Below are 57671 nucleotides of genomic sequence, written 5' to 3'. Positions count from 1 at the left end.
TCATTCCTATACACGAGAGCACTAAATGATAAATTGAAAATAGGAAGACATCAGCTTTATTACCAATTCACGGATGCAGTTTTTGGAATTAGCGATTGGATTTTTAGTGGGAATCATTCCAGTTTCATCCGTCGGAATGAAAAACAAGAACAGCAATTGTTTTTGGTGGAAGCACGTAAGCTTTCTTTTGTGAATTGGAGAGATGTTGCAAATCAAATCGTACTTGGTACGATTGTTGTCGTGACAATTGCTTGGGCGAATGGACTAACAATGAGCGGGGAAATCCCGTCAACCTTAATCGCTGCATTTGGTCTTGTATTGTTGTCCTTAGTGGAATCGTTCTTGCCCATCGCAAGTGCCGTCAGTGAAACAGCTACATATCACGATTCATTAAAACGTCTTGACAGTATCGAAAGTGATAAATCGCAAATTATGAGTTCCGCTGTGGTTATGCCAGATACCCTGTCAATAGCTCAAGTTACACTAGAACTCAACAAGTTATCATTTGGATATCATCAAAACGAACCGCTATTAAAAGATGTTACCCTAAAGGTAGAACAAGGTGAAAAAATTGCGATTATTGGGCGAAGTGGTTCGGGTAAATCGACCCTTTTAAATTTGATTCAGGGTGCACTTGAACCAACAAGTGGTGAAGTACGGATAAATGGCTTAAATGCAAAGAACTTGGAATCGGTTATTCCAACCCTCATGTCAGTACTGAATCAAAAGGCTTACCTGTTTAATACTTCAGTTCTAAATAATATTCGCTTAGGCTGCCCGGAGGCGAGTGATGAGGAGGTTTATCGCGTCGCTCGAATGGTCCAATTAGAAGGATTAATAGAAACATTACCTAAAGGTTATCAAACAAATATGCAGGAAACCGGACAACGATTCTCAGGGGGAGAACGACAGAGAATTGCTCTGGCTAGAATACTGCTTCAAAATACACCGGTCGTTATCCTTGATGAACCAACAGTTGGTCTAGATCCGATTACAGAAATAGACCTGTTGAATACGATATTTACAACATTAAGAGATAAAACAATAATTTGGGTGACTCACCATTTGACTGGTGTTGAGAACATGGACCGCATCATTTTTCTGGACCGAGGAAAAATTGCCATGGAAGGAAGTCATCAACAATTATTGGAAAGTGAAGAAAGATACATGCGATTATATCGTCTCGATTGTCCATTGTCATAATATGTTCAGGGAATTACTGGATATTGGTAATTATTTATCTTTACGAACACTGGATTTAATGGGTAAAATGGATTTCGGGATGCTTTGTAAAAAGGGAGCAATCATAATGAAATTAATTATTGCCGAAAAGCCGGATCAAGGATCAACCTTAGCATCAATCTTTAAACATAAAAAACAAAATGGTTTTATTGAAATTTTTCCAAATGATGTTTTTCCTCAGGGAGCCTATGTGACCTGGGCAATTGGTCATGTCTGCCAACTAGTCTCGCCCGAAAAATATCAGCAGGGTTGGAAAAAATGGTCGTTAGATAATTTACCAATTATCCCTGAACAGTTTGAATACGAGGTATCAAAGGATAAGGCAAAACAATTTGCCATAATAAAAAAGTTAGTGTCTGATTCTCAAGTTACTGAAATAATACATGCAGGTGATGCGGGACGCGAAGGTGAACTGATTATCCGCAATATTCTCAGGCTAACAAAATGTCATAAACCAATGAAAAGGCTCTGGATCTCGTCGTTAACAGCTAATAGTATTAAAGAGGGTTTTAAAAAGCTGTTAGATGAGCAGGAAACGAGGAGCTTATTTTTTGAGGCCTACACTAGAGCCTGTGCTGACTGGGTAGTTGGTATGAATGCTTCACGTTTGTATAGCTTACTTTTACAAAAACAAGGATTTTCCGATGTATTTTCAGTTGGCAGAGTACAAACGCCAACCTTAGCACTTATTGTGAAAAGAGAATTAGAAATTGAGAACTTTAAAGCTGAGCCCTTTTGGGAGGTTCTCGCTCATTTTTCAATGAATGGAAAAAAATATACCGGGAAATGGCAGAATGATGGAGAAACTCGAGTAAAGACAAAAGAGTTAGCCGAAAAAGTTGCGGCTTTTTGCAAGGATAAACCTGCAGAAGTTAGTGAGGTTCAATCAGAAAGAAAAGAGTTCTTTCCTCCACTTTTATATAATTTGTCCGCCCTCCAAGCGGAGGCAAATAAACGCTTTAAATTCTCTCCTAAGAAAACACTGGATGTTATGCAAAAGCTCTATCAAAAGGGAAATGTCTCGTACCCTCGATCTGATTCACGGTACGTAACAAAAGAAGAAGCGAATACTTTCCCGGAAATCTTAAACAAATTAAGCCATATTAAGGACTACGAAAACTTTTTTCCCTTACCTTTGGCTTCGATTTCAGAAAATAAACGCTATGTGAATGAAAAAAAGGTCACGGACCACTATGCAATTATTCCGACGGAACAAATCCCAAATGTAGCGCGACTCAGCCCTGATGAGAAAATAATCTACGATTTAGTCGTTACAAGTTTGATCGCCGCACACTACAATAAGGCTATTGCTGAATATACGACTGTGACCACTATGGTCGACGGAAGGGCAGCGTTTATCTCGAAAGGGAAGGTACAAATTGAAGAAGGCTGGCGAAAAGTACTGAATCCAAAAGACAATGATGATGAGCCAGCGCTACCGAAGTTATCTGAAGGTGAGCAGGGCCGAACGGATAAGGTGGAAGTCAAAGAAAGCAAAACGCAACCACCAAAGCGCTATACAGAAGGACAATTGATTACGTTAATGAAAACGGCCGGTAAGCATATAGATGATAAGGAACTGGAAAGAATTCTGACAAAGACCGAGGGCCTAGGAACTGAAGCTACCAGAGCAGGCATCATCACAATGCTAAAGGACCGCCTATACATTGAGGTTAATAAGAATTTAGTTTATGCTACAGCCAAAGCCAAAATCCTGATTGAGGCCATTGGCAAAGAAATCTTAGCTTCACCGGAAATGACTGCAAAATGGGAGCAGAAACTAAAGGAAATATCAGAGGGGTCCGCTGCACCAAAGCAGTTTATGGAGCAAACAAAGAAAATGGTCATTCACTTAATTTCGTCAAGTATGGGTCAAGCTACTACCTGGACTTTCTCGGAGGATATTCGCGAAAATTTTGCGCCCGGTAAGCAAAAGGGAAGGAAGCAGACCGTTACAAAGCTTGGTCCTTGTAAAAAATGTGATGGGTCAGTAGTAGATAAGGGGAGTTTTTACGGTTGTTCAAATTATCAAAAGAATCATTGTAATTTTACCATTTCAAAGAAAATATTAGGTAAAAACATTACCCAAAAGAACATTAAGCTGCTTTTATCAGAAGGGAAAACAGAGCTGATTGAAGGATTCGTTAATAAAGAAAAGACCTTTAATGCACGGCTTTTTTTAGACGAAGCTGAAAAAAAGGTTAAATTTTTATGGGAAGAAAAAGCCTCAAAATAAAATTGTAAATTAGATATGTGATAAAGTGCCTTGTTTACTATTTTTTTATATAGTAAACTTTTAGGTGAGTAATTTTTTTGGAGGGTACGGGATGCCAACACCTAGTATGGAAGATTATATTGAACAAATATATATTTTGATTGAAGAAAAAGGATACGCGCGGGTCTCAGATATTGCAGAAGCGCTTTCTGTACATCCCTCCTCAGTAACGAAAATGGTGCAAAAGCTTGATAAAGATGAATATTTAGTTTACGAAAAATATAGAGGGCTCGTGCTAACAGCCAAGGGTAAAAAGATAGGCAAGCGACTGGTCTTCAGACATGATTTACTTGAACAGTTCCTAAAAATAATCGGAGTTAAAAACGAAAATATTTATAACGATGTCGAAGGGATTGAACACCATTTAAGTTGGGATTCAATTGATCGAATTGGTGACCTGGTTCAGTTCTTTGAAGAAGATCAAAAACGGATTGAGGCTCTAACTGAAATTCAAAAACAGAATGAAAATTAACCAAAAGGAAGCACCTGGCAGCAATTGCCGGGTGCTTCTAATATAAATCCGGGTATTGATCAAAAGACTGGTCACTTTCCGGAATTAAAGACATTTTTCCATGTCCTTCCTCTACAGCCAGTATCCCTTGGATTAGCCCATTTTCAGCTTCTTGGATTGCTTTTCGATAAGAGATAATTCTTCCCTCAGAAGTAACAAAATTGATTATTTCCCCAAAGTAATTACGATGAAGTGCAACAATGGATTCCATGATAATTATTCCCCTCCAAAAAATAAATTAAAATTATTACCATGCTTTACCTATATTCTTTCTATTTTTTCAAATAATAAACAAAAAAGCATCGGAATTTAACCGATGCTTGGTATTAACCCCAAAAAAAAGGGGTTTCCTGGTAGACATAATAATTAAGCCAGTTTGAAAAGAATAAATGTCCATGAGAACGCCATCGATTTATTGGCGGTTGAGTCGGATCATTATTTGGGAAGTAGTTCTCCGGGATATGGATTTCAAGACCCTTATTCAGATCCCGTTCGTATTCCTGTGCAAGCGAATCTGATTCATATTCCAAATGTCCAGTAATCATGACATGCTTTCTGTTTCGAGAGGCAATTAATAGTGCTCCTGCATCCTCAGAAGCAGCAAGCAATGTTAATTTAGAATTCTTTTTAATTGCTTCAATTGATACATCGGTATAGCGAGAATGAGGAGCATAAAATTGGTCATCAAACCCTCGCAGCAAAGTATCATTTGGTTCGAAAACCCGATGAGCATAAATTCCGGAGCATTTTCGCTGTAATTCAAATTTACCAATCCCGTAATGATAGTAAAGTGCCGCCTGTGCCCCCCAGCAAATATGCAGGGTAGAGGTGACGTTTTGATCGGCCCAGTCCATGATCTCGGTTAATTCAGACCAATATTTCACTTGATCAAATTCTAATAATTCGACAGGAGCACCTGTTATGATCATCCCATCAAATTTTAGGTTTTTCACTTGAGAAAAGGTGGTGTAAAACTGTTCAAGATGCTGTTTGCTCGTATGGGTAGATTCATACGAGTTCGTTTTTAAAAAATTAACATTTACTTGCAAGGGCGAGTTTCCCAATAATCGTAAAATCTGTGTTTCAGCTTTCTCTTTTTCAGGCATCAAATTCAGAATGAGGATATTTAATGGTCTGATGTCTTGTGAAATGGCACGCTCATCGTCCATGATAAAAATATTTTCAGTTTCGAGTATTTCCCTTGCTGGAAGGAGTTTTGGAATGTTTATTGGCAAGTGACCATCCCCTTTAATAAGTTTAATTAGGCATTTTTCAAAATCCTTCATCCATTAAATATAACTACCTACAGCCGGAAGTCAATGAATATTTAAAATATTTGATAATTATATTATAAACATTATTATAAATTCAGAAAAGTTATTAATTTATTCATAATTAGATATCGGAATGAAAGCGCTTGTTTGATACAATGAAATCGTAAGCCAAATAATTAATGAGGAATGCGGGGGATAAAGGTGGTATTGAAAACAGCAGTGAAATCAGACATTGAAATTGCACAAGAATCAAAGATGAAACCAATTGTTGAAATCGCCGAAAAAATTGGTTTGGAAGAAGATGATTTAGAGCTCTTTGGTAAATATAAAGCAAAACTCTCAAATGAAGCTTTAGCTAAACTCAAAACAAAAGAAAGTGGAAAAATTATCCTTGTCACTGCCATTAATCCAACACCTGCAGGCGAAGGTAAATCGACTGTGACTGTTGGATTAGCCGATGCTTTTAACCGGATTGGTAAAAAAACAATGATCGCTCTAAGAGAGCCTTCTCTTGGACCTACTATGGGTATAAAGGGTGGGGCAACCGGCGGTGGATTCTCGCAAGTCCTGCCAATGGAAGACATCAATTTACATTTTACCGGAGATCTGCATGCGATTACGACTGCAAATAATGCTCTAGCAGCATTAATCGACAATCATCTCCAACAAGGAAATGAACTTAATATCGATCAACGGAGAATTGTCTGGAAACGGGCCGTAGATTTAAATGATCGTGCATTAAGAAAAGTAATTATTGGACTTGGTGGTCCACTTCAAGGGGTTCCTAGGGAAGACGGTTTTGATATAACTGTTGCATCTGAGATTATGGCGGTTTTATGTTTAGCCACAGACCTAAAAGATTTAAAATTACGTTTATCACGGATGGTCGTCGCTTATAATTATCATAAGGAACCAGTTACCGTGGGTGACTTAGGGGTGGAAGGCGCCTTAACGTTATTGTTAAAGGATGCGGTAAAACCAAACCTAGTGCAAACGATTGAACATACGCCAGCTCTTATTCATGGCGGGCCATTTGCAAATATTGCCCATGGATGTAATAGCGTCATCGCCACACAAGCTGCGGCTAAGTTAGCAGATTATGTTATCACTGAAGCCGGCTTTGGAGCGGACTTGGGTGCGGAAAAGTTTTTACATATTAAATCAAGAAGTGCGGGTATTAAACCAGAGGCAGTTGTTATCGTTGCGACGATTCGTGCGTTAAAAATGCATGGTGGCGTTCCGAAAAATGAATTAGCTAAAGAGAATATTTCGTCACTAACACTTGGTTTTGCAAATCTAAAAAAACACATTGAGACAATCGATAGCTTTGGATTACCAGCAGTCGTTGCAATTAACAAATTCATCACTGATACAGATCTCGAAGTAAAAACATTACTCGATATGTGTGAAAGTGAAAACGTTCCGGTAGCATTAACCGAAGTCTGGGAAAAAGGCGGAGCGGGCGGTATCGAGCTTGCTGAAACACTTTTAGCAGTCATTGACTCACGTGAAAATAATTTTAAATCCTTATACGACCTATCTGACTCGATTGAACAGAAAGTTAGAATCATTGTTCAAAAGGTTTACGGGGGCAAAGATGTAGAATTTTCTTCTAAAGCTAAAAAACAATTAATTGATTTTGAAAAGTTTGGTTGGTCTCATTTGGCTGTTTGCATGGCGAAATCCCAGTATTCCTTGTCTGATGATCCGGGAAAGCTTGGTAGACCTTCTGATTTCGTCGTGACGGTTAGGGAGTTTAAACCTTCGATTGGAGCTGGATTTATTGTCGCATTAACTGGTGATGTAATGACCATGCCAGGTCTGCCGAAAAAACCTTCCGCCTTAAATATGGATGTAGATGAAGACGGGAATGCAATAGGGCTTTTCTAAAAAGGGAGTAAAGTACATGTTTGATCCAACAGCCTTCGATAACATGAAAGTGGTGATTGAAGGGGCTCTTTACGATTTAGATATAATCGGGGAGATTATTATTACCGATCGAAACGATCTAATCAACATAGCGAAGATGTCTCGAAGTTTTGATGTGTCGTTTCAATTACCTAATCATAATATTTCAGCTAAAATTGAAATGAAAGCAAATCTAGTTAATCTAGCTGCCGAGCTTTTACCGCCACTACTTTTAGAGCAGAAGGCAGGATGTCAACTGAGACTCCAATTTTTATCTGAACCAAAGGTTCAAGAGATTGATTTTCAAAAAATTGAAACCATTCTCCTTGGTGTTTGGGGTTCGACTAGAAAGATTACTCAAACTGTTCAATATCAACCGCTTGAAATCGAAAGTAGATTTAATCATCAAATTAAGATTGAATTTGACCGATTGATTCGCGAAGACCAAATGGATGATTTGATTGAAATGACTGAATTTATCATGATTACACTAAAAAAACTTAGCCACGAATATTAGGGTCAAAAGCGAAACCAGCTTTTTTAGTAAGAGCTGGTTTTGCTTACGCCTTTTAAATATTTACAATATTCAAACTTTTAGGTACGATTGATTTATATGTTTAATTTTAATAAAAAGGGGAGATGACTTTGGTCAAAATAGCTTGGGTCACGGATAGTACCGCCTATTTAGACGAAGAACTAAAAAATCATCCGGATTTATATACCATACCACTAACCATATTACTTGATGGTGAGGAATTTTCAGATGGGATCGACTTAACCTCTGCCCAATTATTCGAGCGATTAAAGCAGCTTAAAAATCCCCCCAAGACATCACAACCTTCGATTGGAGCTTTTCAGATCTTATACGAACAACTGTCTAAGAAGTACGACCAAGTGGTTGCCGTGCTTTTATCAGGAAAATTAAGCGGGACGGTTTCCTCGAGTGAACAAGCAGCGAAGCTGGTGGAGATTCCAGTTACCACCTTTGATTCGAATATCTTAACTTATCCGATGACGGCTTTACTAAAAGAAGGGATTAGGCTGGTTGAAGAAGGAGCTGGTATTGAATCGGTAATTCATCAGCTTGAAACGATTAAGAAAACGAATGAGACTTATGTTCTTGTCGGCAGTTTAGAACAGCTCCACCGCAGTGGCCGTATGTCAGGTCTAAAATTCTTTCTCGGCAGTATGCTGAACGTAAAACCAATTATTTCGATTGTTGATGGTGCGTTAAGTGTAAAGGAAAAAGCCCGAAGTGAGAAAAAGGCAAAGGAAAAAATATTGGATTACTTACGATCCTCCTACGAGCAATACCATTTTAAAGAAGTATATTTATTATATGGGTTGCACGAGGAACATGCAGCGAATTGGAAAGACGAATTAAGAAAGGAATTTCCTCGGCTTCAGATTATTTGTTGTCCTTTAGGGGCGGTCATTGGTGTACATGCCGGTGAAAATACACTGGGCATCAGCTGGCATAACGAGTTGAAATAATAACAAAAAATAATCCCGAATATTGCGGGGTTATTTTTTGTTGCTTTTTCATGTTAAAATAGCATGGATGAAGGTAGGTGCCGCAAGAAATGAAGAAACAGATCATTGAACAAACAGAACGTTTTGTCCGGAACGAATTAGGGGAGGATGCGACAGGCCATGATTGGTTCCATGTCGACCGCGTCCGAAGGAATGCCTTACATATTTGCAAGGAAGAAAAGGCAGGAGAGGCGTTCATTATTGAAATGGCTGCATTACTCCATGACATACCTGATGAAAAGTTGAATGAAAGTATCGAAAAAGGTGAAGAAAAACTTGAGAACTATTTACAAACTATTCCGCTAACAGATCATGATAAAAAACATATAAAACAAATTATCGCAACGATTTCCTTTAAAGGTGGTCAAAAAACAGAACTCGCAACGATAGAAGCTAAAATTGTCCAGGATGCAGACCGTTTAGATGCGATTGGAGCCATCGGAATTGCGCGTGCCTTTGCCTATGGCGGCAAAAAAGGCCAACCCATTTATGACCCCGGCATTCAGGTGCGAGGTGAAATGAGCTTAGAGGAGTATCGAAAAGGTAAATCCACAAGCATTCACCATTTTTATGAAAAGCTGCTTAAATTACAAGATTTACTAAATACAAAATCTGCCCGAGTAATGGCAGAAAGCCGACAACAAATGATGGAAACTTTTTTAGAACAATTTTACCAAGAATGGGATGGACAAGAATGAAAATGCTCACAGTAGAAAATGTTTCAAAAACGTATGGGGAGAAACAGCTTTTTAACAATATCTCCTTTACGATTAAAGAAAAAGAACGTGTGGGATTAATCGGGATAAATGGGACTGGAAAATCATCCTTATTAAAAATTATTGCAGGTCTTGATACACCTGATGATGGGAAAATCATCACGAGCAAGGACTATTCAATCACATTCTTAGATCAGCAGCCGGAATTAGACGCGGAGAAAACAGTGCTTGAACAAGTCTTCCATGGGGATGCTCCAATCTTAAAGCTCATGCGTGCTTATGAAAAAACGTTATTAGAGTTGAATCTTTCTCCTAATGACACAATGGTTCAAGAAGCTCTTTTTCAATTGCAAAAGCAAATGGATGCATTAAATGCTTGGGATGCCAGCACAAATGCAAAGTCAATATTAATGAAATTAGGGATTGAGGATTTTTCAAAGAAAATCGGCGAATTATCCGGCGGGCAGAAAAAGCGTGTCGCCTTAGCACAAGTTTTAATCGCCGAACCGGATTTACTTATTTTAGACGAACCCACGAACCATCTCGATTTCGATTCAGTTAAATGGTTGGAAGAGTACCTAAGCAGATATAGTGGCTCTATTTTGTTAGTCACACATGACCGCTATTTTCTTGATCGAGTTGCCAATCGAATGTTTGAACTTGATGGTGGGCAGCTATACAGTTATAAAGGCAATTATGCGGCCTTTTTAGAAGCAAAAGCTATTCGTGAAGAGAATGAAGCAGCGACCTTTGAAAAAAGAAAAAATCTTTTCCGTAGAGAGCTCGAGTGGATTAGACGTGGTGCAAAAGCTAGGTCAACCAAACAAAAGGCCAGGATTCAGCGATTTGATGAATTGGATGAAAAGGTTACAAATGGGAAGTTGTCTTCTGAAAAGCTGGATATTTCGTTAAATGGCAGCCGGCTTGGAAAGCAAGTGTTTGAGTTAAAGGATGCTTCTAAGCGTTACGGGGCAAAAATGATCTTAAATCATTTTGATTTGCTAGTGAAGCCGGGAGACCGGATAGGCATTATCGGAAAAAATGGAACAGGGAAATCCACCTTGTTAAATATCCTCGCAAAACAAATTCCCCTTGATGAAGGTGAGTTTATCATGGGGCAAACAGTGAAAATTGCTTATTATACACAGGAAAGCGAAGATATGGATGAAAGTAAGCGGATGATTGAATACATTAAAGAGACGGCCGAGATTGTCGAAACTTCAGATGGGAAGACAATCTCGGCGGCACAAATGCTTGAACGGTTTCTATTTCCTCCATTTTCACACGGTACACCGATTCGGAAGCTATCAGGCGGAGAAAAACGACGTTTATATTTGTTGAAAATATTGATGACTGCTCCAAATGTGTTATTACTGGATGAGCCAACCAATGATCTCGATACCCAGACACTAACGGTTCTGGAAGATTATTTAGAAGATTTTCCGGGTGTGGTCATTACTGTTTCCCATGACCGCTATTTCTTAGATAAGGTGGCAGAGCAGCTTCTCGTTCTTCAAGGAGAAGGTTCCATAGATTCGTTCTTTGGGAATTACACTGAGTTTCTTGAAAAGGAATCAATCCTTGAAGCACAAAAAACAGCCACGGTTTCGGTCAAGTCAACGAAAGCCATTGAGAAAGAAAAAAAGAAAAAGATGACCTATCAAGAGAAAAAAGATTGGGAATCAATCGATGAAGACATTGCGAAAACGGAGACCCGTCTTGAAGAAATAGGTGTCGAAATGGCGAAAACAGGCAGTGATTTTACAAAGGCCCAGGAATTAATGAAGCAGGAAACAGAATTAAACGAAAAGCTGGAGTACTTAATCGAGCGCTGGTCCTATCTTGCCGAGCTGGCTGAAAAGGAATAAGAGTGCGTCCTTGGACGTACTCTATTTTTCTTAGAGCATATCCAGTGATTGAAACTTATCCAATATGATAAACTGATTAAGAAATCATAAGAATTAGGTGATCTTGTTGAAAATTAAGGCAATTGAACCAACACCAAGTCCAAATACCATGAAAATTAATTTAGATGAAGAACTTCCGATGGGGAAAAGCCATAATTATAAAAAAGAAACAGCTGCTGATGCACCTGCTGTTATTCAATCCATCCTTCAAATTGAAGGAATCAAAGGCGTGTACCATGTTGCAGATTTTCTTGCTGTTGAGCGGAATGCAAAATATGATTGGAAGGAATTATTACCTCAAGTTCGTGTGGCCTTTGGAGAAAAAGCGAATGAAGCTGCGAACATAGCAAAAGCGGATGAACATTTTGGGGAAATTAAAGTTGAAATCCAAATGTTTAAGGATATACCCCTTCAAGTAAAGCTTACCGATGGCACAAGCGAAAGACGATTTGGAATGCCGGAATACTTTTTAACGGCAAGAGAAAAGGCTCAGCTTCCGGAAGATAACTATATCTTATTGCGAAAATGGCAAAATCAAGGCGTCCGCTATGGTGACTTTGATCAAATTGGCCAAGAGGTGGTCGATGAACTCATTGCTGCGTATTCACCGGAACGCTTAGAAGACTTAGTTTCAATCGCTCAATCCAGGGAGACTAATCAAGAACTAAAACCACTTCGTCCCCGGAAAAGGGTAACATTAGATGCTTTTCAGAATCCTGATTGGCAGGTTCGCTATCAACTCCTCGAGCAAATGGATGATCCGGATCTAGACGATTTACCACTCCTTGAAAAAGCATTATCAGATGAAAAGTCCTCGATTAGAAGACTTGCCACCGTATACCTCGGCATGATCAAAGAGAAAGAGGTATTACCGCTTCTTTATAAGGCACTGAACGATAAAACGGTTACCGTTCGAAGAACTGCAGGAGATTGTTTATCTGATTTAGGATTTCCGGAAGCAGAAAATGAAATGATGAAAGCATTGCAGGATAAAAGCAAGCTTGTTCGTTGGCGGGCAGCAATGTTTTTATATGAAGCAGGAGATAAAAAAGCACTTCCTGCGTTAAAGGCTGCTGAAAATGATCCGGAATTTGAAGTTAGTTTGCAAATTAAAATGGCGATTGAAAGAATTGAAGGCGGCGAAGAAGCTAAAGGATCTGTCTGGAAGCAGATGACTGAAGCAAGAAAAGCAGGCGAATAAAATTGCAAAAAGCAAATAGATTAGTTATTCTAAAATGGATGAACCGAAACGGAGTGATTTAGATTGTCAAATGCATATGATGAATATATGAAAAAAATGGTTTTACCGATGCGAGAAGAATTAGCAAGGGCTGGCTTCGAAGAGCTCTCGAATGCACAAGAGGTTGAACAATTTATTGAAAATGTGAGCGGAACAACACTGGTTGTCGTAAATTCCGTTTGCGGATGTGCTGCTGGTCTGGCTCGTCCTGCGGCAACGCAAGCTGTGCTAAATGGCGAGAAAAAGCCTAACCACCTCGTAACAGTTTTTGCGGGACAGGATAAAGAAGCCACAGCGAAAATGCGCGAATATTTTGAGGGAATTGAACCATCATCACCATCAATGGCCTTATTAAAGGATAAAAAAGTCGTTCATTTCATTCCGAGACATGATATTGAAGGTATGCCAATGGAAGCGGTTATGCAAAATTTACTAGAGGCATTTGAAGCCCATTGCTAATTAGGATGTCAACCGACATCCTTTTTTTTTATTTGATAGGAGTATAGAAAATTTTCCATTTATACAAAAAAGAAGTATAATATTTTTTATAATACCTATTTTTTGAACATAAGAGAATAAAGAAAAGAATAAGGTGATCTAAAAAATGAACAATTGGCTTCGAAAAACACTATTTGTACTAGTATCTGTTTTAACCTTTGGTCTCGTAACGCCTACACAATTAATTAACACAGTAAACGCTGAGAATCTCGCTGATCGAGATGCCTTCGAAGCGCCTTCAACTGAAAGTACTTTCGGACAAACCAATACGTTTATTGAAGATTCGAATTTTGATAAAGAAAAATTTATTGGAGAACTAATAAAGCAAGCTGAATTGCAATCCTATCAGAAATTTGGTACAAGGATTAAACCTGTCATCGAAAATGAATTCAGAGAGATTATTTTACCAAATATTGAAAAGGCACTGGAGGAAGTGGCTGTCCAATTTCCTGAAGAAGATTTGAAAAACCTCACCATTTCAGAACAGCCTGGTGCGGGGCTTTCTGAAAAAATCTTTAATGTTAACAATCGCCTTCTCGGAAAGGATATCCTTCGTTTTCATGTTAGACGAGATAATCCACCGCAGGCAGGATATTGGTTTAATTTTCATTACCATACCTACCATGACCAATTCCAGAGCCATCATGAGTTAGGTTCGATTTATTGGGCAAAAAATACACCACCCAAGTGGATGAGTTAATGTTGATTTGCTTATAGGTAGGAAAAAAATTTATTATAATAAATGAAACCTTTTTATCACAAACTCGTAAATAGACTATCACCTAAATTGGAGGAATGAAAAAATGGCAGTAAGTTTATCAAAAGGACAAAAAGTTGATTTGACAAAAACAAATCCTGGTTTGACAAATGTTGTGGTTGGACTTGGATGGGATACAAACAAATATGATGGTGGGAATGACTTTGATTTAGATTCTTCTGTATTCCTACTGGGAGAGAATGGAAAAGTTACAAATGAAAGTGACTTTATTTTCTATAATAATCCACAAGGAGCAAATGGAGCCGTGGTACATACTGGAGACAATCGCACTGGTGCTGGTGATGGTGATGATGAAGGTGTAAAAGTAAGTCTTAATACTATACCTGCTAATATTCAGCGGATTGCGTTTACTATTACGATTCATGATGCTGACAGCAGAAGTCAAAACTTTGGTCAAGTTTCCAATGCCTATGCGCGAATTTACAATGAGGCGAATGGTGAGGAACTGATTCGCTATGATTTAGGGGAGGACTTCTCAATTGAAACGGCAATCGTTGTCGGTGAATTGTATCGTCACAATGGTGAATGGAAATTTAGTGCCATCGGCAGCGGTTATCAAGGCGGATTAGCTGCACTTGCAACTGACTTTGGACTATCTGTAGGTTAATATTTAAGAAGTAAGAGACCCAATCCATAATGGGTCTTTTTCCAAAATTTTGTTTAGCCAATCTGTCTAGCTGCAGCGCCTAGGGGCTCGAGGTCATAAGCCAATCCGTCATGAAGGTTAAAGAGCAACCTTCATTACGGCTCGTCTTATGCTTGTCACCCCTGAACAAGGCGCTTCCGCTTTTATATTCTAGGAGGAATTTTTTTAATGTCAGTTTTGAATCATATCTTGGACACATATGCACAATTTTTTGATTTGAATATGTGGGGTAAGATATTAACCGACCCAGTCAGCTGGGGACTTATTGGGACACTTATTATTTTGGAAGGATTACTATCTGCGGATAATGCGCTTGTTTTAGCCGTTATGGTTAAACATTTGGAACCTAAAAAGCGTAAGAAAGCCTTATTCTATGGTCTATTAGGAGCATATATATTCCGATTTATTGCGATTGGAATCGGTGTATACTTAATCAAGTTTTGGGCCATTAAAGCACTTGGGGCCGCGTATCTTGCCTGGTTAGCGATAAAGTATTTCATCGATAAGCGTAAAGGGGATACTGGTCACGATGAGGAGGAAACAGAAGGAATTAACCAAGGCGGTTTGCTTATTCGTTTATTCGGTACCTTCTGGGGAACAGTAGCTGCTGTTGAATTAATGGATATTGCTTTCTCGGTTGACAGCGTTCTTGCAGCATTTGGTGTCAGCAATCAGGTATGGATATTATTTGTAGGCGGGATTCTTGGGGTATTAATGATGCGTGGTGTTGCCGGAGTATTTCTAACACTCATTGATAGGATTCCTGAGCTTGAAACCACTGCTTATATCTTAATTCTGATTATTGCTATTAAGATGGCACTTACGTTACCGTTAATCAACATTCATATTGAATCCTTACATTTCTTTATTATTCTAGCCGTAACATTTGCAGCTACCTTTATTGTTCACTTCATGAATAAGAAAAAGGAAACCAGCAAACAAAACTAAAAACTTTTGACGAAAATGGGGAGCTGACGAGAGTCCGTCTCCCCTATTTTTTACCCTTTAAGAGGAGAAATTGGTTATGGAATTTTTTACATACTTTTACGAAGATGATATTAAACGTTTCTTCTTTCAAAAACCGCAGGCGTTTACTAAATATTCCAAGCGTGAGCTTCTTTCTTATGGTTTAGGAGCCACACTTTATATGCCTGCTACACGCCCAAATATCCATCAAGAGATTCTCTCCAAGAAACATGAAGGATTAACCTCTCTCGTCATCGACTTAGAAGATGCCGTAGGTGATAACGAGGTAACAGGTGCGGAGGCATTGCTTATCAATGAATTATTAAAATTGTATAGTGAATTAAGTAGGGGCTTTTTAAGCTTTACGGATCTGCCGCTCATGTTTATTAGAATCCGGAACCTCGAGCAGTTTAAACGGGTAAGCGAACAATTAGGGGATGCTATTAGCCTGCTTACAGGGGTCGTACTTCCCAAATTCAACGTTAAAAATGGGGAAGAACTGTTAGTTGAAGTTCTCCGATTTCATAGGGTTGAACGTCCTTTTTATGCGATGCCGATTCTGGAGACAGCGGAGGTCATTCAGAAAGAAACCAGAATGGAAGAATTAATAGGTATAAAGAATCTTCTCGATCGCTATAAGGACATTATTTTAAATGTTCGAATAGGGGCCACTGATTTTTGTGGATTGTATGGAATTCGCCGAAGTGCAGATACAACCGTTTATGATATCGCTGTCTTAAGAGATTGTATTTCTGATATTATCAATGTCTTTCAACGATTTGAAAGTGCCTACGTTGTCTCCGGTCCTGTTTGGGAGTATTTTTCAGCGAAAAAGAGAATGTTAAAGCCGCAGCTTAGGCAAACACCGTTCCGTGAACGGTATGGGGATGAAGGGTTGAAATGGAGAGCAAAATTAATTGATGAACATATGGATGGGTTAATTCAAGAAATCCTTATGGATATCGCAAACGGTATAACAGGAAAAACGATTATTCACCCATCTCACATCAAAGTAGTTCAAGCTCTTAATGTTGTATCCTACGAGGAATTCATCGATGCTAGCAATATCATAAAAGCTTCAACCGGGGAAATTGGTGTTATGAAAAGTAATTTTGCTAATAAAATGAACGAAATAAAACCTCACTTTTATTGGGCAAAGAAGACTGTCTTAAAATCACAGCTGTACGGGGTGTTACATGAAGAATTTACAAATATTGACCTTATCAAAAAAGAAGTATACGTATAATATCCTAGACTCGATTGAAACTGAGATTGAAGTGTCTGAAAATCCGTATGATTTGCCGCTGGAAGATTTTTTTACAATGGCGGCAAGGATTAATAAGAAACGCTCGTTCCTATTCGTAAGTAAGGTACTGGGTAAACACCTGCCAATTAATCCTAATAAAGGGCTGCTGACTGGTGCCCTGCTTGGTGCGAGATATTTAGAAACAGTTAAGGGGACTGAATGTTTAGAAACTGAGAAACTATTAGACTCGTTTAGAAGAGGCGAATCATACCGGTGTATGGCCTTTATCCCGGAAAATATTCGACCTGTCGTGATAGGATTTGCTGAAACAGCGACTGCCCTTGGGCATGCTTTCTTTAACTGTTTTCAATCTGCAGAATACTTTCATACTACCAGGGAAGAGCTCAAACAGGGAAAACCCGAGATTACTTTTGAAGAGGAGCATTCTCATGCGACATCCCATCGCTGCTATATTCCATTAGAAATGATCCAAAATGAACGAGATATTATTCTCGTTGACGATGAAATGACAACGGGTAAAACTGCTTTAAATATTATCGAATCGATTCATGCTAAATTCCCGAGAGGTGTTTATACCGTTATTTCCATTCTGGATTGGCGTTCAGAAGAAAATCTTAATCGTTTTAACTGTCTTGAACAGAAACTTGGGATTAAAATCAATGTGGTCAGTCTATTGGCAGGTACAGTACAGGTGAAGCAGCATGGTGAAATTGTTAATCGGCCAACAAATGTTGTATACAACAAAAGAGTTGAGGCAGCTGTTGAACAAATCGATCTATCTTCTATTTTCACGACTACTTCCTATTCAGTAAATAACCAGTTGAATAGCCATGCATTTATTAAAGAGACTGGTCGATTTGGGCTAACTAGTTCAGAAAATATTAGTCTTCACCAGAAGGTCCGGGCAGCTGCGAATGTTTTGAACCAAAAAAGGAACGGAAAAAGGACTCTTTGCCTAGGCACGGGTGAGTTTATGTATCTTCCTATGAGACTCACTGCCGAAATGGGTAGAGATGTTTTTTATCAATCAACTACTCGAAGTCCCATCTTTATCGAAGACGAAGTTGGTTACGGTGCAAGATATGGTGCATCTTTCCCAAATCCAGAAGACCAAGATATAACACACTATTTTTATAATATCCCGCTCGGATACTACGATGAAATATTTATTTTCTTTGAGAGAAAAGTAATGTTAGAGAATCTGCAGCCATTACTGAAAGAACTGGAAAAATTACAAATTAAGATGATTAGGCTCGTCTTTTTTTCTGAATACCGAGGTGATCAAATTGAAAACCACAATGAATAAGCCAGCAAATATCGGAAGCTATAAAGCGGAGGATGTTGAATTTCTTTTAAAGGATTTAAGCGCTATTAAGCTAGAGGATTCCACAGAAAATCGGGAGTTAATGGTTCAATCAGGGGTTCATTATAGCGAATCTCTTCCCATAGAGTATCAGCCTCCAAAGGCATATGTGGATTTATTTTGGGAAACTTTACAGGAATACAAACAAAAAGTAGCTTTATGTATTGGCATTGTCGCAGAACAAATCTATCAATTGAAGGGTGATAAGACCGTATTGGTCTCCCTCGCACGTGCTGGTACACCTGTGGGTATATTAATCAAAAGATATATCCACATGCACTACCATGTTTATTTGCCGCATTACAGTGTTTCAATCATCCGCGACAGAGGGATTGACGAAAATGCACTTCAATATATATTGAACCAGTATCCAGAGGCGGATATTCAATTTGTGGATGGTTGGACTGGAAAAGGGGCAATTTCACTTGAATTGACAAAAGCCTGCGATGATTATCACAAAAAATATGGGATTAAGCTTGATGACACATTAGCAGTCATCGCCGATCCGGGATATTGTACCACTCTGTTTGGGACCCGTGAGGATTTCTTAATCCCTAGTGCATGTCTAAATTCAACCGTTTCAGGTCTGGTGAGCAGGACGGTTTTAAATCAACAATATATCGGAAAAGATGATTTCCATGGAGCAAAGTATTACCATGATTTAATCCCGGTTGATGTTTCCAATGAATATATTAATTTGATTAGTAAGGAATTTGTACACATAGCCGGGGAATCAGCGAAGCTTGCGACAAAAAGGAACAACGAAAAAATAGAAACCGGATTCTTAGGGATGGAGGATGTCAAGCGTATTCAAGCTGAATTTGCAATTGAAAGCACCCATTATATTAAACCGGGTGTCGGAGAAACAACAAGAGTTCTCCTTCGCAGGGTTCCGTGGAAGATTCTGATGCGCGACCCAGCAAGTCCTTTTGTCAAACATATTCTTATGCTTGCAGAAGAAAAGGGAGTAGAGATTGTACCCTATCCAAATTTAAAGTATTTATGCTGCGGCTTAATCAAGTCGGTAAAGGGGATTAACCAATGATTTTTGCATCCGACCTTGACCGTACCTTGGTTTATTCGAAACGGGCCATCGAAGAACTGGGGGAATTTGATAAAACAGCCCTTAGACCTGTAGAGAAAAAAGATAATGACTGGGTTGCTTTTATGACAGATCGATCTTTTTTTGCTTTAAAAGAGCTGTCTCAAGCAAGTCTATTTGTGCCGGTTACTACGAGGACAACAGAGCAATTTAACCGTTTCTTCATCTTTAAGAAAGACATTCCGCTAAAATATGCGATTACTTCAAATGGGGCAAATATTATTTATAAAGGTGAAATGATGGAAGAGTGGTCATCACATATTTTTAATCAGATGAACGCGGAATCAGCTCCCCAAACAGAGCTGCTTGCTAATCTAAAAAGAGAAGGCTTTCAATTTGACGGGCAAATAAAGCAGGCAGAGAACTTATTTTTCTATTATATATTAAACAGTCTCCCACCTGCTCTGGACCGAAAAGCAATTAATGATGTGGCTGTTTCTTTTGGATGGAGAATCTCTTTGCAAGGAAGGAAGCTATACTTTATCCCACGGGCAATTAGCAAAGGGGATGCACTTGAATTTATCTCTAAGCGAGAAGGAATCGAAGTCATTGCGGGTGCGGGGGACTCCGTTCTAGATTGGGACTTTCTAAAAAACTGTCAAAATCGATTTGTCCCGGCACATGGTGAGCTCGCTAGGGTGTCAGGCACCAGTAATTATACTCTTACAAATAATTATGGTGTGGGTGCAGGAGAAGAGATTATCCAACAGTTTTTACAGCTAATGCAGCTTAGAGTTTAATCTTCTTTTCTTTTCGGTTAAATACATAAAAATATACACAAGCAAATAAACTATAGCAGCCAAAAAAGAATAGAATTGAAAGGGCTAGTGAATGCAATGCCGAAGAAAGCAGCATGGTAAAGATGAAACTGAACACAAATAAGTCCAGATAAATAAATACATCGGAAACCATTACTTCCATCACCGTATTTAATTCATCCTGTATGTGTTCCATCCTTGGCCGCTTATATAAAAACCTCATTCGAGTCACCTACTTTAGTGTCAGTACTCAAATAGTATGTAAGGACAAGGGAAAAGGTGAAAAATGAGGAAATAGTGAAAATGGCGAAACATTTTTTAATGACATTCGTATAAACAAATGAACCAATTAATTAACTGTGATATGATGATATGGAAACCTTACATAATTTGCTAAAGAATTAAGCTTTCTTTTTTAAGGAAGGGATTATGAATGCATCTACCATTAAATCAGTTAATCGCCCATCCTGTATCCCTTACGTATGAAACCTGGTCCACGTTGCTGAAAAAAACGCTGCCAGAACGGCCCAATTACTCATTAGAAAATGGAGCAATCCATATTGGGCAAGTACTTGGGAAGTTCCTAGGGATACCAATCGATACGGATAACTATTATAACCAGCTGTTTGATTATGTTAATAACCCTGAATGGAACCTTCAGTTGTTAAGTGAGGAATCACTTGATAAAACCATTAATAACACTCACTTTCAATCCATTCAAAAAGTCATCAATATTAATCGGGAACAAAAGCTGTCCATCAACCGCTTTACAGCTTTTCTGGATGGGGAACAGCTTTTGTTGAAATCAAAGGTGCCAGTTGTCCATCGAAAGCTAAGAGAGGCGATGATCGCAACACTAGAGTTGTACGCAAAACTTGAAAAAGACGGGCTAAAGAACCATGAACTACGTAGGGTTCTTGTTGACATTGTTAAATGGTCAATCAATCATTTACAACCCGTTTTGGAAAAGGCTGATCCACAAAAGGAAATGCCTAAATTTTTGTGGTACGGCGACTTTAAGAAAAGTCACCAATATTTCTTATATTATTTAAGCAAGCTCGCCTGTGATATTGTTATTTTCCATCCAGAAGGTAAGGATATTTTAGAGGGTATGATTCATGAGCCAATCTTCTCTCATCATTTTCAAAATAGGCTGCCTGCAGAACTCTTTCCAAAAGAAAAGCGCAGTCGAAAGGCTACCGTTGCCTATCGGGCATCAAAGGAAATTGAAACGATTTTAAACCAAGAAGGTTCAGGTCTTTACAAGCCTTGGCAATTAAGGGATTATACGCCTTCCTCCATTACATTAAAAACAACCTATGATGAACTATTTATTCTTGGGAAAGAAATAGCCATGGTCAGGCCTGATTTTGAAGTAGGGAACGGAGGAGTCAAAATTCCATCGATTTTTGCGAAGGTACAGGGTGTTAGTAAAAATCGAAAAGAGTACTGGGACCGCTTGCAATCACTCAGTGAATTAGAAAACAGTCTATTGATTCGCCGTTTGCCAATTACAATGACAAGCACAAGTGATTTTCGCTTTCATTATCGAAATGCTCTGGGGAAGGATGGCTTAATTAATCCAGCGATTATGATGCAAGCACATTACTGGCCCTATTCCTTTTTATCTTCAGGCTTACAAAAGGGAATCGCAAATGCAATTAGGAGAATGTGCGAAAAACCAGGTTTAAAGCTCCAACCGAGGGAAAGTATAGAAGATGTTAAAATGTATTTATTTACACAGGGATTATTTATGCCAAAGCCCATCATTCAATTGCTAGAGCGATTTGACTACTCGCAACATGTACCGAAGTTAATCATTTATAATAATGAATTAACCGGAATACTGTCACGGTCGGATGCAGCGTTAATCCTTCTATTAAATCAATTTGGTATAGATATCATCTTGTATAATCCTCCAGGCCATAATGATATTGAAAGTTACTTAGACGAACGCTTATTTGATACACATTGGCTTGAAGACGTTGTTTTTAATTTAGAATTTAAAGAGCCGTCTATTTTTAAAAAAGGGCTTTTTCAAGGAATCTTAAAAAATTTAAGGGGAGATTAACTAGTGAACCTTACGCCAAGTTCATCAAGCGGCTTAACGCCAGCAGGTGCGGATGACATCCTGACAGAAACAAAAGTCTCTGATATTAAACTTGCACTTCGCAAAGAACCAGAAATTCAGAATTTGGCACGAACCATTGATGAACGTGATCAAATTCAAGTTTTAGAGTTTGGAAAGGAACCAGCCGTTCAAATTTCTCGTTTTTCTGACCAAATATTAAATAATATGCGGACAACAAAAGTTGAGGATTCAGGTGAACTTCTAAAACAATTAGGTCGCATCATGGATAAATTTGATGCCAAGGACTTCCAAAAGACCTCAGGTGGATTTTTTGGAAAGCTTTTTAAAAAGGGTGAAAAGGTAGTCGAAAAGCTGTTTGGCAAATACCAAACCATGGGCTCCGAAATTGATAAAGTGTACATAGAAATATCGAAATATCAGCATGAAATGGTTGATTCAACAAATATGCTCGAGCAAATGTATGAGCAAAACTACCAATACTATTTAACGCTTGAAAAATATATTGTTGCCGGTGAAATAAAAGTGGAGGAACTAAAAAACAGTCAACTTCCACAGCTTGAAGCCCGTTCTGCATCTGGTGACCAACTTGCCTCAATGCAATTAGATTCTCTGAAAAATGTCATTGAGTTATTGGAACAGCGTATTTATGATCTAGAAATGGCCAAAATGGTCTCACTGCAAACAGCGCCTCAAATTCGGCTATTGCAAAGAGGAAATACAAAACTGATAGGAAAAATCAATTCAGCATTTGTGACTACCATCCCGATTTTTAAAAATGGTTTGATCCAAGCGATGGCGGCGAAAAGACAAAAGCTGGTTGCTGATTCAATGAGTGAGCTTGACCGCAGGACCAATGAAATGCTTCTTAAAAATGCACAAAATATTTCGCAGCAAAGCACAGACATTGCTAGGCTCGCGGGTGGTCCAAGTATTAAAGTCGAGACCATTGAAGAATCTTGGAACATTATTATCAAGGGCATGCAGGAAACAAGGGCTATTGAAGAAGAAAATAAACGAATGCGGATTGAAGGAACCAAACGTTTAGAGCAACTACAGGATAACTTTAAAAAGTTGAAACAATCTTAATTATATTTTGATTTACTAAATTCTTATAGGGGTGATTGAATTGGCTATTAATTTACAAAAAGGTCAACGTGTTGATTTAACAAAGAGTAATCCGGGATTATCTAAAATCTTGGTAGGTTTAGGCTGGGATCCAGTACAAAGCGGAGGTGGCGGCGGTTTATTTGGTGGTTTATTCGGCGGCGGCGGTGCTGCTAATATTGACTGTGATGCATCTGTTATCATGCTTGGTGCAAATGATAAGCTTCAAAACAATAAGGACGTCGTTTACTTTGGAAACTTAAAAAGCATGGATGGCAGTGTTCAACACTCAGGCGATAATTTAACAGGCGATGGAGATGGCGACGACGAGCAAGTAATCATCGATTTAAGCAGAGTGCCTTCCCATATTCATAAACTTGTTTTCGTGGTTAATATCTATGACTGCGTGAAGAGAAAGCAGCACTTTGGCATGATCAAGAATGCCTTTATCAGAGTCGTGAATCCAGGAAACAATCAAGAGCTGCTTCACTACAATTTAACGGACAATTACAGCGGGTTAACCTGTCTTGTGACAGGAGAAATTTATCGCCATGGTAATGAATGGAAGTTTGCAGCGATTGGCAGCGCTACAAATGCAGCCAGTTTAAGTGAAGTTGTTCGGAGCTTTAGTTAAGTAAGAAATAAAGTTTAGATAGAGGTGATACGTTTGGGTATTAACTTAGCAAAGGGACAAAGAATCGATTTAACAAAAACGAACCCTGGGTTAACCAAGGCTATAATTGGCCTCGGCTGGGATACAAATCGTTATAATGGAGGAAATGACTTTGACCTAGATGCATCAGCGTTTTTAGCAGATGCAAATGGCAGAGTTACACAGGATTCTGACTTTATTTTTTATAATAATTTGGTTCACCCTTCAGGCTGCGTCGAACATACAGGCGATAACCGTACCGGCGAAGGTGACGGCGACGACGAGCAAATCAAGATTGACTTTAGTAAAGTGCCTTCTCACGTGCATCGGATTGCGATAACTGTGACCATTCATGATGCGGAAGCAAGATTCCAGAATTTTGGTCAGGTTTCTAATGCCTTTGTTCGTTTAGTTGACGAAGACACGAATAATGAGGTTTTACGATTTGATCTAGGTGAAGATTTTTCTGTCGAGACTGCCGTGGTTATTTGTGAACTATACCGCCATAACGGTGAATGGAAATTCAACGCGATTGGCAGTGGGTTTGCTGGTGGATTAGCCGCGCTTTGCCGAAACTATGGTTTAGAAGTTTAAATAATTTAAATTGTGAAGCTGCCATATTTGGCGGCTTTTTTTCCTTTATCCCCCACTTTTGGCTTAGGAATTCAAATTAAGCTGCCGAATTCCTATGCTATAATTCAATTAAAATATTGAATGAATAGGGGATGATGTGATGCGAAAATCGTTTATTGCGATAATATTCGCTGGTTTATTTCTATCATCCATAACGACCTCACAAGCTTCCAATGATGAAATTTTGCTTGGAGATTATTCTAAAAACTCAATACTCTATCAATCTCTTAAAGTTGAGCACTCGTTCCCACTTTTAGAGCAAATTATTGTCTTGCCAAATCATCCTTTTGATGAGCAAGAAACCGCCAACATTATTTCAAGAATTAATTCCTTACCCTATTCCCTTTTAGAAAAAATAAACAATCAAGGAATAAATCTGAAACTATTTACAGGAAAACTCACTGATAATCCCACAGCTCGGCAATATGCAGGGCAGGTCCCAAGGGGGTATAACTCTCATGTAACATGGGATGATATTCCAGGGATGGGAGGGTCGAAGGTCGTCCTTGTAAAGATTGGGGCCAGTGAAAAAGGGGAAGGGCATGGTTCCGTCAATTTAGAATTGCATGAATTGGCGCATTCGATTGACCGCTATGTGTATGACGAAATCAGTGGTTCAAAGGATTTTTTACGTGTGTGGGAAAAGGAACATGAACAATTGTTTCCGGGAAACAGTTATTTCTTATACCCGGAAGAATATTTTGCAGAGAGTTTCGCTATGTATTATTTGAATAATGATACAAAAGAATTATTACGTAAGAAAGCTCCGGAGACATTCGATTTGATTAAACAGCTTCACTAATTCGTCCTTGATTGTTAAAATAGAGAAATATGTAATGCAGTTAGGAGAGTGGCCAAGTTGAAGCAATATCTGGAGCTATGTAAGCATGTGCTGGAAAATGGAACTGTGAAGGGTGACAGAACGGGGACTGGAACAATCAGCACCTTCGGTTATCAAATGAGATTTGATTTGGCGGAAGGATTTCCGCTGATAACAACCAAAAAGTTGCACTTAAAATCAATTATTTATGAATTGCTCTGGTTTTTAAATGGAGATACGAATGTTCGGTATTTACAGGAGAATGGAGTCCGTATTTGGAATGAATGGGCAGATGAAAATGGGGAATTAGGACCTGTTTATGGTCATCAATGGCGCTCCTGGACAGGTGTTGACGGTAAAACCGTTGACCAAATCACGGAGTTAATTGGCCAGATAAAAACGAATCCAAACTCAAGAAGATTGCTTGTTAATGCTTGGAATGTCGCAGAGATTGATCAAATGGCGTTGCCGCCCTGTCACTGTATGTTCCAATTTAATGTGGCAGACGGAAAGCTATCCTGCCAGCTTTACCAACGTTCAGCGGATGTGTTTCTTGGCGTCCCGTTTAACATCGCTTCATATGCGCTTCTAACCATGATGATTGCTCAGGTATGCGACCTTAAGCCAGGTGATTTTATCCACACTTTTGGTGATGTTCATATTTATCAGAACCATCTCGAACAAGTGAAATTGCAAATGAGTCGAGAAATACGGTCTTTACCGATCGTAAAAATTAACCCGCTTGTCAAGGATATCTACTCTTTTGAATATGAAGACTTTGCGCTCGAAGGGTATGACCCTCATCCGCATATTAAAGGAGTGGTCAGTGTATGATCTCCTTTATTGTCGCGATGGACGAAAATCGGGTCATCGGGAAAGATAATCAATTGCCATGGCGATTGCCAGAAGATTTAAAGTTTTTTAAACGGGTCACCATTGGTCACCCTATCGCGATGGGAAGAAAAACGCATGAATCGATTGGGCGTGTCCTTCCCGGTAGAGAAAATATTGTCATCACGCGGCAAAAAGAATACCGGAGTGAGGATTGTACGGTAATCTACTCCGTTGAGGATTTTGTTCAGTACAGCAAGAAGCAAAGCGATGAAATCTTTATTATTGGCGGAGCGGAAATATTTAATGAGACATTTGATTATGCGGACCGACTTTACATCACGCTTATTCATGAGGAATTTACAGGTGATACGTATTTCCCTAAATTTGATGTCAGCAAATGGAAATTGGTGTCCTGTGAAAAGGGATTAAAGGATGATAAGAATCCGTACGATTATGAATTCAGAATATATAATCGAAGATTGTAATACGGATTGTTGTGGGTTTACCCATAAAAATAAGCATCAGCGTATCGCTGATGCTTCTTCTGCTAATGATTAAAAATAAGATCCATTTAATTCGTATTCTGCTAATTTTTCTAGCATACCCCTAAATTCATGTGGATGGCAAAATTCTCTTTCGTTAAAATGCGTTTTAACCCAGTTTATTAATTCCAGAGGGCTATTAAAATATTCTCCGCTGCGATCGCTTTTGCGAATGGTGTATCTCCCGTTATCATCATCAAGTGTTACTTCGACAGGAAGAGCTCCATCATAACTGCAAAGTGAAAATTCCATCCACATCACATCCATTCCATATGGTTTATCATTTTCACAAATATATGATTATATTGTTCCAAGTATATCCAAAAAAAGCATATTATCAAAATATTTTAAAAATTATTTAAACGAAATAATCATTGACTTCATTAGTGGTAATTGATAAATTGTCATTAGTAATGGTTAATGTGATAAGAAAATGCTAAATATCACTTTTAGGGTACTTTTAATAGATATTGTGAATTTACTATGAATTATTGCATATAACTAACTCAAAATGAAATATCGGTACTATAATCATAGTAGAAACATACAACAATTGAAGGGGATGTAAATCCATGTTTTCTAATATCGGTGTACCCGGTTTAATTTTAATCTTAACATTAGCTTTGATTATCTTTGGACCTAAGAAACTTCCGGAAATTGGTCGTGCTTTCGGACAAACATTAAAGGAATTTAAAAAATCTACACGTGAACTCACTGATGATGTTATGAAGGATATTGACGAAGAAAAGAAAAACTTGACTAAATAAGGTTGTGAGATTTTTTGTCTTACACCTTTTTCTTCTCTAATTTAACCTATAATAACATGTAAAAACATGTTCATATTAACAACATGGCGCAATTAATTTAGAGTTAAAAAAGAATTTTACCTCTGAAAGCTATATACACGTGCATATCTTTAACCTTTTGAAATTGGCAGGGGAAGTACATGAATGATAAAGAATTAAATTTAGTTGATCATTTAGAGGAATTACGAAAACGAATTATTGTTTCTGCACTTGCCTTTGTAGTTTTTTTTATCGTAGGCTTTATTTATGTTGATGATATCTATAAATGGTTTGTTGGAAATACAAAACTATTGGTGCTTGGCCCTAGTGATATTATGTGGATTTATTTCATGCTGGCAACTGTTGTTGCCGTCGCAGGAACGATACCTGTTCTCGCATTACAAATTTGGCTGTTTGTCAGACCGGCATTAAGACCAATTGAAAGAAAAATAACCATTTCATACGTTCCGGCATTATTTTTCTTATTTATCATTGGTTTAGCCTTTGGTTACTTTATTATTTTCCCAATGGTACTAGACTTCTTAGTAAATATGGGTAGGGATATGTTTGTCACAAACTTCACAGCCGAGAGATATTTTAGCTTTATCATGAATATGACCTTGCCATTTGGTGTATTATTTGAACTTCCAGTTGTCGTTATGTTTTTAACTTCACTTGGAATCATCAATCCGTTTGTCCTTTCAAAAATTCGTAAATATGCATACTTCGTTTTGATAATTATCGCGGTCGTTATTACACCACCGGACTTTATGTCTGATTTTGTCGTAACCGTACCACTCTTGCTCCTTTATGAGATTAGTATTAATTTATCAAAGTTTGTCTACCGCAAGCGCTTGAAAAAGCAGCAAGAAGATGAATTGGATGAGGAAGTAGCAGAGGCTTAATTAATCATGCATGCATAGACCCTAAGGGATTAAATTCTCTTCGGGTCTTTTTTTATGCTGTTTTTACGGACATATACAACATAATCACTGAAAATATTGTATTAATACAGTTAAGGATAGTTTGTGTATTTTCTTGAATATTCATGACTAAAGACCTGCCAATATAATACAATTTTCTTGTAATTAAATTTATTTATTTATTTATTTATTTTCATGATAGGTGGAGGGGTTAGCGGATGAAGAAAAAGAAAACAGTATATGAAGCCGCAATCGATCACGGATTTAACCGGCGTGACTTCCTGAAAATGTGTACAGCATTAGCTGCGACATTAGGGCTAGAGTTTACCCAATCAGATCAAGTTGTTAAAGCCATGGAGACAAAAATGAGAGTTCCTGTTGTCTGGCTGCAATTTCAAGATTGCACGGGCTGCTCAGAATCGTTTATTCGTTCATCACAACCAAAAACTGAAAGCGTTTTACTAGAAATGATTTCTCTTGAATATTCAGAAGTATTATCTGCTGCTTCCGGTCACCAGGTAGAAGCTTCCATGAAACAAGTATTAAAGGATTATAAAGGGGAATATGTTCTAGCAGTGGAAGGCAGCATACCAGAGGATGATTCCTTCCTAACCGTTGCTGGTCAATCGGCAAAAGAAACATTCCTAGAAATGGCTGCAGGCGCAAAAGCAATTATTGCATATGGTTCATGCTCGTCCTGGGGAGGAATTGCCGCAGCACATCCTAACCCGACGGGAGCGAAGCCGGTAACTAGCTTTGTTAAAGATACTCCAACCATCCTTGTGCCGGGCTGTCCGCCAATTTCTGAAGTAATGACAGGGGTGATAGCTCATATTATTACCTTTGGCAAATTACCGGAACTTGATCAATTTGGACGTCCGAAAGCTTTTTACCGTCATCGTATTCATGACAAATGTAATCGACGTGCTTATTTTGATGCCGGCCTGTTCGTAGAATCTTTTGATGATGAAGGAGCCAAACAAGGCTACTGCTTATATAAAGTCGGCTGCAAAGGTCCGACGACTTACAACTCGTGTGCAGAAATGCGATGGAATGGCGGGGTTAGCTACCCGATACAATCTGGTAATCCATGTATCGGCTGTTCCGAAAAGGACTTCTGGGATAATGGTCCGTTCTACACGAGAAGAGCCAAAATTCCTGGAACGCAAACGACCATTAATCCAGACGCTGTGGGCTTAGCAGCTATTGGCTTGACTACTGCAGGTATTGCCGTCCATGCAGCAGGGACGGTAATTAAGAGAAAGAGAGACGACAAACGGGGTGAAGAGGAATGAGTGAACGCATAGTTGTAGATCCAATAACGAGAATCGAAGGTCACCTTCGGGTAGAAGTAGATGTGGATGAAAAAGGCGTTATTAATGACGCATTTAGCTCAGGTACCTCAGTCCGTGGACTAGAGCTAATTGTAAAAGGCCGGGATCCGCGGGATGTGTGGGCATATGTGCAAAGGATTTGCGGAGTTTGTACGACAGTCCATGCGCTAGCATCGATTCGTTCGGTTGAAGATGCATTAAAAATAAAAATACCTAGAAATGCCCATTTAATTCGTGACATCATGAACGAAGCTCAGTTTGTTCACGACCATGTGGTCCACTTTTACCACCTGCACGCGTTAGATTGGGTTGATGTGGTTAGTGCGATTAGTGCCAATCCTGCAGAAACCTCAAGAATTGCACAGTCCATTTCAAGCTGGCCAAAATCATCACCAGGCTACTTCACTGATGTGCAAAACAAAGTGAAGAAATTAGTTCAGAGTGGGCAGCTTGGAATTTTTGCAAATGGATATTGGGGACATAAAGCTTATAAACTCCCTCCTGAAGTCAACTTGCTAGCCGTAGCCCATTATCTAGAAGCGTTGGATTGGCAAAAGGAAATAGTTAAAATCCAAACCATTTTTGGCGGCAAAAATCCGCATCCGCATTATGTTGTCGGTGGGATGGCAACACCATTAGATATCGACAGCGATAACGGAGTACATGCTGAAAGGTTAATGCATGTTTCACAACTAATTGACCAAGCAAAGGAATTTGTTAATCAAGTCTATATCCCAGATTTACTCGCAATTGGTTCGTTCTATAAAGACTGGACTTATGGCGGCGGCTTAAATAATTACCTCTGCTATGGTGATTTCTCAACAGGGGATATCTATGATACGAAACTTTACAGGATGCCAAGAGGAATTATCTTAAACGGGAACCTGAAAGAAGTTTTAGACGTTGACCTTAAAGACCCTGAGCATGTTCAGGAGTTTATCGATCATTCTTGGTACACCTATGATGGCGATTCAGGAGGCAAAGGAAAACACCCATTTGATGGTGAAACCACCTTAAACTACACTGGCCCGAAAGCACCATTTAAACAATTGGATACCGATAAGGAATATAGCTGGCTCAAAGCACCACGTTGGAAAGAGCATCCGATGGAAACAGGACCACTCGCACGGATGATTGTCGGTTATGCAGCTGGAAAAGAAGAAATTGTAAATATCGTTGATGAAACGTTGAAAAAGCTTAATTTACCAATTACTGCCTTACAATCTGCCTTGGGTCGAACCGTTGCTCGTGGACTTGAAACAGTATTGATTTCCGGATGGTTACGCAATGACATGGATGAATTATTAAAAAATGTGAAGAACGGCGACCAAACCACCTTTGATCGTTCAAAATGGGAGCCAAATACATGGCCGGAACGTGCCAAAGGTGTTGGCTGGATGGAAGCACCGCGCGGAGCACTCGGACATTGGATTGATATTAAAGATGGAAAAACAAATAATTATCAAGCTGTGGTTCCATCCACTTGGAATGCCTCACCACGGGATCACAAAAATAATATCGGTGCCTATGAGGCAGCGCTTAAAGGGACTCCAATGTTAAATAAAGAGCAGCCGCTAGAAATCATGCGGATAATCCACTCGTTTGACCCATGTCTAGCTTGTGCCGTACACTTAACAGATTTGGAAACGAATACGACGACTGAAATTCGTTTAGGTTAGGAGGGAGACAGATGGCTGCGCCAAATTTACCGACTCAACCACCGGGTCCATTCCCCGATCGTCCGGGGATTAACAGCGAGAATTCCTTTCACACCGAAAGGCCCATTCATTATAAACCAGTTAAAAATGAAGTAAGAGTTTACGTTTGGGAGTTGCCAGTAAGGATATTCCACTGGTTGAACATGTTCGCTATCATCCTGTTAATGGGGACCGGTGTGTATATTGGGAAACCATTTTCGGCTGCAATAATTCCTGATGAAGCCTATTATTCTAATCTAATGGGTTGGATGAGGTACATTCACTTTTTTGCAGCATTTCTATTTACAATTAATCTAATCTTTCGTTTGTATTGGGTTTTTAAAGGAAACAAATTTGCGACCTCAAACCCATTAAGATGGCTTTTCTGGAAAGAAGTCTTTGAAACCGTCAAATTTTATTTATTTTTGAAAAATAAAAAACCTCATTATGTGGGCCATAACCCGTTGGCACAGTTAAGTTATTGGATTTTTATCGGACTGGGCTCATGGATTGTTATGCTGACTGGTTTCTATATGTACTTTGAGCCACAGCAAGAATCCTTCTGGGCAAAATTGTTTGTCTGGGTGCCATACCTATTCGGGGGAGACAGCTTTACACTTCGCTCCTGGCACCATTTAGCAGCATGGGGTTTCATGTTATTCACACTTATTCATGTTTACATGGCTTTTCGTGATGATTATCTTGAACGGAATGGTTCCATTTCTTCCATGTTTTCAGGTTATAAAACAACAACGAGAAAATCTGTAGGAGAAAAAAACAATGAATAGACAAATAGACCAAAAGATTACCATTTTAGGAATTGGCAACACCCTCTTTTCAGATGAGGGTGTTGGCATTCACCTTTTGCCATTGTTGGAAGAGGCATTAAAAAACTATGATAATATCGAAATTATTGAAGGTTTGACTGATGGCATGAAATTATTGGGTCCTGTAGAGGATGCGGATAACTTAATTATCATTGATGCCATCAATGCCGGGAAAGAACCGGGTACAATCATCACGTTAGTAGGCGACGAAATACCGGCCTATTTTGGGATTAAAATGTCGATTCATCAGCTTGGATTTCAAGAGGTTTTACTTGCTGCAAAGTTAAGAGAACGTTATCCAAAACAAATTGTAATGTTCGGGATGCAGCCTACTTCCCTGCAAATGGGGATTGAGTTAACCGAGACAAACCAGAACAAACTTGGGGAGCTTGCCGAAACAGTTATCAATCAAGTAATACGTTGGAGAGATGCATCATGAGACGGGGCGATTTTCTAAGGGAAATGGCTGGCAGTTTATTGCAAACGGTTAAGTCTGTCTATGAACCTTTTTTAAGTGAGGATTTGGAGAAGGTCGAAGTGGCAGCAGACCGTGCCCTTGGCATCACTTGGTTTCCTTTAGTGAAAGAGAATGACGGAGCATCCGAACTAGAAATGAAATTTATCGGTGGAAAGCCGGTTATAGTAACACGAAATGGTACGAACATGCAGGCAATGGACGGAGTGTGTCCTGTATGTTCGAATATTATTATTGTTACAACACTATACTCAACGGGGAAATGTTTGAATTGTCAAAAAGAATACAATTTTAAAACCCATACAGGTGATCTACAGCTTGAATCTTACCCGATAAAGATCAAAGATGACACATGTTTAATCGGTTTTCAGAAACAGAGGAAACAGGGTGAAAAGCATGCATGAAATGGCGTTAATGGGAGATATCCTCCAGTTGGTCCATGAAGACGCAGCCGAAAAAGGATTGTGCAAGATTGAAAAAGTAGAATTAATCGTCGGGGAAATTGCCAATGCCATGCCGGATGCGCTTCGCATGGCGTTCGATATTTTTCGTGAGCAAAATTCGCATCTGTTTACAAAACAAGCGCAATTAGTCATTCATTTGGAAGTAGCAGAAGCAGAATGTATTTTATGTGGTGAAAAATACAGACCAGAACAAAAAATCGCCTTATGTCCAAACTGTAACGTCCCATCTGGGAAAGTCCTAACAGGAGAAACATTTCAGGTTTTGTCATACGAAGGGAGTCTTGAAAAATGAAGGTAACATTAAGAACAGACGTATTAACCAATAACAACAAGGCCGCTGATTTTAATCGGGAGCTCTTTGAAAGTACGAAAACTTTGGTCGTTAATATAATGAGTTCTCCTGGTGCAGGCAAGACGACTTTGCTGGAAGAAACAGTAAGGGCATTAGCAAAAAAATATCGTATTGCTGTTATCGAGGGCGATTTGGCGACGGAAAGAGATGCAGACAGGATTCGGGCAATGGGTGCAAGAGCCGTTCAAATAAATACCCATGGCGGCTGCCATCTTGATGCCAGAATGATTGCTGCTACCCTAGGAGAATTGGATCTAGATGAAATCGATTTATTGTTTATTGAAAATGTCGGCAATCTTGTCTGTCCCTCTGGCTATGACCTAGGACAGCATCATAAAGTGGCCGTTCTCAGTGTTCCAGAAGGAAATGATAAAATCCCTAAATATCCGCAAATGTTCATGCGGACGGAACTCGTCTTGTTGAATAAAATCGATTTACTTCCATACCTTGATTTTAGTGTCGAAGAAGCGCGAAAAGACTTATCGGAAATCAATCCGGAATCTACATTATTCCCCCTTTCCGCTCGAACACAGGAAGGGCTGCATGAATGGTTCTCCTGGATTGAAGGGGCCTATGTACGATGCGTACGGCAGTAAAGGTTGCTGTTCAGGGCAGGGTGCAAGGCGTTGGCTTCCGGCCGTTTGTCTTTCAACTAGCTGATAAATATCATCTCAACGGTACCGTTCAGAACAATATGGATGGAGTCAAAATTCATCTTGAAGGAGAGTCTGCGGCTATTCAGTTATTTCTAGCAGACTTGAAAAACAAGGCACCGAGATTGTCAAAGATCAATGAATTAGTTGTTAATGGGACCGAACCGGAGAACGCAGAAGACTTTATGATTATTGCAAGTGAGCGGAGCGGGACATCCATGCTTGTAATCCCAATTGATTCGGCGGTTTGTGAAGATTGCTTAAATGAAATGAATGATCCCGAGGATTTTCGCTATCAATACCCGTTTATCAATTGTACTCAGTGTGGTCCGCGCTACACGATTATAGAGGAATTACCATACGACCGGCCCTACACATCAATGAAGGAATTTCCGATGTGCGAGGATTGCCGGAGGGAATATGAGGATCCAACGAACAGGCGCCACCACGCCCAGCCGATTGCCTGCCCAAAATGTGGACCAAAGCTGCGGTTGTTAGGGAATCATGGAGAAGAGATAGATTCTGAGAATCCGCTAATCGAAGCAATCAAACTATTAAAAGAAGGAAACATTATCGCAATTAAGGGGCTAGGTGGCTACCACTTGTGCTGCGATGCTCGAAATGAGCGGGCTGTAGTCGAATTGCGGAGACGAAAAAAACGGCCGATGCGGCCGCTTGCCGTCATGGCTGCTTCGATTTCAGCGATGGTGCAGCTTGCGGAAGTAGATAATGCAGAATCTGAGCTGTTGCGGAGTCCTGAAGCACCGATAGTAGTGCTGAAGAAGAGTTGCAAGTATGAGTTGGCACCAAGTGTGGCACCTGATATGGGGACAATTGGTGCCATGCTTCCCTATACACCGCATCATCATTTACTATTGGCTGACCCGGAGTTATCATGCCTTGTGATTACCAGTGCTAATCCTTCCGGTTTGCCAATTGTATTCAAAGACGATGAGGCTACTCGCTACCTAGAGGGCATTGCTGATTATTTTTTGATGCATAACCGCGAGATCCTTCATCCGGTTGATGATTCGGTAGTTCAACTAAATGATGGGGAAGTTGATTTCTTCAGAAGGTCAAGGGGCTATGTCCCCGACCCGTTTACGACAACTAGTGATGTAACAGGTATAGTTGCCTTTGGTGGTCAGCAAAAAACAACGTTTACGATTGGACGAAATGAGCAAATTTTTGTCGGTCCCCATATTGGTGATTTGGAGAATATCGAAACGATTGACCATTATCAGCATGAATTAATGCATCTGTTGACATGGATTGACATTCCCAAAGAGACAGCTGTGATTGATACCCATCCAGACTATCAAGTTCAGAAGTTAGTCAAAGAATATAATTTTCCTGAGGTAATCGAAGTTCAGCATCATCATGCCCATATGGCCGCATGCATCGCTGAACATCAGCTTTCTGGTCAGACCTATGGCATCATTTTAGATGGAACGGGGTATGGACTTGACGGCAAAATCTGGGGATTTGAAATCTTCTATGGAGATGCCGCTGGGTTTGAACGCATGGCCCATTTACACTATACTCCTCTTCCTGGAAGTGAAAAATGTATTCGCGAGCCGTGGCGAAATGCAGCTGCCATGCTGATCGCCCTTCATGGGGACGAAGGGTTAGACCTTGCAATAGCGATTTTTACAGATAAATCTTTAGAGATTAATATTTTAAAAATGATGATTGAGAGAAATTTGAATACGGTTTATGCCGGGACTTGCGGCAGATTGTTTGATGCTGTTAGTGCAATCTGCGGTATAACAAAAGTGTCTAGCTATGACGGAGAAGCGGCGATTCAATTAGCCGAACTCGCAAACGAACAGTTAATTTATCAGCCATATCCATTTAATTTAGAGGATACCAATGGTTTTACAATTGATTTTTCCAAGATGATAAAAGAAATAAGCATGGATGTTCTTGCCGGTAAGGATATCCCCACAATCAGTGGGCGTTTCCATGAAACCATTGTACAGGCAATTGTTGCCGTAATGGTGAGATTAGAAAAGAAAAAACCTAAGGCAAACAAGAACGTTGTTTTATCAGGTGGCAGTTTTCATAACCGCTATTTAAGAAAGAGAATCAGAGCAGAATTATTGCAAAGGGATTTTAATGTCTATGTACCGGAAAATGTTCCTTGTAATGATGGGGGATTATCATACGGGCAATTAGTGGTTGCCGCAGCAAAAAGGAGTGCTAACAAATGTGTGTTGGAGTACCTGCAAAAGTAGTCAAAAAGATGGAATACAGTGCGGTCGTCGATGTGATGGGTTCACAAACGACGGTGGGAATTATCTTTGTTCCTGAGGTCGAGTTTGGTGATTACGTGATTGTCCATGCCGGTCAGGCAATGAGTATTGTCGATGAAACCTATGCGAAACAGAGCGTCGAAGAATGGAGGAAGCTGGTCAATGCTCGAAATTCTGAAACTGTCTAATAACCCCGAAATTTGTAAACCCCTAGTGGAGGCCGTTATCGAAAAAGCAAAAGAATTTCAGGAGAAATTTGGCCGGAAGCCAGCCCTCATGGAGGTGTGTGGCTCACACACGATGGCGCTGGCTCGAACTGGCGTGAAGCAATGCTTAAAGGACGATGTCAACTTGATTTCAGGGCCGGGCTGCCCTGTCTGCGTGACAGACCAACGTTCGATCGACGCCATGATTGCTCTTGCTGAGGAAGAAAACCGGATTATCTGTACGTTTGGCGATATGATGAAGGTCCCGGGATCGAACAAAACTTTACTGGATTCAAAGATTGCCGGGAAGGATATCCGTGTCTTGTACGCACCGGTTGACGCAGTAAAGGTTGCCGAGGAGAATCCTGATAAGGAAGTAATCTTTCTTGGGATTGGTTTTGAAACAACTATTCCAATCTTGACACTGATGGTTGGGGAAGCGGAAAAACGCGGAATTAATAACTTTTCGATATGGATGACGACAAAACTGGTGGAACCTGTACTTCGTTATTTATTAGATGCAGGGGAAGTGAATTTGGACGGCTTCTTGCTTCCTGGTCATGTGTCGATTGTTTTAGGCGAGGATTCTTATCAGTATTTAGTCGATGAATATCATATTTCTGGTGTGATTACAGGCTTTGAAACAGCTGAATTACTAATGGGCATATACAAGTCAATTGAGTTAGCACTAACAGGCCATGCTGCAATTGTTAATAACCATCCAGCGATTGTCAGTAAAACGGGGAATCAAGTGATTCACCAATGGATGGAAAAATATTTAACCAAATGTGATGAGGCTTGGCGCGGCATTGGTGTGATTCCACAGAGTGGATTAGACCTCAAACCAGAATTCAATCGATATAATGCGAAAAAACGGTTTACCGTGGAAGTCGGGGAGCCAAGAAAAACGAAGTGCCGCTGTGGTGAGGTCATCCGTGGCTTGATTTCTCCAGATGAATGTCCGCTGTTTGGTAAAGCCTGTCACCCAATGAACCCAGTGGGACCTTGTATGGTATCGGCGGAAGGCAGCTGTGCAGCCTATTATCAATACATGAGGGAGAGTTTCTAATGGAGAAATATATCAGCTTGGCACACGGTGATGGCGGGGAACTAAGCCATCGCTTAATCAAGGATGTGTTTATAGAATCATTTGGGGACGGGGATTCCGCCTTGTTTGATGCGGCCTCCGTCGATATCCCTGTTGGTCGGATTGCTGTTACTACGGATTCCTTTGTAATTAAACCGATTTTTTTTCCAGGTGGATCGATTGGTAAATTAGCCGTCGCAGGCACCATCAATGATCTCGCAGTAAGTGGGGCGAAACCTGTCTATTTAACCTGTGGTTTTGTGATTGAAGAAGGTTTCCCAATCTCTGATTTGAAAAAGATTGTGCACGATATGGCGAACGAAGCAAAGAAAACCGGTGTTTCCATCATTGCCGGTGACACAAAAGTAGTCGAACGCGGCAGTGCCGATGGAGTCTACATTAACACGACAGGAATTGGCATCTATGAACTGAATAAAGGCTGCAGCCTTGAGTTTGAAGAAGGGGACGCTATTCTGGTGTCAGGTACCATTGGGGATCATGGGGTTGCGGTTCTTGGAGCCAGGGGTGAGTTAGGCATCACGGTTCCGATTAACAGTGATTGTGCTTCACTGAATCGAATGCTTGCTGAAGTTTTGGATTATACAAATGGTGTTCGGATTATGCGTGACCCGACCAGAGGCGGGTTGGCAACGACACTTGTTGAAATCGCTGAAGACTTTCGAGTTACAATGAAAATTAACGAACTCGACCTGCCTGTTAAGGAAGAGGTACATGGTGTTTGTGATCTATTAGGATTTGACCCTCTGTATTTAGCTAACGAGGGTAAAGCAATCATTATCGTTGCCCAGCAGGAAAAGGAAAAGGTGTTAGATATATTGCGTGAATACCCTGAAGGCAAGGACGCTGTGGTAATCGGTTCAATTGTTGGAAAAGAAAAAGGCCAGTTGCTATTAGAAACACCACTTGGTTCGAAACGGTTATTAACTAGATTATCAGGAACGATGTTTCCTAGAATATGTTAAAAAATAAGCCCTCATTCGTTAAAGAATGGGGGCTAAGCTTTAGCTTTTATTCTGTTCTTTCATCCAAGACTGGAATTTTACGTAATTTTGATACTCTTGAAAATCTTCTTTCTTCAAACCAGCCTCAATCGCCTGCCTAATCAAAATTTTCCATTCCTCATCCAGTTCGCTTTCTTCGTGTTTCTCTTGTTTAGATTCTTCTAGCAGGTATTTAATGCTAGTATCCAAAGGTGCAGCGACTTTAACTAAAAACTGAAGCGATGGATTCGTCTGTAAGCCACGTTCCAGCTGACTTAAATAGGATTTTGATACATCAGCCAACCTCCCCAATTCCGCAATTGAATACCCCTTTTGTTGTCTCAACTGTTTAATTCTTTGACCGATCATATCACCTTCATCTCCTAATATAGAACAAACAAATCCACTACAAAGTATATTATAAATAACAAATCATTTCTTATAAAATACGAAATAATGAGAAAACAAGAGGAACCTTGAGGAAAATTAATTAAAACGTTCTTTATTAAGAAAATATGCCTATTTTTGAGGTTTTCCAAGCTTATTATTTTGGCATATACTCGATATATAAGTTCGTAATAAAGAACAAAGTTGTTTTTTAAGGAAGTTGATGAACATGAAAAACAAGGTCACCAACTTCGTTCTTACTCTACATAGAAAGTTAAATTCATTTTATAGAACGAATGAGGGAGGGAGAACCATAAGAAATACTCGCAAAAGCAAATTTAGGAAAAAAGGGAAAAGGCTGATAATTGCAGCGCAGCTTGTTGCAATTTGGTATCTCCTGATCCTAACAAGTACGTATCTGACATCTGATACGGGTGCAGCATTTAATGATATAGAAGTTATTAAGAATTCCCTACATACCAAATGGGATACTCAACCTGAGACACCTGATAATGATGAGTGGGATAAAAGTTCACTAAGTTTTGCCGGCAGTAAAGCCTGGGATGAGGGTTGTAAAATTTATACAACTATTAAAAATGCAGGTGATAGGGCAAATACAACATCTACATGGAGGTTTTATTTATATAAAGTAACAAGTGGGAATGAGAAACCAACAAGTAATCATGAAGCAACTGGTGCTGTACAAAAACTTTATAGTGGAGCAACTGGACAAATAACTGCAACTGTATCGGAAAATGGCAAATATAGATTTTCTGTACGAAGACCTCAAGGTCATCCTGGGAATAATCAACCTGATAAAAATGGATATAACTACATTTGGAGCGACAACATAATAACTGTTTCAAACTGTAAAAAATTAGAAGATTCAGGAAGCACAACACCTCCTTCTAATGATGGTGTTGATGATATTGAATTTCCTTCTGATACTAATCAGCCATTAAGCGAAGTTACTAATTTGAAATGGGAAAATGCTGAGGAAGGAAAAACTGGAATTTTTATTATTACATGGGTCAATCCAACTGTATCAAACTTTAAGTCTGTAAATGTTTATGAAGATGGAGACGATAAGCCTAAATTTAAAAATATTACTGATGGAAAAATCGAGGTAAAAGTAAAAGGTGAAAACAAGGAAGTTAATTATTGGATCAAGACAATGGATAAGGAAAACAATGAATCGATTGGTATGAAAATTACAGTCTCAAAAACGGGTATAAAAAATTAATTAATAATAGTTTTAAGTAATAGGAGTGATGAAAATGAAAACAAAGAAAGTTTGGAAGGTTACCAGCAATTTAATTACAGTGATTCTATTCTTACTACTAATCTTTATGACTTTTGTAGTAGTTTCATCAAAAGCTTCAGGTGGTGAACCATCATTCTTAGGCTACCAATTAAAAACAGTGTTATCCGGTTCAATGGAGCCTACATTTAAAACAGGTTCAATTATTGCTGTAAAGCCAATTAGTGACACAACAAATTTAAAAGAAAAAGACATTGTTACTTTTATGGAGCAGGATCAAAAAATAGTAACTCATAGAATAATAAAAGTAATTAAACAGGGCGATCAAGTGTTGTATCAAACAAAAGGTGATAACAATGAGGACGCTGATGTTAATCCTATAATGTCACAAAATGTAGTTGCAAAATATACTGGGTTCACTATTCCGCTTCTGGGATATTTAATAGATTTTGCAAAATCCAGTAAAGGGATGGCAGCTTTACTAATTACACCTGGAGTACTCTTACTGTTTTACTCAGTAATTACAATCTTAAAAGCGTTAAAAGAACTAGATAAACCTAAAAAAGAAAGTGAAAAAACTGCTTAAATTTTGGTTGCATTCCTTATGGAGACGTAGGGATTCAATATAAAAATTACATACCTCAAAAAATGAGGGAGAAAACAGGAGGAAGAAAAAATGACAATTAAAAGAAAATTAGGTATGGGTGTAGCTTCTGCAGCACTAGGTTTATCATTAATTGGTGGAGGAACATGGGCAGCATTTAACGACACAGCAACAATCAATAACCATTTTGCTTCAGGTACATTAAACTTAGAAGTAGGTAAAACTGATAATTCGAAACCAATTAACTTTGATTTAAGTAACATGAAACCTGGTGATAGTGTACAAAGAATTTTTAAATTGAATAATGCAGGTTCAATTGCAATTAAAGAAGTTTTATTAAACACTACTGCTAATAATTTTGTTGATGGAACATTAACTTCTACACAGGCAGAATATCTTTCTCAATTTGTAGTTGATTTTATGCAAGTTGATTCAGAAAACCCTGCTCCAACTTTTGAACCACGTGCAAAAGTAACGTTAAACCCTGCAAATCCTATTACTTTGGCGGACCTTGTTGATGGATCTTATGTTGCTAAAGTTAAGCCTGAATATCTAGGAGCAGGAAATAAAATTAACTTGGCTCCATTAACTGTAGCTGCTGGCCGTGAAGGGTACAGAGGGATTCCAGTAGTTCCAACAGATTCAGATAATGTATTTATCCAAATTACATTTAAAAATGATCCAACTAAAGACAATAACAATGAATATGTTCAAAATAAATACCAAGGTGACAAAATTGACTTCTTCTTTAACTTAGAAGCAACTCAATGGGATGGTGTACATGTAGATACACCTAACGCTAACGGTGCAGTAAACAATGAAGTCCAAGGATCTGCCGATGGTACAACGATGCCTACTCCAATAACTAAAGGTACTGGAACTGTAAATAATGCAGTAACCGAGGTTACTCCTGGTAAATAATATTCTTGAAAATTATAGAAAAGGTGGTCTAACCACCTTTTCTATAATGTTTATTTATTTATAGTTAGAGAGGTATTTTATGAGGAAAATAATACTCCTACTTTTAATAACTTTCTTGGTCCTTAATCCATTACGGACATATGGAGAGACCAATACTAATGAGGAAATTGATTTATCAACATCCCCAGGTAAAGTGCTCTTTGATTTATCAAATATTAAACCAGGAGATTCTGTTTCTCGTAATTTAATTATTAAAAATAATGGAAATCAAGACTTTAACTATCTTGCATCCAGTAAGTTCCTTTCTGGGTCAGAAATTTTCTATGACAAACTAGATTTAACTATTAAAGACAAAAACGAAGTTATATATATCGGGAAATTATTTGAATTTAACAAACTGTCGCCTAGGTTATTGAAAAGTAAGGAAAATGACAGTTTACTATTTTATATTAAAGTTCCAATGGAACTTGGAAATGAGTTTCAAGGGCTAAGCACAGATTTCCAAATCAAATTGTATGTAGAGGGCACTTTAGGTGGTACAATCCCCGTTGATGGCCCGAAACTTCCAGAAACAGGAACAAATATGTTTAATATACTAGTAGCAGGAGTGGTTTTTGTTTTAACTGGTTCAACACTTCAATTCTTCCTTAAAAGAAGAAAGATAGAAAAGGAATCCTAATATGACCTTGATTAGGTGAATTCCAAAATCAAGGTCCAATTTGAATTTATGATACATACCAGCTTTTTGAAGATAGAATAGTAAAAATCCTCGAATTAATGATTGGAGTTGTTCCCAATGTACAAAAAACTCTGCCCAAACTGCAACAAGCCATCCTTTAGCAGCATCGACTCCGGAATATGGATCTGTCCAACTTGCAACAACAACCTCACCAAAGCCAAGTTACAAACTGCTGAAACACGTCGCCACAAGAAACCTCAATTATTCCTAATCCACAACCGTTACTCGCAGCATAACAAGCAATCATGGCCCCAAGTAAGTCCATATATTTTTAAATCATACGACTAGGAAAACAGGCCACCCACATGTCCTGTTTTTTGGTGCGCTTGGCAGCGCTTCGCTCTAATGGGTGAAAGTCCCTAACATGCCGTTGTGGCGGAAATGGATAGTTGACAGGTAGTGCGAGTATCGTGAGATTTCGTGCGGAGGACCTGAAGGCAAAACTCGGAACAGGTGGCTGAAACTAGGTTGGCTGGTAAGATGGGATAACCTTGCCAAAAATGGGGATGTCCAATACCACTCTGTATCTTATTAGTTATGAGGACTGGCTTCGAGTGAAAGGCGATGACGTGACCCAAGGAGATCTCATCTTCTCCACCGTAGGTGGTAAATCTTTTCAAAGCCGCGATGGACAAGAAATTGACTATGGAAGGTGAGAAGTCAGAGCAGGGGATAGTAGTGAATAAACTTGTCGGAAATGCCGCAAAGACAAGTGACTTATCATGAAATTGGTAAGGCAGACATTGACCCAAAAGGCAGTGAACTGATGCGAAGCCCGTCTGTCCATGGAAGAAAAGCAAAACGAACTTATTTACTCGTCATGTACTAAACAGAAGTCGATGAGGCAGATAGCCAAAGAATCGAGACCGAAAGAAAGTAGGTTGTTTAGGGCGTAGTACTAATGCTAATCAGTTATTGAATCAACTATACAGCTGACAATGTGTTAGGAAAGGAAACGAATACTTGCATGGATCAATAGGAAAACGAAGCTTACGTGTAGTGGGGAATTCTAAAAAGAAACGCAAGTGGTACAGCCTAATGGATAAATTATGGGATTATCAAAACTTGGAACAAGCTTTCTATGACGTAAAGAAAAATCGTGGGGCACATGGTGTGGATAAAGTATCGATTAAAGATTATGAAATAGAATTGGAACATAACTTAAGAGTGCTCCAAGAATCTATGCGTATGAAAACATATCGTGCAAAACCAGTCAGAAGAGTTTTTATTCCAAAAGCTGATGGTTCGAAACGCCCATTAGGAATTCCAACAGTAGTAGACCGAATCGTCCAAGCCGCAACTAAAAGAATACTTGAACCTATCTTTGAACAGAAATTCTTGGATTGTAGTTTTGGATTTCGTCCGAACCGAAGTGCACATATGGCGATAGATAAAATCCGGAAGGATTTAGGGGAAGGATATACCTTTGTAATAGACGCCGATATAAAAACGTACTTTGATACTATCCCCCATGACAAACTCCTTGAATTAATCAAAGAGGAAGTTGTGGATGGAAGTGTTCTAGCACTAATTGTACAGTTCCTAAGGTCTGGAATCCTTGAAAATGGTGTATTCTATCAGAATGAAAAGGGGAGTCCACAGGGCGGCGTAATTAGTCCACTGTTAGCGAACATCTATCTACATCCACTTGACGAAATGATGACAGAAAGAGGTCATCGTATTACAAGGTTTGCGGATGATTTTGTTATTTGCTGCAAATCTCGAAAAGGTGCGGAAAGAGTACTAAGAACGGTAGAAAAGCTTTTAGAAGAAGGGTTAGGCTTGAAAATACACCCTGATAAAACTAAGATAGTGGACAATTATGAAGAACCGTTTATCTTTTTAGGATACATTTTCAAAAAAGGATATTTCCACTAGCCATCAGATAAGGCAGTAAAGAAATTCAAGGAAAGGATCAAAATGGTAACGAAAAGAAACCAAACAGTGGGTTTGGAGGAATTCATTAAACACCGATTGAACCCCATTATCAGAGGATGGGGAAGATACTTTGGCATTGGATTTTCAAAGAAACTGTTTCAACAATTGGATTCATGGATTCGAAGAAGGCTTAGGATGATTCAATTAAGAAGCTGGAGAAAAATAAGAAAGCTCCACAAGGAGCTTCGAAAAAGGAATTGGGAGGGTGAACTTCCTCATTTTTCAATGACTAGATGGAGAAATTCGATGACCCAACATGTACATTATGCGATTCCTAATGAAAGGTTTCGTGAAATCAAACTTGTTTTTCTTTTAGACATTTACAATGAGCTACATCCCCAGCGGGGATAAACGTGGAGGAGCCGTATGCGATGACCCGCACGTACGGATCTGTGAGAGGCGCATGAATTTTTCATGCGCCTACTCTATTCTATTTAAGAAATATTGACAATTACATAATTCATAAATATTTTTATCTAGGCATAATTAGACAATTTTCGATGTCAAAAAGGTGTATAATATACACAAACGGGTGAAAAAGAGGATTGATATTTTGTTATTCAAAAGCCTAGAGTTCAAAAATGTTGTTGGACAGAAGCTTAAAGTTATAGATATTCCTGTATTGGTGGAAGATAGCACTTATAAATTTATAATCCAAGTCCGTTTACAGACGTTTGTAACGTCACTCTACATGGAAAAAAGCTTGAAAAAAAGCTATTCCTTTAAAGATTATTTGAAAAAGGTCATGAAGTGGCCTGATTATGAACAATTGTTTAAGATTGGAGAATTAAAGAATAACGCATAATGCCATTCGAGCACCGCTGGGGAATACCTCAGCGGTGCTCTTTTATTTTATATATGTTAAAGTTACTTGTTGAATTTGGCACTAGGTTGATTGGAGCGGAAGGTGCGAGATCCTCGAAAATGCTATCGCATTTCCTTCGTGCAGTGTTGATTCTACGATGCTTATTCAATGTCCTGCGGGAGTACGGGGCAGGGGAGACCCCGCAGGCGCTTCAGCGCCGACGAGGCTCCCCGGCACCGCCCGCGGAAAGCGAAGCACCTGGAGCGGAAATCAACGAGCCTATTTTAGAAGATAAGAATGTATAAATTTCGACTTTGAAAATTGTCCAGCTCCAGCGCCCTAGCGGCTAGTGTCCTTCGCTCTCCGCCCTACGATAAGTCAACATCGAATCTCCTTCGGCTCTTCGTGTTTCCTTTATCTCAGTTGGAGCGCTCCAGGCCATACGCCGCTGAACAGGGCGCTTGCGCTTTTCTTAGAAAAAACATGAAAAGTGATGGATGTTATTCCCTTCAATAGTAGTTAACTGTATAATACAAAGCAGTACTGGTAGGGAAGTGATTTGTTATGAGCAAAATTAAAATTGTAACCGATTCAACAATGGACATGCCATTAGAAATGGCAGAACAACTTGGTATAATAGTTGTTCCATTGTCCGTAACGATAAATGGAGAAACCTATTTAGATAGAGTAGAACTACAGCCTGCAGAATTTATAGAAACAATGAAAAACTTAGGAGAATTGCCGAAAAGCTCCCAACCTTCTACAGGGACCTTTCTTGAAGTTTATGACAGGCTTGGGGAAGAAGGCTATGAGGTTTTATCCATCCATATGACAGGCAAAATGAGCGGGACGGTCCGGTCTGCTGAGAGTGCTGCCCAAATGACGAATACGAAAGTGACTGTTATTGACTCGATGTTTATCTCGTTGGCACTCCAGTTCCAGGTTAGGGAAGCAGCTAAAATGGCGAAACAGGGTAAAAGTATGGAGGAAATCCTCTCCCGCCTTGAAAAGGTAAGAGAACATACTAAGCTCTTTATTATGATAGATACGCTAGAGAACATGGTGAAGGGTGGACGGATTGGTAAGGGAAAGGCCTTTATTGGCTCGTTATTAAATATCAAACCGATTGCGTCACTTGAAGGGGCAGAATACAATCCCGTCGCTAAGGTCCGCAGTCATTCACAGGTGGTTAAATTTTTGGCCAAGCAATTTGCAGAGGATGTTAAAGGGAAAACCATCTTAGGAGCTGGCATTGTTCATGCGGAAGCATACGAACTATCCGCTAAACTAAAAGCGGCAATTACTGACTTAACCGGATATAAAGATATTTCGATTGATTACACGGGGCCGACGATTAGCACACATACAGGGCCAGGTACAATCGCCTTAATGTATTATTTTGAATAAAAAATTTTCTATTAAAGGGTGTCAGGCACCATGTGAAAAATTCACATGGCATCTGGCGCCCTTTTGTTATCGCTTGGTTAAAATTAGTTTTATTGGTAATGATAAAAAAAATTAAACAATTAAGGTGTTGCCAATGTTTAAGCGGAAGACAGGTAATAAACAGTCAGAGGATAAGGATAAGAAGCCGCATAGTTTAAATGTGGACGATCTTAAATCAGAATTACAGGCAGTGATAGGCGATTGTTCAGACCTGAATTTTCGGACCTTAAAAAAGAACGGGAAGAAAATCGTTTTTTGCTTTTTAAGCAGTCTGATTGATAAAACAAGCTTTGATGAATTTTTATTGTTACCGGTTCAGCAAAATACACAAGAAGAATGGACTACGGAGAGTCTTGCGCAAATTTTACCAATTGCAGAAATTTCGGCAGCCAATCAATTAAAAGAAGTTGTTGCTTCCTTAATAGAAGGAAAAGCATACATTTATGTCGATGGTGAACCGTTCGGGATACTTGCTAATGTCGGTACAACCGTTGAAAGATCGCTTGAAAAGGCTGAAACCGAGTCGCTCGTGTATGGTCCAAAGATCTCTTTTACAGAATCTCTAATAGGCAATCTAAATATTATCAGGAGTAATTTGAAGGATCCACAATTATGTATGGAAGATATTACCGTCGGGAAAAGGGTAAAAACACCTGGAAAACTTGTCTACGTTAAGGATATTGCGGATGAAGACAATGTGAATACCTTTCGGCAAAGAATCTCGGAGTTAGATTACGATTATATACCGGATACAACGGTGCTTGGCCAATTGATAGAGGATAATAGTTGGACGATTTTCCCACAAATTATGTCAACAGAACTACCGGACCGAGTCACCCTTTCATTAATGAGGGGGAGAGTTGCCGTATTGATGGACCGTTCTCCGTCTGCAATTTATGGTCCAACACCATTTCTTAGTTTTTTTGAATCAACCGAAGATGTCTATATGCGTTGGAATATGGGTTTTTTCTTAAGGATGCTGCGAATTATTTCAATTTTTCTATCGGTATTATTGACTCCTGCCTATGTGGCTGTATTGACTTATCATTATGAAATCATCCCTTCAGCATTGCTTATTTCGCTGGGACAATCCAGGGCAAATGTGCCTTTCCCTCCAGTCCTTGAAGCCCTTCTCTTAGAATTTGTCATCGAGCTTTTAAGAGAAGCTGGAGCAAGACTGCCAACAAAAGTAGGTCAAACAATGGGTATTGTTGGTGGTATTGTTATCGGTCAGGCCGCTGTGCAGGCGGGTTTTACAAGTAATATCTTAATTATCATTATCGCACTAAGTGCCCTCGGCTCCTTTACTTCACCCAGTTATATAATGGGTACCGCTATTCGTATGATTCGTTTTCCAATTATCGTTTTAGCAGGTTTATGGGGGGGAATAGGTATTATGTATTCATTTTGTTTTATTCTCATTCATCTATTGAAATTAACCACAATAGGGAGACCCTACCTTATGCCTGTCTATCCCTTCAGGTGGAAGGACTTAGGATACAGTCTTCTCAAATTTCCGGCTCAATTTTTATCTTATAGGCCATTAACGAACCGTCCGGTTGACAACGAACGTTTTCCAAAACAAAAAGGTCGTGAAAAAAAGGATGTAGATGAATAGGAGCGGTCAGGATGAAAGTGAATTTGTATCCAAAGGAAGGATTATTGGTTAATGCATTCCTGGTCCTGTTTTTTATTAATGCTACGCAAACTGGCGTAGGAATTGTTGGATTGCCGAGGATCGTATACATGGCGGCAAAACATGATGCTTGGATATCTGTCTTTCTCGGTGGAGGCTTATCAGCTGTTGTTTTAGCGATGATGGTTTTAATGCTGAAAAAATATGATAGTGCTGATTTATATGGAATTCAGGTAGATGTTTTAGGAAAATGGCTTGGAAATGCCATGAATATATTTTATATGCTCTATATGACTATAAGTTTTTTTGTTATTCTGATGAACTATATTGAAATTGTCCAAGTATGGATTTTTCCAGATTTACCAACATGGCAAATTGCTATTCCACTAATTCTTTTAACAATCTATGCCGTTAATGGCGGAATTCGTATCATTGTCGGAGTTGCTTTTTTCTCTGTTATAGGGACTATCTGGTTGATCTTTGTCCTAATCGTGCCAATGCAGTATGCAGACCCTAAGAATTTGCTTCCTCTTTTAAATACAGATTTGAAGCATATTGTGAATGGTGTATATAAAACATCCCTTTCGTTAATGGGCTTTGAACTACTTATGTTCTTATATCCATATGTGAAAGAGAAAAAAAAGGTTTTCCTGTACTCGCAATTAGGGAATTTATATACAACCATTCTTTTTACGTTGATTACAATGATTTCCATTACATTCTTTGCTGAAAATGGGTTGGCTCGTACTATTTGGCCAGTTTTTTCAATGTATAAAATCGTTAGGCTACCAAACTTAGAACGTTTTGAATTTATTGGCGTTTCTTTTTGGATGTTAGTGATCATGCCAAACATGTGCTGTTATTTATGGGCTGCATCGAAGGGATTTAAACGGATTATAAATTGGAAACAAAATCATGGGATATGGGTCCTTGGCCTCCTTGTTTTTGTGGGTTCATTCTTTATCAAAGCAAGGTATCAAATGAATGAAGTGACTGATTTTGTTGCGAAACTAGGCTTTTTCTCTGCTTTTTGTTATCCTGTACTCCTTTCAGTGCTCGTTTTGGTTAAGAAATGGTTCCTAAGGAGGAAGAAAGCAAGTGCGGAAGTTTCATAAAAGCAATCTATTTCTTTTGTCCGTTTGTTCAATGACGATGGTTATCAGTGCTGGTTGTGTTCAACAAAAGCCTCTTGAAAAATTAGGACTAATTACAACAACAGGATATGACATGGAAGGGGAAAATCAAATCAAAGGAACAGCAGTCGTTCAAAAATTTGATCCGATGACCAAATCTGCCACAAAAATGATCACTTCTTTCGCAAAAACAAGCAAAGGTTTAAGACAACAATCAAATCTTCAATCAAACCAAAAACTCGTTACAGGACAGCTCCGTTCGGTTGTATATAGTAGAGAGCTTGCTAAAAAGGGAATTATCCAGCTTGTCGACTCATTGAACCGTGATGCCAGCATTGGAAATATGGTCTATTTAACGGTTGCGGATAAAACCGCTTCAGAAATTTTGGAAATAGAAACGAATAATAAAGGGAGACTAAACCTTGGTACATATATGTATAATTTAATTAAACAAAATGTGGAGGGTGAACAAATTATCTCCCCGACCCTGCATGAGTTTAACCATAATTATTATGATATTGGTAAGGACCCAGTTCTTCCTATCCTTAAAGTAAAAAAGAATGATGTTATTATCGCTGGGGTGGGTCTTTTTAAAGGTGATCATTTAGTTGATGAATTAAAGCATGGGGATCTTTTTTATTTGAAAATATTAATTGATAAATATAAAGCTGGTACAAAAGAAATGGGGTATACGACTGATCAATTAAAAAAAATCATGATAAAAAATGAAAATTACACTAAAAAGCCAATATACAGTAAGATATATGTCAGCATTGATAATATTCAGAGTAGGACTAAAATTGAATTAGTCGATAAAAAAAACCTCCGTTTTAGAGTGGATGTAGACTTAGATTCAAGGGTACTAGAAATGACCGAGGCCTTAGATTTAGGTAAAACAGCTTCAGTAAAATTTCTTGAAAAAAAGCTCGACACGTCCATGAAAAAGAGAATTGAAGGTTTACTAATTCGTTTCAAGGAATTAGGAATTGACCCAATCGGTCTTGGTAATGAATACGAAGCCCACTTAAGGGGTAAACCGATCACGCAGGAGGAGTGGGACCGCAAGTATAAGGATGTTACCTTTGATGTCCATGTAAAGAATACGATTGAACGAACGGGTGTTGTTGATTAACAAGCCAAGCCATTTCCTTTCATCTTTTTCAAATCTTTGTTAAACTATTCTCAATATGAAAAAGAAATAAGGTTGCAGGTGATGATATGAAGGCTCGGTTTTTAGTAGTGCTCCTGGTTCTTACAACTCTAATAATGGCGGCATGTGGACAAAAGGAGATAGAAAATGCCGTAGACTGGCCAATTAAGGATTTTACAGCTACAAATCAAGACAATAAGTCCTTTGGATTAAAGGATTTAAAGGGTAAGGTTTGGATTTCGGACTTTATTTTTACAAGTTGTGCGGATGTGTGTCCGCCAATGACATCCAATTTGACTAAATTACAAAAGATGGTCAAGGATGAAGGCTTAAAGAATGTTGAATTTGTCTCCTTCAGTGTCGATCCAACCGTCGATACCCCGGAGGTTTTAACCCGTTATGCTGAGCAATTCGGGGTTGATTTTAAAAATTGGACCTTTTTGACTGGTTATTCCCAGGAGTTTATTGAAAACTTTGCATTGAAAAATTACAAAGCTCTTGTTAAAAAGCCGCAAGAGGGTAATCAAGTGATTCATGGGACCTCTCTATATTTAGTAGACCAAGAAGGACATATTAGAAAGTCCTATGATGGGTACAAGGATGTTCCCTTTGATGAAATAATTCAAGATATGAAAACATTGCAATAGACCTATGTACAGGTCTATTTTTTTTGGAGGAATAGGATATCGTACAGATTGTTTTGAATGATTCAAGCCGTGTTATAATAATAATTTAGAAGGCAGGTGAATTTTATTATGAAAAAGCTTTTCCCCCTTCTAATTCTCTCGGTATTATTCCTATGTTCATGTAATCAAGACGATCAATGGGCGTTACATCCTGAAAAGAAAACAGCAGCACAGGCATTTGCACAGGTTCCCGCTGACTTTATCCCCCGCAAATTAACAGTTTTATCAGCAGGAGATTCACTTACCCAAGGGATAGGTGATAGTACAAACCAAGGCGGTTATTTACCATATTTAGAAACCATGCTTGAAAAAGAAAAAGGTATAAAAGAAGTGGATTTCTATAATTATGGCGTAAAAGGTAATCGGACAACTCAACTGTTAAAACGATTGAAAACACCGGAAATGAAAGCTGTGATACAAAAGTCAGATATAGTTATTCTTACGATAGGTGGAAACGACATTATGAAAGTAGTCAAGGACAATATCGAAAACCTTCAACTTTCCACGTTTACCACTGAAAAAGAATCTTACCAGAATCATTTAACGCAAATTATCGAGGCTATCATTCAGGAAAATCCCCAAGCAAAGGTTGTATTAGTGGGGTTATATAATCCTTTTTCTAAATGGTTTTCAGAAATAAAAGAGTTGGATGAGATTGTTGCGGATTGGAATAAGACAGGTCAAGCGGTAATTGCAAATTACCCCATTGCCTATTTTGTCCCGATAGAAGATCTGTTTTTAAATACCAACGAAAATTTATTATTTACAGATAATTTCCATCCCAATGACAAAGGCTATGAGTTGATTGCAGAAAGATTGAACAAAACCTTGGAAGTACAAGTATTGCCTGATTTGGACAAAACGCCCTACATGGTCAATTCAGAGGAGAATTAGATGATAAATAAATGGAAAATTGGTTTTCTGCTATTGCTTGGCATCAACCTTTTGTTCACAATTGTTATGTTATCACTGGTCATGTTCCCGTCAAATGGTCCGCAAACGAGTAAATTAAATGTGCCAATGGGTGAACATGTTTCCTTCCATGTTAGATCAAATAAGAATGATTTAAATAAACTCATCAATCATTATTTAAAAGAAGAGGCCGCTGACTCACCGATTGATTATCAGATCATTCTGGGGAAAGAGGTTGAGCTTTATGGTACCTTACCTTTCTTCAGTGAGGAATTAAGTATGAAGTTAACTTTCGAGCCGAAGGCAATTGAAAATGGTGATTTGGTTTTAAAACAGAAATCAATGACGATCGGCAGTTTACACCTTCCGATTTCATACGTCCTAAATTTTATTAGTGAAAATTATAAGATTCCTAAGGGAGTCGATATAAGACCCAAAGATAAACTTATCTATGTCAATATGAAGCAATTGAAATTAAAAAGTGATATCAAAATAAAGGCAGACAAATTTGATTTGAAGAAGGATGACATTAGATTTACGATCCTAGTTCCAGTGAAATAGGTGCCTCGTTTTTAGAGGCACCTTTATTAATCTCTAATTTGGATGAATTGGAGTTCTGGTTCATTACTTGTCATGCCCAATAAGACAATGGTATAGCTTTCATTTGGCAAAAATTGAACCCTCGGCATCGCCAGTAAAACGGTCTTCGTGTCAGCCTCTCTTGCTTCCAAATTTACTGTCATCGGTGTTAACCCTAAATATTCAGTTGCCTGTTTGTAAGAAACCTTTGGAAAAACGACATCACGATCTTTGACAGCAATATCAAATGGAGGAGTATCGGGTGATAAATGAATAAATCGCACCTTCGATTCGTTTACTGGTACCCTTGGTTGATTCTCAAATACTAACAGGCGCATTTTCTTAACAGAGTCGATTGCTGCGAGTGTATAGGACTTTCCAGGTTCAACGGTAATCTTCTTATTTAGGACACTGTCCACCATGTTTCCCGTGGGGTAAATGTCTATATGATGTTTTCCTGCTGTTAAAGGCAGAACAGCACTTACATTTTTAAAGGGTAAGTCCTTTATCGTGCGTTTCCCATCAATATAGACATCAATGTTCGGGGAATCCGGGGAGGTGTGAAGGAAACGGACCTTCGCTTCTAATTGTACTGGTTGGGGAGTAGTTCTCATGAAGTACAGCGCTTTATTCATGTATTTTATATGTTTTAAATAATACTGCATGTGTAAGTTTGGAGATGTGTATTTATAAAATTGAGCTAACAATTCATACATCGCCGCTTTTTGAAGATAATCGGAATGAGTTCTTTTCTCGGACATTTTATCAACTCCTATCAAATGGATTACATAATAATTTATTCAAGCTTAAATAGGTAGGTGTCTAACTTCTAATGAAGTAATTTGGAAATTTTATTTTTGCAAGAAGTTTCTGTATACTCATAGTCAGAGTAAATAACTTAAAAAAGGGGTGGGAACGTGGAAAAAACAAATCAGGTTGCAACGTTTGCCGGCGGCTGTTTTTGGTGTATGGTAAAACCATTTGATGAACAGCCCGGCATTAAAAGTGTGATTTCCGGCTACACAGGGGGGACGGTAGAAAACCCGACCTATCAACAAGTATGTACAGATACCACCGGTCATTTTGAAGCAGTGCAAATCACCTATGATCCGGAGACTTTTCCTTATGAAAAACTTTTGGAGTTATTTTGGCAGCAAATTGACCCAACCGACCCAGGGGGACAATTTCATGATCGGGGACAGTCGTACCAAACGGCTATATTTTACCACGATGATACACAAAAAAAGCTTGCTGAACAGTCAAAGCAAGCATTACAGGAAAGCGGTCGTTTTACTAGACCAATTGTGACACCAATATTGCCGGCACAGACCTTCTATCCGGCAGAAGACTATCATCAGCACTACTATAAGAAAAATCGAAGCCATTATGAATCCTATCATGTAGGCTCGGGTCGTGCGGGTTTTATTCAAAGTCATTGGAGGGAGAATAATGAATAATAAGAATGTTGAACAGCTGAAAAAGGATTTAACACCGATACAGTATGAAGTCACACAAAACAGTGGAACAGAACCTCCGTTTCGAAATGAATATTGGAATGAAACAAGAGAGGGGATTTATGTGGATTTAGTCTCTGGGAAGCCGTTGTTTAGCTCATTAGATAAGTTCGACGCCGGCTGCGGCTGGCCGAGCTTTACGAAACCTATTCAAGCGGAAGAAGTGATTGAAAAAGCTGATTTCAGTCATTTTATGACTCGGACAGAGGTAAGAAGTAAATCAGCCGATTCCCATTTAGGTCATGTCTTTCCTGACGGACCGGATCCGACCGGCTTGCGTTATTGTATCAACTCTGCCGCCTTACGGTTTATTCCAAAAGATGAACTCGAAAAGGAAGGCTACGGAGAATTCACCAAATTATTCGAGGCAAAATAAAAAAGCCGCTTTGGGCTTTTTTATTTTGCCTTTTGTTTGGAACTTGAAGTCATCCCTCCGGAGAGGATAAATTTCATCGCTTCCTCAGGTTTAACGTCGATAATTTCTACTTGCTCTTTTGGAATCAAAAAGGTAAATCCGGCTACTTGGAATGTTTGCGGGATATAAACCGCCACATGGTCTTTTAAAGGAGAATAAAAGTCCTCTAATTGTTCCGAAGTAATAAACCCCATACTGCGCATCTCAGTTCCCGGAATCACCACTAATGCCACCTTGGAAAAAGATTTTTTCTCGCCTAGAAAGGATTGAACGGTATCTTTAATAACGGAATAGATTGTTTTGACAACGGGAATCTTATCTAGAAGAATATCAATCAATTTAATGATTTTTCCCGAGATATATTTCGTAGATAACCAGCCTAAAACAGTAATCAAGAGGATGGTAGTTAGTAAGCCAATCCCGGGAATGTAGTCATCCTTTAAATAAGGCCTAAGAGTGTTACCGAGTAACCCATCCAAGAATAGAAAAGTTTTGTAAATCACATAAATTACGAGGATGATCGGGACGATTGTTAAAATGCCGTTAATAAAATTTTTCAAAATAGATTTCATGGTTTCACCTTCAATTTTTATCATTGAACTTCATAATATAGGCGAATGCACATGCGGGTCAAGTACCTACTACATACAGTAACAGTGTTAAGATACAATTTTGTGAGGAGTGAAGTGTATGTATTACGGAGCTGGTGGTTGTGGTTACCCTGCATATCCTGTAGGAGGTTGTGGTTATCCTGCATATCCAGTAGGAGGTTGCGGAATCGGCGGTGGATTTGCGTTAATCGTCGTCCTATTTATCCTATTGATCATTATCGGGGCTAGCTGGTGCTGTTAATTGATGAAATAAAGGCTGACTCCAAACGAGTCAGCCGTTTCTATTTTAATCAACTTTCTGATACACAAGCAAAAGACGAACGATTATATATTATTTTAAATTATTGTTCGTCTTTCTTGGTTGCGTTACCGTAAACAAGAAACGGTACTTGTATAAACCGCAAACTTTTGCGGGTTATTTTTTTTATATCTCCTTTTAATGCCTACCCAATCGTTACTTTTTCCTTCGGATATTTGTATTTTTCCTTGCTGCCTTTGCCCCTTAAAATCAGTAAACAGGTTACAATACCCACTCTCCCAATAAACATCAGGATAATGATGAGAATTTGTCCAAAGGTGGTAAGTCTTGGGGTTAAGCCCAGCGACAATCCATTGGTACCAAAAGCCGAAGAAACTTCGAAAATAACCTCCAGGACTGTGCCATGTTCGGTTATTGATAAAATTAAAATGGAAAATAAACATAAAAATGAGCCGGTCATGATGACAATAAATGATTTCAGTACATCCTCACTTAGCAGTTCACGTCTAAAGATTTTTATCGAGCTTTTTCCCTGTGCATAAAATATGATGGCTAGAATAACGATGGCAAACGTGGTAGTTCGTATCCCTCCACTCGCACTGCTCGGTGAGCCGCCAATGAACATTAATATCGATAGGAACAGTTGATTGCTCGGTGTAAAATCATTGATATCCATAGTTGCTAATCCCGCACTTTTAGTTGTGACGGAATTAAATAAAGAGTAAAAAAAGGATTCATGCCAATTTTTATCAGAAAAAAAGTTTTGGCTGTCAAAAATGTAAATCAATAAAGCACCGATAAGGGTAAGAAGGACAAACGTTATCGTGGTTAACTTCGTATATAGGGTAAAATGAAACTTCTTCCTTTTATTCAGGTTTAATAAGAATTCCAAAACCTCAACCATCACTGGAAATCCAATGGCACCAACAATCATCAACAAAATTATCACAGTTTGGACAAAATAATCCGCACTGTATGGACTGAGTGATGCATCTGTAAGATCGAATCCTGCATTGGTAGTAGCGCTGATAGATGCAAAAAATCCATGTTTAAAAGCAGAAAATGGACCTTCGAAATAGTTTAAAAAGCGAATTCCTAAGATAATTCCGCCCACAAATTCAAACGAAATAAAAATAATGAGAACTCGTTTTGCCAACTGAACCAATCCAGCCAATTTTGATTGATTTTGATCAATCATAATTAATTGTCTTTCTTTTAACCCTACTTTTTTCCCGAGCATAATCCACAAGAATGTACTTAAGGACATAACCCCTAACCCGCCCAATTGCAGAATTAAGCATAAGAGGAATATTCCGAAGTTGCTAAAGGTATCCTTAATTGAAATGACACTTAAACCAGTTACGCTTATCGCGCTGGCCGCGGTAAACATAGCATCGATAAAGCTTAGTGAAACATTCTCGCGGTGGGCCATAGGTATTTTTAATAAAAGCGTAGAAATGACTAAAGCAGATAAATAAAAAATAACAATTAATTGAATCGTTGAAAGCTCTTTTGTTTTTAACTTTATTTTGTTGATTGCGCTCATCGGGTTCATTCCTTCTGTATTCTATATGTAATTTTATATGAATCATCAGGAAATGTAAAAGACTGTATTAACGTAACGGACTTGGTTTCCGCTTTTTCTTATAAATAACATGAAAGAAACAAATAAACCATTCATACAATTTCTATAAGGCCTGCCTAATTTAATAAGGAAGTGATTCCCAATGGATCATTCTTTTCTAATAAAACCAATGCTCGATGACATCTACCCTGTCATTGATTATGGCAAGGGAATTTATTTGTTTGATATGGATGGAAAAAGGTATTTAGATGGGTCTTCCGGTGCTGTAACTGCAAATATTGGCCACGGTGTAACAGAAATTATTGAAGCAATGAATGAACAAGCAAAAAAGGTTTCATTTGTGTATCGCTCACAATTTACGAGTGATGCT

Annotated in this window: 65 protein-coding genes and 1 pseudogene (2 of these 66 cut by a window edge); 58 read left to right on the top strand and 8 right to left on the bottom strand. The window is 38.8% G+C overall.

Annotation, left to right across the window (positions count from 1 at the left end; genetic code table 11):
• From cydC to mntR, 3 genes are all read left to right on the top strand, one after another.
• Positions 1-1203, top strand: partial view of a thiol reductant ABC exporter subunit CydC gene (gene cydC, locus BDR01S_RS03395; RefSeq protein WP_066256975.1) — the 3' portion only. Its footprint begins 531 nt before the window's first position; only the last 1203 of its 1734 coding nucleotides appear in the window; its start codon lies beyond the left edge, outside the window; it ends in the stop codon at positions 1201-1203.
• Between the two features lie 106 nt (positions 1204-1309).
• Complete coding sequence (locus tag BDR01S_RS03390) at positions 1310-3478, top strand: DNA topoisomerase III (RefSeq protein WP_066260227.1); 2169 nt, start codon at positions 1310-1312, stop codon at positions 3476-3478.
• A gap of 91 nt (positions 3479-3569) precedes the next feature.
• Positions 3570-3989, top strand: a complete 420-nt coding sequence (gene mntR / locus BDR01S_RS03385) for a transcriptional regulator MntR (RefSeq protein WP_066256973.1) — start codon at positions 3570-3572, stop codon at positions 3987-3989.
• A 37-nt stretch (positions 3990-4026) separates the two neighbouring features.
• Here the strand turns inward: mntR and BDR01S_RS03380 are convergent, their stop codons facing one another.
• The gene (locus tag BDR01S_RS03380) at positions 4027-4239 is read right to left on the bottom strand and encodes a DUF3892 domain-containing protein (protein WP_066256970.1); all 213 of its coding nucleotides are present in this window, start codon (positions 4237-4239) and stop codon (positions 4027-4029) included.
• 115 nt (positions 4240-4354) lie between these two features.
• Positions 4355-5263 carry a homoserine O-acetyltransferase MetA gene (gene metA / locus BDR01S_RS03375; protein WP_066260226.1) on the bottom strand — a complete coding sequence of 303 codons (909 nt, stop codon included), beginning with the start codon at positions 5261-5263 and terminating at the stop codon, positions 4355-4357.
• A gap of 240 nt (positions 5264-5503) precedes the next feature.
• On the opposite strand from metA, the gene BDR01S_RS03370 reads away from it, so the two are divergent.
• From BDR01S_RS03370 to BDR01S_RS03305, 14 genes are all read left to right on the top strand, one after another.
• Entirely contained in the window at positions 5504-7192 is a 1689-nt protein-coding gene (locus BDR01S_RS03370) for a formate--tetrahydrofolate ligase (protein WP_066256968.1), read from the top strand.
• 16 nt (positions 7193-7208) lie between these two features.
• Positions 7209-7727 carry a hypothetical protein gene (locus BDR01S_RS03365; RefSeq protein ID WP_066256966.1) on the top strand — a complete coding sequence of 173 codons (519 nt, stop codon included), beginning with the start codon at positions 7209-7211 and terminating at the stop codon, positions 7725-7727.
• A 128-nt stretch (positions 7728-7855) separates the two neighbouring features.
• Positions 7856-8704: a DegV family protein gene (locus BDR01S_RS03360; protein WP_066256963.1), complete on the top strand. Its 849-nt coding sequence runs from the start codon at positions 7856-7858 to the stop codon at positions 8702-8704.
• An 89-nt stretch (positions 8705-8793) separates the two neighbouring features.
• The gene (locus BDR01S_RS03355) at positions 8794-9441 is read left to right on the top strand and encodes an HD domain-containing protein (RefSeq protein WP_066260224.1); all 648 of its coding nucleotides are present in this window, start codon (positions 8794-8796) and stop codon (positions 9439-9441) included.
• Positions 9438-11327 carry an ABC-F family ATP-binding cassette domain-containing protein gene (locus tag BDR01S_RS03350; RefSeq protein ID WP_066256960.1) on the top strand — a complete coding sequence of 630 codons (1890 nt, stop codon included), beginning with the start codon at positions 9438-9440 and terminating at the stop codon, positions 11325-11327. Before BDR01S_RS03355 ends, BDR01S_RS03350 begins: the two co-directional genes overlap by 4 nt.
• 106 nt (positions 11328-11433) lie before the next feature.
• Positions 11434-12567: a conserved virulence factor C family protein gene (locus tag BDR01S_RS03345; RefSeq protein ID WP_066256954.1), complete on the top strand. Its 1134-nt coding sequence runs from the start codon at positions 11434-11436 to the stop codon at positions 12565-12567.
• Positions 12568-12630: 63 nt separating this feature from the next.
• On the top strand, positions 12631-13065 hold the full coding sequence (locus tag BDR01S_RS03340) for a BrxA/BrxB family bacilliredoxin (RefSeq protein ID WP_066256951.1): 435 nt from the start codon (positions 12631-12633) through the stop codon (positions 13063-13065).
• Between the two features lie 145 nt (positions 13066-13210).
• Positions 13211-13804, top strand: coding sequence for a YpjP family protein (locus BDR01S_RS03335; RefSeq protein ID WP_066256948.1), 594 nt, complete (start codon positions 13211-13213; stop codon positions 13802-13804).
• A gap of 103 nt (positions 13805-13907) precedes the next feature.
• Positions 13908-14489 (top strand): TerD family protein, encoded by a 582-nt coding sequence (locus BDR01S_RS03330; protein WP_066256945.1) that lies wholly within the window; start codon positions 13908-13910, stop codon positions 14487-14489.
• A 207-nt stretch (positions 14490-14696) separates the two neighbouring features.
• Positions 14697-15476 (top strand): TerC family protein, encoded by a 780-nt coding sequence (locus tag BDR01S_RS03325; RefSeq protein ID WP_066256944.1) that lies wholly within the window; start codon positions 14697-14699, stop codon positions 15474-15476.
• Between the two features lie 76 nt (positions 15477-15552).
• On the top strand, positions 15553-16740 hold the full coding sequence (locus tag BDR01S_RS03320; RefSeq protein WP_066256941.1) for an HpcH/HpaI aldolase/citrate lyase family protein: 1188 nt from the start codon (positions 15553-15555) through the stop codon (positions 16738-16740).
• Positions 16691-18067: a phosphoribosyltransferase family protein gene (locus BDR01S_RS03315; RefSeq protein WP_174523424.1), complete on the top strand. Its 1377-nt coding sequence runs from the start codon at positions 16691-16693 to the stop codon at positions 18065-18067. The genes BDR01S_RS03320 and BDR01S_RS03315 overlap by 50 nt, the downstream gene beginning before the upstream one ends.
• Positions 18060-19169, top strand: a complete 1110-nt coding sequence (locus BDR01S_RS03310) for a cysteine protease StiP family protein (RefSeq protein ID WP_066260219.1) — start codon at positions 18060-18062, stop codon at positions 19167-19169. The genes BDR01S_RS03315 and BDR01S_RS03310 overlap by 8 nt, the downstream gene beginning before the upstream one ends.
• Complete coding sequence (locus BDR01S_RS03305) at positions 19166-19966, top strand: HAD family hydrolase (protein ID WP_066256938.1); 801 nt, start codon at positions 19166-19168, stop codon at positions 19964-19966. The genes BDR01S_RS03310 and BDR01S_RS03305 overlap by 4 nt, the downstream gene beginning before the upstream one ends.
• On the opposite strand, the gene BDR01S_RS03300 is transcribed toward BDR01S_RS03305, so the two are convergent.
• Positions 19956-20180 carry a hypothetical protein gene (locus BDR01S_RS03300; RefSeq protein WP_157406100.1) on the bottom strand — a complete coding sequence of 75 codons (225 nt, stop codon included), beginning with the start codon at positions 20178-20180 and terminating at the stop codon, positions 19956-19958. The two genes, BDR01S_RS03305 and BDR01S_RS03300, sit on opposite strands and share 11 nt — an antisense overlap.
• A 237-nt stretch (positions 20181-20417) precedes the next feature.
• On the opposite strand from BDR01S_RS03300, the gene BDR01S_RS03295 reads away from it, so the two are divergent.
• The 7 genes from BDR01S_RS03295 to BDR01S_RS03265 all read left to right on the top strand — a co-directional run bounded on the left by BDR01S_RS03295 (position 20418) and on the right by BDR01S_RS03265 (position 26604).
• Positions 20418-22055 carry a YceG family protein gene (locus BDR01S_RS03295; protein ID WP_066256935.1) on the top strand — a complete coding sequence of 546 codons (1638 nt, stop codon included), beginning with the start codon at positions 20418-20420 and terminating at the stop codon, positions 22053-22055.
• A 3-nt stretch (positions 22056-22058) separates the two neighbouring features.
• Positions 22059-23162, top strand: coding sequence for a toxic anion resistance protein (locus tag BDR01S_RS03290; protein WP_066256929.1), 1104 nt, complete (start codon positions 22059-22061; stop codon positions 23160-23162).
• Positions 23163-23202: 40 nt separating this feature from the next.
• Entirely contained in the window at positions 23203-23814 is a 612-nt protein-coding gene (locus BDR01S_RS03285; RefSeq protein ID WP_066256924.1) for a TerD family protein, read from the top strand.
• Between the two features lie 33 nt (positions 23815-23847).
• Positions 23848-24426, top strand: a complete 579-nt coding sequence (locus BDR01S_RS03280; protein WP_066256922.1) for a TerD family protein — start codon at positions 23848-23850, stop codon at positions 24424-24426.
• A 139-nt stretch (positions 24427-24565) separates the two neighbouring features.
• The gene (locus tag BDR01S_RS03275; RefSeq protein ID WP_066256919.1) at positions 24566-25267 is read left to right on the top strand and encodes an anthrax toxin lethal factor-related metalloendopeptidase; all 702 of its coding nucleotides are present in this window, start codon (positions 24566-24568) and stop codon (positions 25265-25267) included.
• A gap of 57 nt (positions 25268-25324) precedes the next feature.
• On the top strand, positions 25325-26119 hold the full coding sequence (locus BDR01S_RS03270) for a thymidylate synthase (protein ID WP_066256917.1): 795 nt from the start codon (positions 25325-25327) through the stop codon (positions 26117-26119).
• Positions 26116-26604, top strand: a complete 489-nt coding sequence (locus BDR01S_RS03265) for a dihydrofolate reductase (RefSeq protein ID WP_066256914.1) — start codon at positions 26116-26118, stop codon at positions 26602-26604. Before BDR01S_RS03270 ends, BDR01S_RS03265 begins: the two co-directional genes overlap by 4 nt.
• Positions 26605-26673: 69 nt before the next feature.
• Here the strand turns inward: BDR01S_RS03265 and BDR01S_RS03260 are convergent, their stop codons facing one another.
• Positions 26674-26913: a hypothetical protein gene (locus BDR01S_RS03260; RefSeq protein WP_066256911.1), complete on the bottom strand. Its 240-nt coding sequence runs from the start codon at positions 26911-26913 to the stop codon at positions 26674-26676.
• Between the two features lie 320 nt (positions 26914-27233).
• Here BDR01S_RS03260 and BDR01S_RS03255 point away from each other — a divergent pair, with 320 nt between their 5' ends.
• From BDR01S_RS03255 to hypE, 13 genes are all read left to right on the top strand, one after another.
• Positions 27234-27428 carry a twin-arginine translocase TatA/TatE family subunit gene (locus BDR01S_RS03255; protein WP_066256906.1) on the top strand — a complete coding sequence of 65 codons (195 nt, stop codon included), beginning with the start codon at positions 27234-27236 and terminating at the stop codon, positions 27426-27428.
• A 179-nt stretch (positions 27429-27607) separates the two neighbouring features.
• Positions 27608-28351: a twin-arginine translocase subunit TatC gene (tatC, locus tag BDR01S_RS03250; protein ID WP_066256904.1), complete on the top strand. Its 744-nt coding sequence runs from the start codon at positions 27608-27610 to the stop codon at positions 28349-28351.
• 236 nt (positions 28352-28587) lie between these two features.
• Positions 28588-29664 (top strand): hydrogenase small subunit, encoded by a 1077-nt coding sequence (locus BDR01S_RS03245; RefSeq protein ID WP_066256901.1) that lies wholly within the window; start codon positions 28588-28590, stop codon positions 29662-29664.
• Positions 29661-31382 carry a nickel-dependent hydrogenase large subunit gene (locus BDR01S_RS03240; protein WP_066256899.1) on the top strand — a complete coding sequence of 574 codons (1722 nt, stop codon included), beginning with the start codon at positions 29661-29663 and terminating at the stop codon, positions 31380-31382. Before BDR01S_RS03245 ends, BDR01S_RS03240 begins: the two co-directional genes overlap by 4 nt.
• Before the next feature lie 11 nt (positions 31383-31393).
• Positions 31394-32188 carry a Ni/Fe-hydrogenase, b-type cytochrome subunit gene (cybH, locus tag BDR01S_RS03235; protein ID WP_066256894.1) on the top strand — a complete coding sequence of 265 codons (795 nt, stop codon included), beginning with the start codon at positions 31394-31396 and terminating at the stop codon, positions 32186-32188.
• Positions 32181-32666, top strand: coding sequence for a HyaD/HybD family hydrogenase maturation endopeptidase (locus BDR01S_RS03230; RefSeq protein ID WP_066256893.1), 486 nt, complete (start codon positions 32181-32183; stop codon positions 32664-32666). The genes cybH and BDR01S_RS03230 overlap by 8 nt, the downstream gene beginning before the upstream one ends.
• On the top strand, positions 32663-33106 hold the full coding sequence (locus tag BDR01S_RS03225) for a hypothetical protein (protein ID WP_066256892.1): 444 nt from the start codon (positions 32663-32665) through the stop codon (positions 33104-33106). Before BDR01S_RS03230 ends, BDR01S_RS03225 begins: the two co-directional genes overlap by 4 nt.
• A gap of 1 nt (position 33107) precedes the next feature.
• A complete protein-coding gene (locus BDR01S_RS03220) occupies positions 33108-33458 on the top strand; it encodes a hydrogenase maturation nickel metallochaperone HypA (RefSeq protein WP_369691096.1) in 351 nt (116 codons plus the stop codon).
• Positions 33455-34114 (top strand): hydrogenase nickel incorporation protein HypB, encoded by a 660-nt coding sequence (gene hypB / locus BDR01S_RS03215; RefSeq protein WP_066256886.1) that lies wholly within the window; start codon positions 33455-33457, stop codon positions 34112-34114. Before BDR01S_RS03220 ends, hypB begins: the two co-directional genes overlap by 4 nt.
• Positions 34099-36408 carry a carbamoyltransferase HypF gene (gene hypF / locus BDR01S_RS03210; RefSeq protein WP_066256884.1) on the top strand — a complete coding sequence of 770 codons (2310 nt, stop codon included), beginning with the start codon at positions 34099-34101 and terminating at the stop codon, positions 36406-36408. Before hypB ends, hypF begins: the two co-directional genes overlap by 16 nt.
• Positions 36381-36614, top strand: coding sequence for a HypC/HybG/HupF family hydrogenase formation chaperone (locus tag BDR01S_RS03205; protein WP_066256883.1), 234 nt, complete (start codon positions 36381-36383; stop codon positions 36612-36614). Before hypF ends, BDR01S_RS03205 begins: the two co-directional genes overlap by 28 nt.
• Complete coding sequence (gene hypD, locus BDR01S_RS03200; RefSeq protein ID WP_066256881.1) at positions 36589-37701, top strand: hydrogenase formation protein HypD; 1113 nt, start codon at positions 36589-36591, stop codon at positions 37699-37701. The genes BDR01S_RS03205 and hypD overlap by 26 nt, the downstream gene beginning before the upstream one ends.
• Positions 37701-38702: a hydrogenase expression/formation protein HypE gene (gene hypE, locus BDR01S_RS03195; protein ID WP_066256878.1), complete on the top strand. Its 1002-nt coding sequence runs from the start codon at positions 37701-37703 to the stop codon at positions 38700-38702. Before hypD ends, hypE begins: the two co-directional genes overlap by 1 nt.
• Positions 38703-38741: 39 nt before the next feature.
• On the opposite strand, the gene BDR01S_RS03190 is transcribed toward hypE, so the two are convergent.
• Positions 38742-39089 carry a helix-turn-helix domain-containing protein gene (locus BDR01S_RS03190; protein ID WP_066256875.1) on the bottom strand — a complete coding sequence of 116 codons (348 nt, stop codon included), beginning with the start codon at positions 39087-39089 and terminating at the stop codon, positions 38742-38744.
• Between the two features lie 247 nt (positions 39090-39336).
• Between BDR01S_RS03190 and tapA the strand changes: the two genes are divergently transcribed.
• The 16 genes and pseudogenes from tapA (at position 39337) to BDR01S_RS03115 (ending at position 52899) form a co-directional block, all read left to right on the top strand.
• On the top strand, positions 39337-40350 hold the full coding sequence (tapA, locus tag BDR01S_RS03185; RefSeq protein WP_066256872.1) for an amyloid fiber anchoring/assembly protein TapA: 1014 nt from the start codon (positions 39337-39339) through the stop codon (positions 40348-40350).
• Between the two features lie 28 nt (positions 40351-40378).
• Entirely contained in the window at positions 40379-40954 is a 576-nt protein-coding gene (gene sipW, locus BDR01S_RS03180) for a signal peptidase I SipW (protein ID WP_066256869.1), read from the top strand.
• Between the two features lie 90 nt (positions 40955-41044).
• A complete protein-coding gene (locus BDR01S_RS03175) occupies positions 41045-41893 on the top strand; it encodes a TasA family protein (RefSeq protein ID WP_066256866.1) in 849 nt (282 codons plus the stop codon).
• 79 nt (positions 41894-41972) lie between these two features.
• Positions 41973-42572: an LPXTG cell wall anchor domain-containing protein gene (locus BDR01S_RS03170; RefSeq protein ID WP_066256862.1), complete on the top strand. Its 600-nt coding sequence runs from the start codon at positions 41973-41975 to the stop codon at positions 42570-42572.
• A 748-nt stretch (positions 42573-43320) separates the two neighbouring features.
• Positions 43321-43461: a hypothetical protein gene (locus BDR01S_RS25225; RefSeq protein WP_157406099.1), complete on the top strand. Its 141-nt coding sequence runs from the start codon at positions 43321-43323 to the stop codon at positions 43459-43461.
• Between the two features lie 209 nt (positions 43462-43670).
• Complete coding sequence (gene ltrA, locus BDR01S_RS03165) at positions 43671-44510, top strand: group II intron reverse transcriptase/maturase (RefSeq protein WP_066362996.1); 840 nt, start codon at positions 43671-43673, stop codon at positions 44508-44510.
• A 27-nt stretch (positions 44511-44537) separates the two neighbouring features.
• Positions 44538-44921: pseudogene (locus tag BDR01S_RS26175) on the top strand (group II intron maturase-specific domain-containing protein); the annotation flags it as partial.
• A gap of 202 nt (positions 44922-45123) precedes the next feature.
• Positions 45124-45375 carry a DUF2535 family protein gene (locus BDR01S_RS03155; protein WP_066256854.1) on the top strand — a complete coding sequence of 84 codons (252 nt, stop codon included), beginning with the start codon at positions 45124-45126 and terminating at the stop codon, positions 45373-45375.
• A gap of 119 nt (positions 45376-45494) precedes the next feature.
• The gene (locus BDR01S_RS25220; protein ID WP_218007862.1) at positions 45495-45680 is read left to right on the top strand and encodes a hypothetical protein; all 186 of its coding nucleotides are present in this window, start codon (positions 45495-45497) and stop codon (positions 45678-45680) included.
• A 259-nt stretch (positions 45681-45939) separates the two neighbouring features.
• A complete protein-coding gene (locus BDR01S_RS03145; RefSeq protein WP_066256850.1) occupies positions 45940-46782 on the top strand; it encodes a DegV family protein in 843 nt (280 codons plus the stop codon).
• Between the two features lie 133 nt (positions 46783-46915).
• Entirely contained in the window at positions 46916-48439 is a 1524-nt protein-coding gene (locus BDR01S_RS03140; protein WP_082797288.1) for a spore germination protein, read from the top strand.
• Between the two features lie 11 nt (positions 48440-48450).
• Positions 48451-49572 carry a GerAB/ArcD/ProY family transporter gene (locus BDR01S_RS03135; protein ID WP_066256848.1) on the top strand — a complete coding sequence of 374 codons (1122 nt, stop codon included), beginning with the start codon at positions 48451-48453 and terminating at the stop codon, positions 49570-49572.
• Positions 49556-50722 (top strand): Ger(x)C family spore germination protein, encoded by a 1167-nt coding sequence (locus tag BDR01S_RS03130; protein WP_066256845.1) that lies wholly within the window; start codon positions 49556-49558, stop codon positions 50720-50722. Before BDR01S_RS03135 ends, BDR01S_RS03130 begins: the two co-directional genes overlap by 17 nt.
• A gap of 86 nt (positions 50723-50808) precedes the next feature.
• Positions 50809-51387 (top strand): SCO family protein, encoded by a 579-nt coding sequence (locus BDR01S_RS03125; protein WP_066256843.1) that lies wholly within the window; start codon positions 50809-50811, stop codon positions 51385-51387.
• 108 nt (positions 51388-51495) lie between these two features.
• On the top strand, positions 51496-52320 hold the full coding sequence (locus tag BDR01S_RS03120; protein ID WP_066256841.1) for an SGNH/GDSL hydrolase family protein: 825 nt from the start codon (positions 51496-51498) through the stop codon (positions 52318-52320).
• Positions 52321-52899 carry a YpmS family protein gene (locus BDR01S_RS03115; RefSeq protein ID WP_066256838.1) on the top strand — a complete coding sequence of 193 codons (579 nt, stop codon included), beginning with the start codon at positions 52321-52323 and terminating at the stop codon, positions 52897-52899.
• A 26-nt stretch (positions 52900-52925) separates the two neighbouring features.
• Here the strand turns inward: BDR01S_RS03115 and BDR01S_RS03110 are convergent, their stop codons facing one another.
• Positions 52926-53678, bottom strand: a complete 753-nt coding sequence (locus BDR01S_RS03110; protein ID WP_066256834.1) for a DUF4397 domain-containing protein — start codon at positions 53676-53678, stop codon at positions 52926-52928.
• Between the two features lie 156 nt (positions 53679-53834).
• Between BDR01S_RS03110 and msrA the strand changes: the two genes are divergently transcribed.
• On the top strand, positions 53835-54374 hold the full coding sequence (gene msrA / locus BDR01S_RS03105; protein WP_082797287.1) for a peptide-methionine (S)-S-oxide reductase MsrA: 540 nt from the start codon (positions 53835-53837) through the stop codon (positions 54372-54374).
• Positions 54367-54807 (top strand): peptide-methionine (R)-S-oxide reductase MsrB, encoded by a 441-nt coding sequence (gene msrB, locus BDR01S_RS03100; RefSeq protein ID WP_066256831.1) that lies wholly within the window; start codon positions 54367-54369, stop codon positions 54805-54807. The genes msrA and msrB overlap by 8 nt, the downstream gene beginning before the upstream one ends.
• Before the next feature lie 20 nt (positions 54808-54827).
• Here the strand turns inward: msrB and BDR01S_RS03095 are convergent, their stop codons facing one another.
• Complete coding sequence (locus tag BDR01S_RS03095; RefSeq protein ID WP_066260213.1) at positions 54828-55418, bottom strand: DUF502 domain-containing protein; 591 nt, start codon at positions 55416-55418, stop codon at positions 54828-54830.
• Positions 55419-55623: 205 nt separating this feature from the next.
• On the opposite strand from BDR01S_RS03095, the gene BDR01S_RS26715 reads away from it, so the two are divergent.
• Together BDR01S_RS26715 and BDR01S_RS25210 are read left to right on the top strand one after the other, a co-directional pair.
• A complete protein-coding gene (locus BDR01S_RS26715; RefSeq protein ID WP_157406101.1) occupies positions 55624-55698 on the top strand; it encodes a YjcZ family sporulation protein in 75 nt (24 codons plus the stop codon).
• The gene (locus BDR01S_RS25210; RefSeq protein ID WP_157406098.1) at positions 55689-55832 is read left to right on the top strand and encodes a hypothetical protein; all 144 of its coding nucleotides are present in this window, start codon (positions 55689-55691) and stop codon (positions 55830-55832) included. Before BDR01S_RS26715 ends, BDR01S_RS25210 begins: the two co-directional genes overlap by 10 nt.
• Before the next feature lie 68 nt (positions 55833-55900).
• Here the strand turns inward: BDR01S_RS25210 and BDR01S_RS03085 are convergent, their stop codons facing one another.
• Positions 55901-57262 carry a TrkH family potassium uptake protein gene (locus tag BDR01S_RS03085; protein WP_066256826.1) on the bottom strand — a complete coding sequence of 454 codons (1362 nt, stop codon included), beginning with the start codon at positions 57260-57262 and terminating at the stop codon, positions 55901-55903.
• Positions 57263-57443: 181 nt separating this feature from the next.
• On the opposite strand from BDR01S_RS03085, the gene BDR01S_RS03080 reads away from it, so the two are divergent.
• A protein-coding gene (locus BDR01S_RS03080; protein ID WP_066256823.1) for an aspartate aminotransferase family protein crosses the window boundary here: on the top strand, positions 57444-57671 show its beginning. It continues 1119 nt past the right edge of the window; only the first 228 of its 1347 coding nucleotides appear in the window; its start codon is at positions 57444-57446; its stop codon lies beyond the right edge, outside the window.

It is taken from the genome of Neobacillus drentensis NBRC 102427 (genome assembly GCF_001591445.1).
Lineage (GTDB): Bacteria > Bacillota > Bacilli > Bacillales > Cytobacillaceae > Neobacillus > Neobacillus drentensis.
The sequence above is the reverse complement of the archived record's forward strand: the minus strand, read 5'-3'. Positions and strand labels throughout refer to the sequence as shown.

Coding starts and splice junctions, on each gene's coding strand:
- BDR01S_RS03390 (WP_066260227.1), top strand. CDS start 1,310: ATGAAATTAATTATTGCCGAAAAGCCGGATCAAGGATCAACCTTAGCA.
- mntR (WP_066256973.1), top strand. CDS start 3,570: ATGCCAACACCTAGTATGGAAGATTATATTGAACAAATATATATTTTG.
- BDR01S_RS03380 (WP_066256970.1), bottom strand. CDS start 4,239: ATGGAATCCATTGTTGCACTTCATCGTAATTACTTTGGGGAAATAATC.
- BDR01S_RS03365 (WP_066256966.1), top strand. CDS start 7,209: ATGTTTGATCCAACAGCCTTCGATAACATGAAAGTGGTGATTGAAGGG.
- BDR01S_RS03355 (WP_066260224.1), top strand. CDS start 8,794: ATGAAGAAACAGATCATTGAACAAACAGAACGTTTTGTCCGGAACGAA.
- BDR01S_RS03350 (WP_066256960.1), top strand. CDS start 9,438: ATGAAAATGCTCACAGTAGAAAATGTTTCAAAAACGTATGGGGAGAAA.
- BDR01S_RS03335 (WP_066256948.1), top strand. CDS start 13,211: ATGAACAATTGGCTTCGAAAAACACTATTTGTACTAGTATCTGTTTTA.
- BDR01S_RS03330 (WP_066256945.1), top strand. CDS start 13,908: ATGGCAGTAAGTTTATCAAAAGGACAAAAAGTTGATTTGACAAAAACA.
- BDR01S_RS03325 (WP_066256944.1), top strand. CDS start 14,697: ATGTCAGTTTTGAATCATATCTTGGACACATATGCACAATTTTTTGAT.
- BDR01S_RS03320 (WP_066256941.1), top strand. CDS start 15,553: ATGGAATTTTTTACATACTTTTACGAAGATGATATTAAACGTTTCTTC.
- BDR01S_RS03315 (WP_174523424.1), top strand. CDS start 16,691: ATGAAGAATTTACAAATATTGACCTTATCAAAAAAGAAGTATACGTAT.
- BDR01S_RS03310 (WP_066260219.1), top strand. CDS start 18,060: ATGAATAAGCCAGCAAATATCGGAAGCTATAAAGCGGAGGATGTTGAA.
- BDR01S_RS03305 (WP_066256938.1), top strand. CDS start 19,166: ATGATTTTTGCATCCGACCTTGACCGTACCTTGGTTTATTCGAAACGG.
- BDR01S_RS03300 (WP_157406100.1), bottom strand. CDS start 20,180: ATGGAACACATACAGGATGAATTAAATACGGTGATGGAAGTAATGGTT.
- BDR01S_RS03295 (WP_066256935.1), top strand. CDS start 20,418: ATGCATCTACCATTAAATCAGTTAATCGCCCATCCTGTATCCCTTACG.
- BDR01S_RS03275 (WP_066256919.1), top strand. CDS start 24,566: ATGCGAAAATCGTTTATTGCGATAATATTCGCTGGTTTATTTCTATCA.
- BDR01S_RS03265 (WP_066256914.1), top strand. CDS start 26,116: ATGATCTCCTTTATTGTCGCGATGGACGAAAATCGGGTCATCGGGAAA.
- BDR01S_RS03260 (WP_066256911.1), bottom strand. CDS start 26,913: ATGGAATTTTCACTTTGCAGTTATGATGGAGCTCTTCCTGTCGAAGTA.
- BDR01S_RS03255 (WP_066256906.1), top strand. CDS start 27,234: ATGTTTTCTAATATCGGTGTACCCGGTTTAATTTTAATCTTAACATTA.
- tatC (WP_066256904.1), top strand. CDS start 27,608: ATGAATGATAAAGAATTAAATTTAGTTGATCATTTAGAGGAATTACGA.
- BDR01S_RS03245 (WP_066256901.1), top strand. CDS start 28,588: ATGAAGAAAAAGAAAACAGTATATGAAGCCGCAATCGATCACGGATTT.
- BDR01S_RS03240 (WP_066256899.1), top strand. CDS start 29,661: ATGAGTGAACGCATAGTTGTAGATCCAATAACGAGAATCGAAGGTCAC.
- cybH (WP_066256894.1), top strand. CDS start 31,394: ATGGCTGCGCCAAATTTACCGACTCAACCACCGGGTCCATTCCCCGAT.
- BDR01S_RS03230 (WP_066256893.1), top strand. CDS start 32,181: ATGAATAGACAAATAGACCAAAAGATTACCATTTTAGGAATTGGCAAC.
- BDR01S_RS03225 (WP_066256892.1), top strand. CDS start 32,663: ATGAGACGGGGCGATTTTCTAAGGGAAATGGCTGGCAGTTTATTGCAA.
- BDR01S_RS03220 (WP_369691096.1), top strand. CDS start 33,108: ATGGCGTTAATGGGAGATATCCTCCAGTTGGTCCATGAAGACGCAGCC.
- hypB (WP_066256886.1), top strand. CDS start 33,455: ATGAAGGTAACATTAAGAACAGACGTATTAACCAATAACAACAAGGCC.
- hypF (WP_066256884.1), top strand. CDS start 34,099: ATGCGTACGGCAGTAAAGGTTGCTGTTCAGGGCAGGGTGCAAGGCGTT.
- BDR01S_RS03205 (WP_066256883.1), top strand. CDS start 36,381: ATGTGTGTTGGAGTACCTGCAAAAGTAGTCAAAAAGATGGAATACAGT.
- hypD (WP_066256881.1), top strand. CDS start 36,589: ATGCTCGAAATTCTGAAACTGTCTAATAACCCCGAAATTTGTAAACCC.
- hypE (WP_066256878.1), top strand. CDS start 37,701: ATGGAGAAATATATCAGCTTGGCACACGGTGATGGCGGGGAACTAAGC.
- BDR01S_RS03190 (WP_066256875.1), bottom strand. CDS start 39,089: ATGATCGGTCAAAGAATTAAACAGTTGAGACAACAAAAGGGGTATTCA.
- tapA (WP_066256872.1), top strand. CDS start 39,337: ATGAAAAACAAGGTCACCAACTTCGTTCTTACTCTACATAGAAAGTTA.
- sipW (WP_066256869.1), top strand. CDS start 40,379: ATGAAAATGAAAACAAAGAAAGTTTGGAAGGTTACCAGCAATTTAATT.
- BDR01S_RS03175 (WP_066256866.1), top strand. CDS start 41,045: ATGACAATTAAAAGAAAATTAGGTATGGGTGTAGCTTCTGCAGCACTA.
- BDR01S_RS03170 (WP_066256862.1), top strand. CDS start 41,973: ATGAGGAAAATAATACTCCTACTTTTAATAACTTTCTTGGTCCTTAAT.
- ltrA (WP_066362996.1), top strand. CDS start 43,671: ATGGATAAATTATGGGATTATCAAAACTTGGAACAAGCTTTCTATGAC.
- BDR01S_RS25220 (WP_218007862.1), top strand. CDS start 45,495: ATGCTATCGCATTTCCTTCGTGCAGTGTTGATTCTACGATGCTTATTC.
- BDR01S_RS03145 (WP_066256850.1), top strand. CDS start 45,940: ATGAGCAAAATTAAAATTGTAACCGATTCAACAATGGACATGCCATTA.
- BDR01S_RS03140 (WP_082797288.1), top strand. CDS start 46,916: ATGTTTAAGCGGAAGACAGGTAATAAACAGTCAGAGGATAAGGATAAG.
- BDR01S_RS03135 (WP_066256848.1), top strand. CDS start 48,451: ATGAAAGTGAATTTGTATCCAAAGGAAGGATTATTGGTTAATGCATTC.
- BDR01S_RS03125 (WP_066256843.1), top strand. CDS start 50,809: ATGAAGGCTCGGTTTTTAGTAGTGCTCCTGGTTCTTACAACTCTAATA.
- BDR01S_RS03120 (WP_066256841.1), top strand. CDS start 51,496: ATGAAAAAGCTTTTCCCCCTTCTAATTCTCTCGGTATTATTCCTATGT.
- BDR01S_RS03115 (WP_066256838.1), top strand. CDS start 52,321: ATGATAAATAAATGGAAAATTGGTTTTCTGCTATTGCTTGGCATCAAC.
- BDR01S_RS03110 (WP_066256834.1), bottom strand. CDS start 53,678: ATGTCCGAGAAAAGAACTCATTCCGATTATCTTCAAAAAGCGGCGATG.
- msrB (WP_066256831.1), top strand. CDS start 54,367: ATGAATAATAAGAATGTTGAACAGCTGAAAAAGGATTTAACACCGATA.
- BDR01S_RS03095 (WP_066260213.1), bottom strand. CDS start 55,418: ATGAAATCTATTTTGAAAAATTTTATTAACGGCATTTTAACAATCGTC.
- BDR01S_RS03085 (WP_066256826.1), bottom strand. CDS start 57,262: ATGAGCGCAATCAACAAAATAAAGTTAAAAACAAAAGAGCTTTCAACG.